Source organism: Criblamydia sequanensis CRIB-18, assembly GCF_000750955.1.
Classification (GTDB): Bacteria; Chlamydiota; Chlamydiia; order Chlamydiales; family Criblamydiaceae; genus Criblamydia; species Criblamydia sequanensis.
Window position 1 is genome coordinate 1 of sequence record NZ_CCEJ010000014.1, and the last position, 57,671, is coordinate 57,671.

Genomic DNA, 57,671 nt, shown 5'->3' on the forward strand with positions numbered 1-57,671 from the left:
GAAAAATTAAAAGAACAATACCCTTCCTTACAACCAAGTGAGTTGCCATGGAATTCGAATTCTAAAACATTGGAAGGTGTGATTAAGAAAAGAGAAAGAGTTATTGCAAAGATGCCAAAAGAACTTCGGGATGGGTATCTAGCTTACATAAAAGCATTTCCACGTTTAAGCTCTCCCGTGATCAGTTCTCCAACCTACGGAACTTCATCGCCTCTTATGCCTGTTCAGCCCGCATCTGCTTTAAATAACTTGACAAGGCAAATTCCACCAGGCTCTCCTACTTACAGGATTTCATTGCCTAATACGCCTATCCAGCCGGGATCTGCTTTAAATAACTTGACATTTCAAATTCCCCCAAGCGCTCCTACTTACGGAACTTCGTCGCCTCTTATGCCTGTTCAGCCCGCATCTGCTTTAAATAGCTTGGCATTGCAAATTCCACCAAACGCTCCAACTTACGGAACTTCGTCGTCTCTTATGCCTGTTCAACCCGCATCTGCTTTAAATAGCTTGGCATTGCAAATTCCACCAAACGCTCCAACTTACGGAACTTCGTCGTCTCTTATGCCTGTTCAACCCGCATCTGCTTTAAATAGCTTGGCATTGCAAATTCCACCAAACGCTCCAACTTACGGAACTTCGTCGTCTCTTATGCCTGTTCAACCCGCATCTGCTTTAAATAGCTTGGCATTGCAAATTCCACCAAACGCTCCAACTTACGGAACTTCGTCGTCTCTTATGCCTGTTCAACCCGCATCTGCTTTAAATAGCTTGGCATTGCAAATTCCACCAAACGCTCCAACTTACGGAACTTCGTCGTCTCTTATGCCTGTTCAACCCGCATCTGCTTTAAATAGCTTGGCATTGCAAATTCCACCAAACGCTCCAACTTACAGGATTTCATTGCCTAGTACGGCTATCCAGCCGGGATCTGCTTTAAATTTGAGTGGTCAAGGGATTCGTCCCCCCCAAGCTTTGATGGCTCAAGTTTCTCATAAAAGAGCAAGGGAAGAAGACACCTCACTTCTGCCGAAACCGATAATTTTGAAAGAAACTGAAGAAACTGAAACTGATAGATTGCAAACAAAACTTTTAAAAAAACCAAGAATTGAAAAGCAGTCATCTGAAAATTAAACTTTATCAAAAAAATAGGTATTCCGTAGCACTTAATAATTAATACATTTTTTTTAATATAAATAAATTTAAGACAATCAATATAATTTAATAAATCGGTAATTAAAATGACTTCAGTAAGCGAAAAATACTCTTCTCATCTCCATTGTTCTATTACAGCTACTGGGGAGAGCTTTTGTTATACCCATATGCATACAGAAGAAACGGAAGGATCGGATTATCTAAAAAGAGTACATGAGTGCACCCAATTTCTTTTTCATCTAATAAGCAGTAACTATTTTTCACCTCCTGTGGTGGATAATTTACGAGCTATAATTGATCGGGATCAAAAAAAATTCAAAGAAGGGTATTCTCTATTATCAAGCTCTAAACCCATAGAAGTTATTGCAAAATATAAGAGAGCAAGAACTAAGGACTATGACGGAAAAGGAAAGCATTTAAAATTTAAAGATGGAGTATTGACTTGCTCGCACTTTATACATCCTGAAAAAAATTATGGTGGTAGATCAACTATAGAATTAGTAAGTTTAGTAAAGAGACATGAAACCTGTATAAGTGAGATAAAAGAAGAATTTCATAAGTTAAAAGATAAATTCCCTGCTTTGAGTGAAGTTCAAGTACTTCCTTGGCAATCGGATGAAATTGAATTAAATAACCTTCAGATAAGACTCTCTCGTAGAGAGGATGCTGGTAAAGCATTAACCGAATACACAGGAAGTTCGTATTTTGTAAAAGGCAACCCGAGCCCAAACAATTTAGTACCAAAAGAGTTTTCCCCACCTACCCCTTTAAATAGTTTGACTTCTTTTGAACCAAAGGAAAGCTCGCCAGTTTTAAATAACCGTTTAGAGGGTGAAGAGCCAAAACAAACTTCTTTAGTTTTGCCAAGTTCATTAAAGGTAACGACGGGTTTGATACCGCTCAAACTAATGTCTAATCCTTCTTTAATGACAAGCGGCCTAACGCCTTTTAGTCAAATGCCTTTAGCAACAAGCAGCCCAACGCCTTTTAGACAAACGCCAACTTCGCCTTTAGCAACAAGCGGCCCAATCCCTTTTAGTCAAATGCCAAGTTCGCCTTTAGCAACAAGCGGCCCAATCCCTTTTAGTCAAATGCCAAGTTCGCCTTTAGCAACAAGCGGCCCAATCCCTTTTAGTCAAATGCCAAGTTCGCCTTTAGCAACAAGCGGCCCAATCCCTTAGTCAAATGCCAACTTCGCCTTTACCGACAAGCGGCCTAACGGCTGTTAGACAAATGCCAACTTCGCCTTTAGCAACAAGCGGCCCAATCCCTTTTAGTCAAATGCCAAGTTCGCCTTTAGCAACAAGCGGCCCAATCCCTTTTAGTCAAATGCCAAGTTCGCCTTTAGCAACAAGCGGCCCAATCCCTTTTAGTCAAATGCCAAGTTCGCCTTTAGCAACAAGCGGCCCAATCCCTTTTAGTCAAATGCCAAGTTCGCCTTTAGCAACAAGCGGCCCAATCCCTTTTAGTCAAATGCCAAGTTCGCCTTTAGCAACAAGCGGCCCAATCCCTTTTAGTCAAATGCCAAGTTCGCCTTTAGCAACAAGCGGCCCAATCCCTTTTAGTCAAATGCCAAGTTCGCCTTTAGCAACAAGCGGCCCAATCCCTTTTAGTCAAATGCCAAGTTCGCCTTTAGCAACAAGCGGCCCAATCCCTTTTAGTCAAATGCCAAGTTCGCCTTTAGCAACAAGCGGCCCAATCCCTTTTAGTCAAATGCCAAGTTCGCCTTTAGCAACAAGCGGCCCAATCCCTTTTAGTCAAATGCCAAGTTCGCCTTTAGCAACAAGCGGCCTAACGTCTGTTAGACAAATGCCAAGCTCGACTTTAGCGACAAGCGGCCTAACGCCTGTTAGACAAATGCCAACTTCGCCTTTAGCAACAAGCGGCCCAACCCCTCATAAGGTTATGGCCATCCTATCTGGCCCTAAAAATGATTTATCCATGCATTTAGATAATGCCTTAAGAGGAAGTGTTTCATTTCAAAGCACCTTGCTGTTTGATAAAGGAAAGTATGTTGAGATTTCTGAGTTGAGAGAAAAATTTTTAGAGCAAGAAAAAGGAAACCCTAAAGGGATGACTTATAGTGTCGAAGGATCTACTATTACAGTCACTCACTTTCACGGTAATTCTGCGTCTCCCTTTTAGTCAAATGCCAAGTTCGCCTTTAGCAACAAGCAGCCCAACGCCTGTTAAACAAACGCCAACTTCGCCTTTAGCAACAAGCGGCCCAACCCCTCATAAGGTTATGGCCATCCTATCTGGCCCTAAAAATGATTTATCCATGCATTTAGATAATGCCTTAAGAGGAAGTGTTTCATTTCAAAGCACCTTGCTGTTTGATAAAGGAAAGTATGTTGAGATTTCTGAGTTGAGAGAAAAATTTTTAGAGCAAGAAAAAGGAAACCCTAAAGGGATGACTTATAGTGTCGAAGGATCTACTATTACAGTCACTCACTTTCACGGTAATTCTGCGTCTCAAGAAGAGCTTGAAGTCTGCTTAAAATCGCAAAAAGCAGCTTTTAGAACGTTCAAGCCATTATTAGAAATTGTTCGAAGATCGGATCAATTAGCTTTAGATCTAAATTTTAATTTCGTTAAGAAAAATCTCCCTCAAGCAAATCAACCTGTTATCACATACTCTCATAAAAGAACTTTGGATGATATTATCTCTATCACTCCTTTGGTGGATAAAACTCAAAATCATGGCCACAAAGATGATATTGAAAAACAAGATTCACTTTCCCCATTGCTAAAAAAGCCAAGGAAGGAAACTCAATCAAACGAATAGTTGGATAAGCAAGTCAGATAAACTATTTAGTTTATCTGACTTGAATTTTAATTATCTAAATGTTTATGAAGAGGCGGCTTTAATTCTTGATTCTTAGTCTGCATATGGCTATGAAAGCGACCATAGCTAAAGTAGATCACAAGTCCTATTCCCATCCAGACAATCAATCGAATCCAGTTAAGAGTGCCAAGACTTATTATCATTATCCCGCAAATAAGGATTCCCATAATAGGAACGAAAGGAACAAAAGGGGTTTTAAACTGATCGGAGTTTTCACTAAAGTTAGAACGCCTTAGCATAATGATTCCAGCGCAAACTAGTGTAAACGCAAATAAAGTTCCAATGCTTGTCATATTTCCAACGACAGGCCCCGGTACAAAAGCTGCCAAAAAGCCCACGACGCAAACAAAAAGAATATTAGATTTATAGGGCGTTCTAAAACGTGTATGAATATCTGAAAACATCTTCGGAAGAAGGCCATCCCGGCTCATAGAATAAAAAACTCTAGATTGTGCCATTAAAAGTACTAATAATACTGACGATAAGCCAATTAAAATAGCAAGCGTCACTAATTTTGCAAGCCACCCATAGCCTGTCATATAGGTTTCAATCACATAAGTAACGGAAGCTTCTTTACCGGCATAGCGAAAATCTTCTGTGCTGGCAATCCCGGTCAATACATAAGAAAATAATATATATAAAACCGTGCAAACAATTAAAGAGCCTAAAATACCGATAGGCATTGCTCTTTTAGGGTTGATAGTTTCTTGAGCTGCTGTGGAAACCGCATCAAAACCGATAAATGCAAAAAAAACAACCCCGGCCGCTCCTAAAATTCCTGGAAGGCCCCCAAAATCATGAGTTATCCCTGAAGGATCAACATAGACACTTGGAGGTGGAATAAAGGGCGTATGGTTGCTAGGGTCCATAAAAGGCCAGCCAAGAATAATAAATAGGATAACAATCGCGACTTTTAGGAATACTATTACATTATTAACAAAGGCCGACCCGCTAATACCTCTTATTAAAAGCAGCGATATTAGGATTACCGAGAGTAGAGCCGGAATATTCATGATGCCATGTTCCATCACTTGGGATGCATTCATAAAGCTTTCAAAGGGGGAATGGCACAATTGATCAGGGATTGCTAGGGGGATGCCGTTTATAGTAATAAATCCAAGAAGCTTATTGAAGTATTGACTCCAGGCAATGGCCACAGTGGCAGCGCCTAGGGCATACTCTAAAATAAGATCCCAACCTATGATCCAAGCAACAAGCTCACCTAAAATGGCGTAAGAATATGTATAAGCGCTTCCGGCTATCGGAATTTTACTTGCAAACTCGGCATAGCATAAACCGGCAAAAGCGCATCCTAATCCTGCCAGGATAAATCCGATAGTAACAGAAGGTCCTGCATTATCTGCCGCAGCAGATGCCGTTTTTATAAAAAGCCCTGCACCAATAATCGCTCCAATTCCCATCATAATCAAGCTAAACGGGGTTAAAGTTCTCTTAAGGCCTCTCTCCCCTTCTTCCGCCTGATTTAAAATAACTTTTAAGGGTTTTTTTATGAATAATTGAGTCATTTTATCTTATTATCACAACATACGGTTCTGACTGGTCGCCTTCTATGTCTACGCTAGTTACATAGTAAGTGTAGGACTTCTGTTTATTTATCCGATTATCAATAAAAATTAAAGGCCCGGCTGCCGGAACTACGCCAATTAAATTAGCCGGACTATCACGATAAATTCGGTAAGAAACCGGCGTAAGCCCACTTAAAGGTGGGTTCCAGGTAAGTTCATTAAACCACTCGGTTTGGGTAGCAAACTTGTTTTTTTTCTTTAACCCTACAAGATCTGTCGGCGGTAAAGGAAGATTCGGAGCCGTATCCTGATAAATGGAATAAAAAGGCAGGCTTGTAATGCAATCCGCCCAGGTTGCGAAAACTTGATCCTTTAAAGGATTATAGCTTAAAAAAACATCCCCAATTACGCCTGGAGGTTCGATGTTAATATAAGCTTTGGGACTCCAAAAACCATTGTTATATATTGAATAAACAGGGCTGCAATTAGGCTCTCCCGGCCAAGCTGCAAAAAACTGATTATGCAAGGAATCATAGCAAGTAAATAACGTTGTAAAAGCACCTATAATTGATTCCGAATCAATCATAAGAGGACTGCTCCAGCTTGTGCCATTATAAATGGAATAGGTAGGGACACCATTATCACCTATGTCTACCCAGGTTGCCATAACAATATCTTCCAAGTTGTTATAAGAAACAAAAACGTTATCCGCATCGCCTGCTACCCCAATAGTACCCGTGCTACTCCACGAACTACCATTGTAAATAGAATAAGTCGGAATGCCTCCATTTGTGACATCGGCCCAGGTAGCCACTATTTCATTTTGAGTGCTTCTAAAACAAGTATAAACATTTAAGCTAACATAACTTGTAGATGAAATTAAGGCGGGAGCGCTCCAACTATTGCTGCTATGGATAGAATAGATGGGAGACCCCGTATCGCCTATCCATGTGGCAAAAACTTGATCCTCCACCGGGTTATAGCAAAGAAAAACATCTCCTCCACCTACCGGAATATTTACGCTAATGACAGAAGGAGCACTCCAGCTTTCATTATAGTAAATAGAATAAGTCGGATAATTATTGTTATTAATGTCATTCCATGCCGCAAAAATTCTATCATTTTGGCTGTCATAACAAAGATAAACACATCTTAACCCCTCCGAATTCATGGAAGGATCAATAAATGCAGGGGAGCTCCACGAGCCGTTACTGTAAATGGAATAAAGAGGCACATCGGTAACCAAATCCACCCAAGCCGCAAAAACCCTATTATGCAATGGGTCCTGGCAATTAGTTACATTATCAAGGCTAAGATTTGTGCTTGTATCGATAATTGAAGAAGGACTCCAAGCAAAAGGTTCCGCTTTTAAAGGACTGCCATTGATTAGGCAACCAATCGCTAAAATAAATAACCGAAAATTAGAAATAATTTTATTCAAGACAGCCTCAATAAGTTTGGGGGAAAGCAAATGATACAACTTGGCTTAATTAATTTTGCAAATTAATGCAAGACGGATGAATTATTCTTTCTATTTCACTTTCAATGTAAAATCTTTAGTTGACAAACAAACTGAAGTCTAGAAAGGATAAGCTTTCAATGCTTTGAGGGATACTTGTGTTTGAAATTTTAATTATTATCTTCTGTCTATTTGTGAACGCACTACTAGCCGGCGCTGAAACAGCCCTGATAGCAGTTAGCAAACCAACTTTAAGAGAACTTGTCAAACAAGGAGATCTTAAAGCAAAACAGCTCCTCGCTTTAAGGGAAAATCCTGAAAGAACTTTATCGATTATTCAGGTCGGGATCACATTCGTCGGTGCTTTTGCAGCAGCCATAGGAGGCGCAGGCGCTGAAGAATTTATTTCTCCTTGGCTCATCCAAAAATTTAGGATAAATGAATTTGTTGCCGAAATCATTTCTTTGATTATTGTAGTGGTCCCCTTAACTTATATAAGTGTGGTGATTGGCGAGCTTGTTCCGAAAACGCTCGCTTTAAGAAGACCGCTATTTATAGCCTCGCTTGCAGCTCCTTGGCTTCAAAAAATTAGCCTTCTTATCTCCCCTTTGATCACCCTTTTTGAATGGTCTACAAAAAAAATCTTAAATTCCTTTCCCCAAAAGCATGTGCATGAAGAAGCTTTTCCTGAAAATTCTACTGTCGAATTAAATGTGTTATCTGCACCCAATCGACAGTACGTTTTTAATCTTTTAAAAATTGAAAAAACTCGTGTAAAAGAAATTCTTGTAACTTGGTCTCAAGTAGTTTTTGTTGAAGACACCCAAACTCAAGAACAAATTGAAAATACAATCATCACGTCGGCTCATACAAGACTTCCCGTCCTTAAAAAAGATAAAGTCATCGGCATTCTTAACGCCAAAGAATTTTTAGCCTTTCAAAAGACAGGGGAAACGAATTGGCAATCGCTGCTTAGGCCAGCCTATACTATAGATGTCAATATGCCAATTCTCTCAGCTTTAAGGCTCATGCAAGAAAAGCGTATCCATATGGCTATTGTTTATGAAAACAATGAGAAGAAGGGAATTGTGACCATGGAAGCCATTTTTGAGGAAATCGTGGGAGATATTTACGATGAGGATGATGACGGGACTCTAAATAGGATTCTAAGTTCTATCTCATTTAAAGGTAAGCATATAAAAAGGAAATATTAATTCTTTAATCAAAGAGACTCTTTTTTCGCAGAAGCTCTTAAGTCTCCTTTATTAGGATTACTCCAGGGTAAAATCTTCTACTAAGGTTAAGCCATATGCGGCGCATCCTATTCAACACTTTAATTGCAGTCATCTTAAGTCCCTAGGACTTCTAAAATAAAGTAAAAGTCATTTGATTGAATAATCTTATAATTCATTAATTTTAAAATAATTAATTTAACTTTAAATTTAAGTTTGTTATAATACTTCAAAAAAAATTAAGGTTAATTATGAATACACCTATTTCCTTTAGCGCCCCCCAGACTATTAAAGATTTTCATATTTCAGAGGAAAAAGTAACTATTAATGATTTACCCGATGAAATAATTCAGAAAATTCTCTCTTCACTAGATTTTTTATCCCTTTTAAAGGCCGCTTCGCTCTGTAAAAGATGGAAGAATATAATTGAAGATCCTAGAGCTTTAAAAAACAGGGTTAAAGAAGCAAGGTTAACAAGCCATCAAAAATCTCAAACAGAGGAAAGGGATTTTTCCCAAATAGAAAAGGATTTTTCTCTAAGAAATTTAACTTCTGATTTTTTAATGCGATCACCAAAATACCAGCCAAAGGTTGCAGTTTTTGAAGCATTGAATGGAGCCTATGGTTTAGGATTTTTCGATGATAAAATCGCATTTTGTAATAGATACGATGAGATTCTGATCTTGGATAAGCAGTTGCAGAAAACAGAGAAGACCTTTGATGGATGTATTCAAATTTCTTTCATGAACATCTTGGATGGAAAAATCTGTATTGGATCGGAGGATGGTACTATAAGGATTTTGGACGCTGAGTCAGGGAAAGAACTTAAGAAATTGGAAGGCCACGAACTATATGTTTCTTTTTTACAGTGTGTAGATGGGAAAATTTATAGTGGGTCCTGGGATAAAACGATACGGATTTGGGACGCTGAATCAGGAAGAGAACTAAAAAAGTTAGAGGGGCACACAACAAGTGTTTCTTTTCTTCAAATCTTGGAAAATAAAATATATAGCGCCTCTGAAGAAGATGGAACGATTATAGTTTGGAATGCAGAAACCGGTGAAAAGCTAAAAACATTAAAAATTCCTTCTAGTTTTTTTAGTGATTCTATCCGAATTTCGGATGGAAAAATCTATGCCGGATTTTCTGATGGAACCATCAAAATTTTTGATGCAGAGTCAGGACAAGAACTTATGCAATTAGAAGGTCATAAGAACTGTGTTTCCAGGTTACAAGTCGTAGATGGAAAAATCTTTAGTTGTTCTTACGACCGTACTCTAAGAATTTGGGATGCAGAGTCAGGACAAGAACTTAAGAGATTAGATCATGATGGCCTTGTTTTGTCTCTACAAGCGAGAGACGGTAGAATCTATAGCACCTCTAATGATAACAAAATCCGAACTTGGGACTTTAACCCGTAAAATTCTTTTAGCTGCCATACAATAATTAAAAAGCTTGGCAATAAAGAACCAAGCTTTTTATTTTTTTTTCTTAAGAATGGATTAGATTCTATCGGGTGAGACAGCCCTCTTTTTCGCGAGGCATTTCAGAAAGAGATTCTTCCCCCCATCTAGGAAAATTATTGGCCTCGATATCAAATAGATCAAGGGTTCGGCCAATAGTGTGCGTGACCATTTCTTCAATAGAGAGAGGCTGCATATAAAAAGCCGGAACCGGAGGCGCAATAACGCCGCCCATTTCAGTGACAGCGAGCATATTTTTTAAGTGAGCGGCATGTAAAGGCGTCTCTCTCACAACGAGGACAAGACGACGTCTTTCTTTGAGCACAACTTCAGCCGACCTTGTTAGAAGATTACTCGTTATGCTATTTGCGATTTCACCAAGTGTTCTCATAGAGCATGGCGCCACAATCATCCCCATCGTTTTAAAAGACCCGCTTGAAATAGGCGCTGCTAAATTGTCTATCGGATGATAAAAATCTGCCAAGGCCTTTAGGTCTTCTCTTGTTGCTTCAGTCTCAATATTTCTTGTCATCTCCCCTGCTTTTGTAATCACAAGATGGGTTTCAATATCTAATTGCCGAAGGGTTTTGAGAAGTTCAATGCCGTAAATTATTCCAGAGGCTCCGCTTATCCCAACAATCATTCTTTTTTTTGTCATTTCTTCCTCAATTCTTAAAATTTAAAAAAGTATTATTTTTCATCAAATGCAAAATCAGAGTCTGAAAAAGTATAGCGAAACCAAGGCGTATCCCCGCTTCGACCCAATTTGTGACGAAGATTGCCAAACGCTTGATAGATAATGTAGTAAGGCTGCCCATGATATTTTTCTAAAATCTCTTTCCAACTTCTAGGGCTTGCTTTAATAAAAGCGCTCATATCTTTGGTGAGCTCATCCAAGGTCATCATTTTCATTTGTTTCGGAATGTCCCCAAGCACACAAATCGTACTTGGATCAAAGCTGTGGGGGTCAAAACCTCCGACAAGCGGGATGGTGCAATCTAAACCAAGCTTTGATGCGCTAATCGGCGGTGTGTCGCTTCCAACTGTCGGATCAACAGTCATCGTATTGCCGCCAGGCAAGATGAGGGTGTCTCTATGGGGCATATAACGAAAGGCCATTGCCCAAAGAATAGCATTATCATCCCAAATATCGACATCTTCATCAAAAACCATTGCAATTTTTGGAAGGGCAAGCCTTGAGCAGCTTAGCATCACAGATAAAGCCTGCATGCTGTCGCCGCCCCCGGCTGTTTTAATTTTTGCGTAAGCAATATTAGATAAACCCCCAGCTGGCGCCCTAACTTCACGAACATCGATGCCTGATTTTTCAAGTGCATTAAAAATATCGGTTTCTATAGCCGGAAGCTGAAGCATATTATCTGTATACCATGGGTGACTCCCTCCAATAGTCGCATGCTGATAGATAGCCCCTTTTCTATAGGTCATACAGTTCACTTTGAAAATAGGATTGCGTTTTAAACCGCCCCCATACATCCCTGTAAATTCTCCATAAGGACCTTCATCATGCGTCCATCCTTCCGTGGCTATAAGTTCCCCTTCAAGCACGATTTCAGCATTAGCCGGGACCATTAGGTCTATCGTTTCGCATTTGATAAGTTTTGCAGCCTCGCCATAAATGCCACCTAAGACATCCCAATCGTCAACTGATGTTGGAACTGAAGTTAAAGCAGCGATTTTATCCAAGATAGGGCCGCCGATAACAACAGCCATCGGTAAATTTTTACCCTGCTTTTGCGCTTTTAGAGCATTTAACCTTTGCCTATGAGAAGAGCAAGTCATATCAAAGCTCTTTTCATTTTTTGTGCGAAACATGCTTCTGTAAATTCCCCAATCGGTAATCTGGGTGTCCGGGTCTTTACTGATCACTAGATTGTCATTGGTATACGCATGACCGTCTCTATCATGATGTAAGAATAAGGGAAGCTTTGTGAGATCAACTTGATCCCCTTTTAAAATTATTTCCTTGCAAGGTGCTTTTGTGACAATTTCAGGTTTGATGCGTCTCTCACTCATCTTAGCCATTATGGCCCCAGTTTCGCTTTTTTTACATCCGACAGCCCAAGCGTACATATCTTGGTTAGAATACGCATTGGCAAGGAATTGAAACTCGCAATCTTTTATTTTTTCAACTAGGACTGCTTTCAAAGGATTATCTTCCATTATTTTAGGAAGCTCATCGACACTTTTTTCATCCTTAATACGTACTAAAAAACCGGCCTTTTCCATGGCATTAACAAAATCTGTCAGACTTTCTTGCGGCATCTTTGTTACCTTATTTCTTCTTCATTATTGGAAAGCTGGCTCTGGCACATCGGTTTCGACATAATTTTTTAGATGATGTAACAATATGGCCCAAAGAGTGTTGCATTTTCTAAAATTCCCCCCATCTCCCGGCCATTCCGTATGGCTAAATTCGATCAAAGTTCTGCCATCTTTAGACTGAGAAACTTTAAAAATGGCTTTTGTGCCAACAGAATCTCCCGGCCCTTTAGTACATTCCCAAATAATCTTTTTTTCAGGTTCAAGTTGACTTACTTTCCAATTAAAAGCCGGTTTATCATCTGCTTTAAAGATAAGGGTTCCATTTTGCTCGGAACTTCCTTCAACTTCAGCAGTATGCCAAGACCTTAAACCATCTATAGTGCTCATTGCTTTAAAAACTTTTTTAATAGGCGCATCCACTTTTATTTCATGGTTAATCTCTGCCATATGTTATTCCTCAAATAAAATTTTAATGAATTATTGGTCCTTAAGAGCCCCTTCTTGCTTTATCAAGTTCCGGAAAATCATAAGTCTGCCAACCCGGCACTTCAGCCACTTTGAAATAAAGTACGCCCTTAGTCTCTTTTAAATTCGAGGAGCCATCTCTATTGCTGCCATCATCCACAATAGACCCAAAAGGATAGGTGGCATCAATGCCTATTGAAGAAGCAACTCGGCTGTCAAGAGGGATGCTATCTAAAATGCTAGGGTCTAAAGGGCCTGCCGGGATGTCTTTCACAATAATCGTATCTTCTTCTGGTTGCATTCTAAAAGAAACTGCCCACTCAACTTCGGTTGAATTATGCACATCGATATCGGTATTCACAACGATCACAACTTTTGGTCTAACATTGCTAGCCATAGCAGCCAGTATCGCCTGTCTTGCTTCACCCGCAAATCGAGGCTCCAACCCCATCACTAAATAAAAGGACACCCCTCCGGAAAGTGGAAAGGCTAGTTTTTTTAAAGTTGGAAATTGCTCTTTCATCGTATTAAAAAATGAAGCTTCAAAAGGAATTTGCTTCAACACATGATTTTCAGTTGGGGGAACTCCTGTTAGCAAAGCCTGGAAAAAGGCATCATTTCGATGAGTAATGGCTTTTACATTTGCGATGGGCTTTAAAGAGCCGGGGGTATAGTAACCTGTATATTCCCCAAGAGGTCCTTCAAAAATGTTTTTAGTAAGATCAATCTCAAGCTCTAAGACAAATTCTGCGAAAGCGGGCACTAAAACATTGCTTGTCGTACAAGGAATTAGCTGAACCGCTTCCCGCCTTAAGCCTCCTGCAACCTCATAGTCATTTGTTGTATCCGATACTTGAAATTGGCAGGTATAAGCTAAAATTGGATCTACCCCCAAAACCAAAGCAACTGAATAGGTTTTAAGTCCCATTTTACGAGCTTTAGCAATGTGCTTTCCAAAACGATGGTTAGGTTGAGCTAAAAAAGAAAGCGTCTTTTTATCCATCACTTGGAAGCGATAATTGCCAAGATCCGGAATTCCGGTCTCAGGGTCTTGGCTCACGACTATTCCAGGGGTGATATAAGCTCCACCATCTGCCGGGCTATATTTAGGGATTGGCAAAGCCGATAAATCGATTTTCTCGCCGGTTAAGATATTTTCCTGTGCGGGGCCCTTTGAAACTTTAATCGGCGCAATCGGTTTTTTGAGTCCATCCAGGACATTTTTAAAAAGATCCTCTTCATTGGATTGAAATGCCAAAAGAGCCTTTGACCTAGAATTATAAATGCCCCCGACCAAGGGGAATTTAGTGCCATTTTGATTAAAAATAAGAGCGGGCCCGGAAATGGCAGCGCTTTTGCGAAGAGCTTTTCCAACCTCTAGGTCCAAAGCAACCTTTCGATTGATTTCTATAAGTTCCCCTTTTTCTTTCAAAACCTCTAGAAACTCTCGAAAATCTTTGTAGGCCATTTCATAATTTCCGAATTTGAATTATCAAATGCCCTTATAACTCTTAAAATTTATTTTACAAACAAAAAGTTAAAAAAATTTTTATACAATTAACCCCTTAAAAAGAATTTGACCGGATAAATTAGAAAAGCGATAGTATCCAAGCAACCAAGGGATCTTATGAAAAAAATAGTTTCTTTACTCTTAACATTTTTAGCGGTTCTCTCTTCAAACCAAGCTGATGAAAATGAAACTTTGAAATTCGAATCTCAAGAAGAGTTTTGTAAATTTCTTCCTTTTAAAATGGCTCTTCCCGAAAATTTCGTTGGCGTTCAAATCTATGACTGGTTAATTCTTGGCGAAGAAAACACCCTAAGAGATCTCATCCCTCAAAATGAGGGACCCGGAAGGGCTCCGAATCCTAAAACTAGCTATATAAGATTAAAAATAAGTCAAAACTCCGGTCAAAAGGAAATTTTTGAGGGCAACGATGACGATATTTTGCATGCTTTAAGTTGCGATGGCAAGATCCGAACTTTTTACTTCGGTTCTTATCCTGTAAAAGTAGTTGAAAGCGGGAGTGAAGAAGGAAAGCCCTTTTTAATGGGTTGGATTGGATTAAACTGCGGCGGGCCTATAATACTTTTTAATTATATTGTTCCCGAAAATCAACCCTCTTACAAAAAAGAAATTGAAATTTGGAATCGTTTTTTAAATGAAACCGTAGAACGCTCTAAAGAAGAGATGGACGCAATCTATAATGCTCATCCTGAATGCTAGCTATTTTTGGCATTTTTCGCAAAAATAGCTCATACGATCTCGAAGGCCCGTTTTTTTTCTTATAACAGGGCCTTCGCAAGATTTACAAACTTTTTGTCTGTATACTTTATAATTTTTTCGAAGCTCAAACTTTTTTCTCCATTCATAGAACTGAAAAACATAAGTTCGTATTGACCGAATAATTTTTTTTAGTTTGTAGGGACTCAATTCACTTAATTTTGTTGTAGGGAGTACTTTGCATAAGTAAAGCACTTCATTTTTAATGATATTGCCAACCCCCATAAAAATGGTTTGATCAAGCAGGACATCTCCGATTTCGAGAGAGGGAGGTTCTTCCAAGAGTTTCTTATAGGCTTTTTTTTCATCCCAATCGCGAGATAAAGTGTCTATTGAAAAATCACATTTCTCAATAGCATTAGCCTCTTCAATAAACCGTAGGGAGCAATTATACATCAAAACCTCCCCGATTTTAAATTCGAGGCCTAATCGAATGGGTCGTTCTCTTCTTGGATAATCCCCTGTAACTTTTGTTTTGTTAATAGTGGCTTCAAAAGAGCCGAATAGCATGAAATGAACGCGGAGAGCAAAGGTATCAAATTGAAAATAAAGGTATTTGCCATGTGAAAAAATAGAAAGAACCTCTTTTTTTAAAAGCCTTTCTTTATCAATTTTGGTATTGCCGCTTACTTTTTTAACTTTATGATGAAGCAAAGGCTGTAATTGCTCGCTTGCTAAAAGAAGAGACGGTCCTTCCATTTCTTTCCACCATTATGGAAAAAATTCATGATAACTTAGCCAAAGAGTTCGACTGCTAAGCCCGATAATCAAAAAACCCACTATAAGTAAAAGAACTTTTACAGGAACATATTTACAAAGAATTGCCCCAATTGGCGAAGCGATAGCCCCACCGATAGCAAGAGCCAAAATAACTTTCCATCCTACAATCACATTGCTTAATAAAAAGGTAATGGACGCAGTTGTTGCAATAAAAAACTCGCTTGCATTGACTGTTCCAATCGTTTTTCTTGCATTGAAGCCGCTTGCTAAAAGCGTCGAGGTAACAATAGGCCCCCATCCGCCGCCGCCAATAGCATCCATGAAAGCCCCGATAAAACCTAAAGGTATTAAATGTGTCCCGACTTTTTTGGGAGGAAACACAGTAAAAGCTTTACTAAGAACAATTATACCCATTATCAAAAGATACAAACCGATAAAAGGTTTAATAAAACCATTATCGATGCGAGTCAAAACCAAAACGCCAATGACAGCTCCAATCATGCCGGGTAAAAGCAATCTAAAGAAAAGAGTGCGATCCACATTTCCGAATCGATGATGAGCGATCGCTGAAAAGCCTGTCGTCACGCATTCAGCGGCATGAGTAATCGCACTTGCAGTTGATGGCATAATCCCAAAATTAAGAAGAAATGACGTTATAGTAACCCCATAAGCCATTCCAAGAGCACCATCGATAACTTGTGCAATAAACCCTATAGCTATGAAAAGTAAAAAATCATCCATCGTCACTCAAACTTGCATCAACTTAGCGAAGAGTAATGCAAATAAAGAAATAATTCACCTCATAAATATTTTTTGGAAAAAAAACAAAGAAACAGCCTGATTCATTTTTTTCCCGTCTAATTTCTTTTAATCTCTAAAAGGGTGTTCATGAGAAATAAACTTTTAAACTTTTGGAAGACTACAATTTAAGACTTGTTCTGTTTTTTTATAACCTCCTGGCTCGCTCAATTTTTTGTACAAATTAGAGAAGTTAGACAAGAAGAGGGCCTTTTGAGTGGGACCATTTTTGGTTAAGTTTTGGTCCTCCACTTTAGAAAACTGGCATTCAAAATTCTTACAACTTTCTCCCTTTGTTGTTTTAGCTGCCTATTTAATCCATAAAAACAGCCATGAAAACAGAAATGAACGGCTCGAAAAAAAATAGATCATTTAATAGCACTTATTTCGAAAGCGAAAAAATAAAATTCTCCTATTAGAATTGCAAAAATTTGCTTCCGCTCTTAAAGTAATTTTTTTAGATAGGCGCATTATAAGAAGGAAACATGAAAAAAAACAGTTTAAAATTATTACCAAAAGCTCTGTTTGTATTTTTTTTATGCCAAGGTTTCAAAGCAAATGCAAATGAGTTTATACAAAACTATGAGACGCCCTATGAAGACTATGAAACGGCTCATCAATTAGATAACATTCAGGGTGATAGCATTTCTGCGCCTGATTTTAATCAACCTTGCAGAAGATTTTGCCTTCCTTGCGATTTGACTCTTTTTGGAGAAATCATTTTTTTCAAGCCATCGATAGACCAATCAAGCTACGTTATCTCATCTATAGATAATATCTTTGAAGGTGAATTTTACCCAAACGGTCGAAGACACCTTAACCCGACTAATTATAGGCCGGCTTTAAGACTTGGTTTTTCAACTGACTTATGCAATGGTTTTGACTCTTTTGATTTTACTTTCACTTATTTTAATGCTAACTACTCTCAATCTAAACAAGGTTTCTTTCTTTTTGATACTATCGGTTGGCCGGGAAATGGGGCGCAAGCACCTGAAGATATCAACTATTCCGGGATTGCAAAAACAAAAGATCGCTTTAGGTATTATACCCTCGAAGCTGTTCTTTCAAGGCACTGCATAACCTCTTGCGCGGACAACCTTTATTTCTTTATGGGGCTTCAATATGCTAATATTGAGCATAAAAGAAAATCGACAAGTTTCGGAGATTACCCTACTAGCGGAGATAGACGCTTAGTGGATAACTTGTTGCTTGTCGAATCCAATTTTTGGGGAATAGGACCTGAACTTGGTTTTAACTACCAGTACGTTCTCCCTTGCTCAAGAAGTTTAGAAAAACATCTCTCCTTATTTTTTAACGCAAGAGCCTCTCTTCTTTGCAGCAGTTCAACCGCCGAACTTTCTTACAATACTCAAAGGACATTGAATACCGAAGGCATACATGTAAAAAATGATCATCTGTGGCGTGTAACTCCGGCTTTTGATGCAAGGCTTGGCGGAAGCTATGAATTTTCATGCTTTTGTATGCCAAGTCTTCTCGAAATCGGCTATGAGTGGGCATGGTATAATAACTGCATCGACTATATCACAGGCTATGATGTCGCTTTTGCGGGCGATTCTTTGGATACCTTTAGCAACCTAAGCTTGCATGGCCCCTTTATACGATTGACAGTGGAATATTAAAACAGAAAAGGGCAAGTTTTTAAAAAAAACTTGCTCTTTTTATAATAAAAGCGCGAGATACTCTGTTTAAATCATCCATTATCTTTGACTAAGATAATAGAGGCGCCTAAATTTTCTAAATAATCAGAATAATCCGAGAGCCATAATTTGCCTTTAGAAATTACAGAACAGGGCAATCTTGCGATCCTTTCTTTAGTTTCCTCTAAACTCCATCCCGTGATTCTCCGTAAAGCCATTAAGACTTCCATTTTATTGGGGCCAAGATTTGTGACTTTCAAAGTATAAACGTCAAAATCATCACTTGCAAATTCTTCGGGATCTTCTTCACAAGGTAGAGGCGTGGTGGGGAATTCTAAAACTTTTTGAACGACCTCTTTAAAAGAATCTTTTATGAAAATAACTTCATCGGTTTCATGATCCCAAAAGAAAATGCCTTGCAATTCTTTACTGAAGCAAAGTTTATTTCCATTGCCATCTCCTGCAAAAGGGATAAGCTCATCACTTATCGTATCATGATATTCAATCACTTGATCTAATAAAAGAAGGTCTGTCATATAGCATAAACAATCCACTTCATCGAAGTCTTCTTCATCAAGCTTTTCAGAGTCAATGCGATAAATGGCTTGAGGGCCTACTTGCAGAAGAAAATCTCTATAGTCTTTGGGAAACTGAAATTCAAGAGCCGTTTCAGCTTTTTGGATTTCTTCAAGCGGGTAAGGCGTAAGTTTGTTACTATCGATATAAAACTTTTCAGCAAAAGATTGATACGCGGCATCTAGTGTCATTTTTTCCTGATTTTGTTAAACGAGGACATCCACAAGTTCGTGGTTTGGATTCTGCTTAATGCAGTATTGCTTTTCCCACTGACTGGTAAATAACGCCATGGGATTTCCTTGCTTATCTACGACAAGGGTTGAATTTGTCAATTTAACAAATGTTTTCATGTCACCTTTTATCCAAGCGCTACATTCATAAGGCAGTGGAGTCAGGATAGTTTCAACCCCATACTCATCTTTTAAGCGATACTGCATCACTTCAAACTGCAATTTTCCAACTGCAGCAAAAATAAGATCATCTTCTCTTTCATAGCCTCTTAGAAGCTGGATTGCACCCTCATTTGTCAATTGCAACACCCCTTTGTCAAAAGATTTTCTTTTGCCAATATCTTTTGATATAAGCCTTGCAAAAATTTCGGGTTGGAACTGGGGAAGCGGTTTAAATTTGAAACCGCCGTTTAAAGAAATCGTGTCTCCAATCGCAAAATGAGAGGGGTTAATGACACCGATAATATCTCCCGGATAAGCGTAGTCTAAAGTTGTTCTCTCGCCTGCCACCATCCCATGAGGCCTTGAAAGTCTAACTTCCTTTCCAAGCCTGACATTTTTCACCGTTAAATCCCTTTCGAAACGACCGGAACAAATCCTAATAAAGGCCATGCTGTCCCGATGGCGTCTATCCATATTAGCCTGCAATTTAAAAACATATCCGCTAAAAGGATTTTCAACCGGATCAATTTCAATTTCTTTTCCGTCTAAAAGATTGGCAAAACGCTTATGCGGGCATGGGGCAAGATCAATGAAAGCATCAAAGAAGGGTTCAACACCGAAATTGGTTAAAGCTGACGCAAAAAATACAGGCGTGACCTTTCCTTCTAAAAATTCTTCTAAGGAAAAGGGGTTTCCGGCAATTTCTAAAAGATCGAGCTCTTGTAAAAGTTTTTCTTGTATATCCTCTCCAATTTTTTCGATCGCTTCAGGACTGTTAGCCGGATAGCGTGCGATGGCCGCCTTTTGAGATCCCCCATGAGAAGTCTTGGAAAAGAAAACATATTCATTTTTGACGCGATCATAAACTCCATGGAAGTCTTTACCGGTTCCAATTGGCCAGTTCATTGCGTAGGAATGAATTTGTAAAACATTCTCTACCTCATTCATAAGCTCAAGGGGATCTCTTCCCGGCATATCCATTTTATTGATGAAGGTCAAAACAGGGATATTTCTAAGTCTGCAAACTTCAAATAGTTTTCTTGTCTGCTTCTCAACACCTTTTGCGGCATCGATAACCATTATGGCGCAGTCTGCAGCCGTCAGAGTCCTATAAGTATCCTCAGAAAAATCTTCGTGGCCCGGGGTATCAAGCACATTGATGATGGCATCTTTATAGGGAAATTGCATGGCGGAGGAGGTTATAGATATCCCTCTTTCCTGCTCCATAGACATCCAGTCTGATGCAGCAGCTTTCCTCCCTTTTCTCCCCTTAACCATTCCGGCAGTTGCAATCATGCCGGAATAAAGAAGCAGTTTTTCAGTCAGTGTTGTTTTACCGGCATCCGGGTGGCTAATAATGGCAAAGGTGCGCCTTTGTTTGACTGCTTCTTGGAGGGATTTTTGAGAATCATTCATAGTGTACTTTTATAAAAAATTAAATTTTTAAGAAAAAAAAAGAATTATCCGAAATTGAAAAATTATTTAATATACTCATGATTTCTTAAAAAATCAAGCTTCGTTTGACTTAAAGTCCTTTTTTAAAATTTCCTGTAAGCCGTGTACTTTTTTTAGAGATTTATAGGTCGTCTGTCCCCTATAATAAGCGGCTTAAATGTAACCTTTTTGTTATTATGACTGAACTTGATTTATTCTTACCGCTCATTTCTGAAAACGAAGATAAGAGTTCTCCTCTTAAAAACCGGATTCGGAAAAATTATCGGCACTTACGTAAATGGGCCAAAAGATCGCTCGTAGATTGTTTTCGCATTTACGATCGGGATATTAAAGAATACCCAATCGTCATAGATTTTTACGCTGGCAAATTCTGTGTTCAATATTTTTCATTCGATCGCGATAAGGATGAGCCCCCCTCTGATTTAAAAATTGAAACAGAAGAAGCTCTCATTTCTATTTTTGATGCGTCTTCAGAGTCTATTTATTGGAAGACAAGAGTTAGAAGAAAAAAACTTGAGCAATACGAAAAGAAAGGTCATGAAAAAGAATTTTTTAATGTCTACGAATTTGGGGTCAAATTTCAAATAAATTTACAGGATTATCTAGACACGGGCTTATTTTTAGACCATCGGGAACTAAGGCGTCTTGTTTCAACTTATGCAAAAAATAAGCGAGTGTTAAATTTATTTGCTTACACCTGCTCCTTTAGTGTTCACGCCTATCATGCGGGGGCGTCTTACACAAAAAGTGTAGATCTTTCAAATACCTATACGGATTGGGGAAGAGATAATTTTTTGCTTAATTCTTTTCCCTTAGAGAATAATGAGATCGTACGGGCGGATTGCCTTAAGTTTCTAGATGAGGAGATCCGTTCAAAAAATCGATATGACCTTATCATCATTGACCCTCCTACTCTTTCAAGATCTAAAAAGATGGATCAGCTATTTGATATTCAAAAAGATTATTATGACCTTATTTCTAAAGGTCTAAAACTCTTATCTCCGGGCGGGATTTTATTTTTTAGCACAAACTTTCGAAAATTTAATTTCGATCTCGCCTTATTCGACAATTATTCTGTTAGGGAAATCACGGCCAAGACCCTTCCTATAGACTTTAGAAATCAAAAAATCCATAGAGCCTGGGAGATCAGGCTTTTAAATTAAAAGACTGATCTCCGACAAGAAATTTAGAGTAATTTCCAGAGAAAAACTTTTAGCTCTTGAGAAAAAGGAAGCTTTTCAGTGGGCTGTTGATAGAGAATGCCTACATTTTCAAATCCTTGATCGGTGAAAAATTGAAGTGAAGCATCATTTGAAACAGGGTTTATAAAAACATCTGCTAAAAGAGCATGTTTAAGTTTTTTGCAAGTGTCTATGAGCTTAGACCCAATCCCTTGTCTTGCCGCGCTTTTTCTTACGGCTATCTGTTCAATATACGCAGAGTCATTTCTTGCGAAATCATCCATCTGAAGAGCGGAATCCAGTTGGCCAACGGATTCGTTTTCAAAAAGTTTTTTAAATTGAGAGGTGTTCACGAGTATAGCATAACCAAGCAGCACCTGTTTTTGCGTAACACATATAATAACGCCATTTTTTTCATTAAGCAGGTAATTAATATAATCGGCATCCATGGCAGTCAGCAAAAATCCATCTTTAAGGCTATCTTGAGATATGCTTGCTAGCGGGTCGACAAGAAGTGTTTCCTGAAGCTCTAAGACCTTTTTTATCATCTCATCTTTTTGAGGAGTCGCCTTGCTTATAACGTAAACCATCGGTTTTCCCTGACAGTGGGCGCATCTTGGGATTGCCATAGCTGCCTCGACTGGAAAGATATTGAAAAGAGAGAATGTGATTATCCCCATTTGTATGAATTTTTTCATAAGCTCACCTCTAAAAAAAAATTTTGATTCGATTATTAAAACTTTTACTTTAGGGAAAGAAAGGAATAAAAAGCCAGAATCAAAAAAAATCTTTAAGAAAGTTTTGTTAAATTTTTTATAGCAGTAAAAAACCCTGGATTCATTTCGTTTTAAAGCCTAATATTTATAGGCTGCACAAATAAAAATTTAGACTATGGCAATGGATTTTTCAAAAAATATTTATCGTATTATCTCCACAACCTTTTCAGTAATCGTTGTGGTCTCAAATATCATTTCAGCTAAATTATTCGCGCTTCCTCTTTTTTCAAATTTTAGCATTCCGGCCGGACTTTTAACCTACCCGTTGACTTTTCTATTAAGCGATCTTACAACCGAAATTTTTGGGGCTAAAAAATCAAGGGAAATGGTCTATATGGCCTTTGGGATGACACTTTTAAGTTTTGCTATCATCCAATTAGCTCTTTATATGCCATCGAATGACCCTCTCAACGCCCAAGCTTTCAAAGAAGTGTTTGGGCTAAATGGGATGATTGTCTTTTCATCGCTTGCAGCTTATGCGGCAGCTCAGCTTCTAGACATTAAACTATATTCTTATATACGTTTTTTGACAGGCCCGAGGTTTCTCTGGGTTCGAAATAATGGTTCCACACTCCTTTCACAAATTGCAGATACTTTTATTGTGAATTCCATACATCTCACCATAGGACTTGGGATGGATCCATCATCTGTTTTATGGATTATGGCGATTTCATACTTTTATAAAGCTTTCGTAAGCATTGCCGTAACGCCCTTATTTTATTTACTTCTCTATTTAATTCAAAAAAACATGAATTTTCATGAAAAAAGGTTTGAGTCGGCAGCAAAAAAGCTCCTTAAGATTTGAGATTAAGCTTTACTCGTCTTTAAAAAGATAGCGGCTTGCTTCAACTAATTCTTCTGTCAAAACCTTCATCGTTTCATTAAACTCAAGATAAGCTTTTTTCTTATCTTGAAGAAAATTTTTTATAAAAGGGCCAATTAGAGAAGCTTCTTTAAAACCGGTATTGCCTCCTCTTCCTTCAAAAAAACTAGCCGTCGCCGCTGCATCCCCAACTAACAGAACTTCATTTTCCGGGTCGCTTAAACGTTCAACCTTTTGAAGATAGACCGGGATGCCGGTAAAAATCTTAACTTCATTTTTTTGGATGAGTTCTGCTTCTTTAGACCATTCTAAATCGGCAACACATCGTGAAAAATCATCTAAAGTGTACTCTTGAGAGCTTTGCATAAAAATGATGGAAGCATTTTCAAGGGTGATTTTCCTTAAAAAGAAAGGACCTGCTTTTATAGTATCGGTAATATCGGGAATGTTTTTTTGAAGCATCGGAATAAAGGCTATAGTGCCGCTTGCTTTTCCTAATTTTTTTAGGGGTAAATTAAATTCTTTTCTAAGAGCGCTCTCTCTTCCATCAGCCCCAATAATCAGATCATAAGATAGGTTTATTAGTTTATCTTCACTTCTAATTAAAGCTTTTTTTCCTTTGGCGTTTGCTTTTACAAATTCTCCAAAAAGTACTTTAACACCCATGTGATTAACTTTTTCTTTTAAAGAAGCTTCTAGATCACAAATTTTAATGATCCCTACTTTGCTGCCATTTCTAGCTTGACAGATTGAAAGCGCCTTCGGTTCAACGCGCCACTTCGTTAAAAGACCTATTGTGGTTTTACCTAAAAATAGAACCTGCTGACGATTATAATCTTTTCTTTTTTCGACAAGGGTAACTTCCGCCCCCTCACTTTTAGCTTCAATGGCAGCAGCAAGGCCTGCAGGACCTCCTCCAATTATTAAAACTTGAAGGGGCTTATTATCTTTTTTTAATATAAATAATAAAGATGCGATTAGAACGAATAGATAAATTACTTTTTTCATTTTTACATAATTTTTTTGGAACTAGTATACGTGATTTATTACAATTTGCTAAGGAAAAATTGTGCCATTAGCATAAAGAAATTCGAAACCTTCTTTTCCAAACCAAATTAAGCTCGCAAAGAAGAGTAAACAAATTAAGGAAAGAGCATAAGCGATAATAATCATTACGCCATCATCTTCAAGAAACGCAAGGCCGAATGCTAAGATAGGATACGCTGTGAAAAAGTTAGTCAGAGGAAAAGGAATAGGCAAAGCTAATAAAACCCCTAAAATGGCAATCATTAGCCCATGGATCAAATGAAGAACGGGATTGGTTAAAAGCCAAGTCATACGAGTTGAAATTAAAAATTTAAGTTTATTTGTAATTTTGACTGCGATTACACTAATTTTTTTTAATGTTTTAAAAGAAATTTGCCTTTCAAGAATGGTTTTTGGCAGCCATACTTTATGGCCAAAAGCAATTCTTAGACCAATAAAACATAAAAGAATACCGAAGGGGGTTGAAAAACCGGGAATTTGTATCGGTTGGCAAAAAGGCAGGCTAAACAAAATCAAAAGGGCTGCTTGCCCTCTGCCTGCAAGCACTTGCAATATTTTCCCTAAAGAAACAGCTTCTCCATTAGCCAAGCTTAAAAGCTCATTTAATTTTTCAGCTAACAAATTTCTTCTAGGTTTCATACAATTACTGCTTTAATGATTGAACTTTCCTTTCTATAGCAAAGTCAAAGAAAAGGTGCTTTAACATTTTTTAAAACACTTTTTCTACCCATTAGACTTCTTTCGAAACTCGCTTTGATTGGAAGAATGAGCTGGTATTGTGCAAATTTTTTGATAAATTTTGAAAGCATAGGATTACCTATGCGTGAAAAATTTAGGAAAAAAGATGCCAAAAACAGCTATTTTAACAATTGAATGGAGTTTCGAAAGAAGTCTATTTATGCCGCGTCTAAAATGCATTCTTCCAAAAGAAGTTCCATTTCTTCAACATTAAGCTCTTTTGCGGATCCTGGAATTTGATAGCCAAGAGTGATATGAAAATCATGGCCTTTAAGGAGAGGCTTTAAGCCATAACTTTCTCTTAGGACTGAAAGCTCAGGGCAGGATACAGCCAAAAGCCATAGTTTTTTTGCTTTACCCTCTTTTACAATTTTAACCGTTCGAAGCTCTATGACTTGAAAAGAAAATTCGCTGCCTAATTCTGTAATAGTCCAAATCTCATTATCAATACGCTCGTTTTCATACATAACGCTAATATGGGCGCCTATTCCTTTTTTACTTGTCACGTGAACCGGCGGCACTATTTTTCCATCGACTTGAATTAATGGAAGAATTTGAGTCACAAAACGATTATCAACTTGGACATAGAGATAACCATTATCTTTTTGCTTTAAGATCCCGGGAGCACAAATTTCCCGAGCTTCATCCATGACATGAGCTTGGTCTTCTAAGACCCAATCGCCGGCATATGAGGTTAAGGGCGTGAAACTTATTGTAAGAAAAAAGAGGAGGGCAGATAAAAATCGAAAGGATTTTGTTTTAAACATAGGCACTTCTTTAAGGTTGATTTGAGAAGGTGCAAATAGATTTTAATTACTAATCACTTAATTTTCAATAATATATGTACATATCCATAAAAAAACTGATTTTATTTAAATAAAAATTAGTTATTCTAAAGAAATAGAAATAAACTAAAAAAAAATTAATTTTTTCAAAAAAAGTTATGTTTAAAAAAAATCTCGACCTTCAAGGTCGTATCATCCGTCTTTTAATTGCTTTTATTGTTCTGCTGTACGCTATTCTCTATAGTAGCTGGATTGCATACGCCGTTTCCGTTTTTGTTTTTTTGGAAGCCCTATTCAGCTGGTGCGCATTTTATCAGCTTACAGGCAAAAACAGCTGCCCGGTTGAAGCACCTAAAAAAGAAGAAAAATAGTCCTCTAAAGTCTTTAAACTTTTAATTTATTGGGAGGTTAAGGCTATGGCTGTAAAAAAAGCAAAGCATCTTGATTTTTCCGTTTTAAATTCTGAAAAAATGCAAATTCTTCTAAATTGCATGGGAGCATGTTCTGCTTGCTCTAAATTATGTATTGAGGAAGGCCATAAAAAAACGGCCATTCTCTGTGAAGAGTGTTCTGATATTTGTTCGCTCACAGCCAAACTTGTCGCCAAAGACTCTGAATTTGCAGATCACATGCTTGATGTTTGCGCAAGAGCTTGCAGGAAATGTGCCGATGCTTGCGGTAAAATGGATGCCCCTCACTGTCAAGAGTGCGCAGAAACCTGCTGGGAATGCGCCGAAGCCTGTACCAATCTCTAATTTTTAAGATTTAGAAATTTGAGTCTTAATGAGTTAAGGATCACAGAAACGGAGCTTAAGCTCATGGCAAGCGCTGCAATCATTGGGTTCAAAAGGATTCCAAAAAAAGGATAGAGGATTCCTGCGGCTATCGGAATTCCAAGGGCATTATAGAAAAAGGCGAAAAATAAATTTTCACGAATGTTTTTCATCATGGCTTTGCTTAATTGAAAAGCCCTCACTATCCCGATAAGATCTCCTTTGATAAGCGTAATATCTGCAGATTCTATGGCAATATCAGAACCTGTTCCCATGGCAATTCCAACATCTGATGCCGTTATGGCAGCTGCATCGTTGATGCCATCCCCTGCCATGGCAACCGATATCCCTTTTTCTTTGGTTTTTAGAATGAATTCATATTTTTTCTGAGGAAAAATACGAGATTTAAAATCATCAATGCCAAGGGTTTCAGATATAAAGGAAGCAGTTTTGTGACTATCCCCTGTAAGCATGACTATTTTTATCCCCATTTCATGAATTTTTAAAATAGCCTCGTAAGTCGAAGGTTTTATGGGATCATGAATGGCTATAAACCCGAGAGCTTTATTATTTAAAGAGGCAAATATGAGTGTTTCATCAGGCTTTTGATGCTTAGATAGGGATTCAAGCTCCGCAATGCCTTCGCAATTATTTTCAGATAGCCATTCCAAAGACCCAATCCTTAAAAATTGATTTTCAATAACGCCTTCTATTCCCTTTCCCTCAACTAATTTAAATTCTTTAGCATCAAGCAAGTGTTCAACCCCTAATGCTTCAGCTTTTTTTAATATGGCTTTAGCAAGGGGGTGTGAGCTTTTATTTTCAAGGGCAGCCACATATTTTATAAAGAGTTCCTGACTTTCAGATTGAGATGCATAAATTTTCGAAACAGTGGGTTTGCCTTCCGTCAATGTGCCTGTTTTATCGATGGCTAAGAGAGTGACCTTTTCTAATTTTTCAAGAGCTTCAGCATTCCGAATCAATATGCCGGATTCTGCCCCTTTTCCAATCCCGACTGTTATTGACATTGGGGTCGCAAGTCCAAGAGCGCAAGGACATGCTATGATAAACACGGAAACGGCTGCCATGACTGCATAAGAAAGGCTGGGGCCGAATATGAGCCAGAGGACAAATGTAAAAATTGCTATAATCACGACGGATAAAACAAAGTATTTGGAAACAACATCGACAAGCTTCTGAATAGAAGGCTTGCTTCTTTCAGCTGTCGCAATTAAATCGATAATTCGAGAAAAAAGAGTGTTCTTCCCGACACTTTCTGCGATCATAATAAAGCTTCCTGATTGGTTGAAGGAGCCTCCAATCACTTTATCTTTTTCTTTTTTGTCTACAGGCAAAGGCTCGCCCGTGAATAAAGATTCATCTACGGCGCTAGCCCCGCTTAAAACTTCTCCATCAACCGGGACCTTGTCGCCCGGTCTTACATTTAGTTTATCTCCAACAAGGACCTCGCTTACAGGCACTTCAATGATTTTACCTTCTCGTATAACTTGAGCCGTCACAGGTCTTTTTTGAAGTAAAAGAGAAAGGGCTTTACGTGTTTGGCCTCGGGATTTCGCCTCTAAGAACTGACCGAAAAGGACAAGAACAATTATGACGGCGCCTGTTTCAAAATAAAAAGGTATGGATGGGTGTTTTGACACTTGTGGAAGAAGTTCTGGAAAAAATAAAGAAAAAACGCTGAAAAGGTAAGCTGCCAGAACCCCTAAAGAAATTAAACTAAACATATTTAAATTTCTTGTTTTAAATGAGTTAAAGCCTCTCTCAAAAAAGATTCCCCCGCAATAAAAAATAACGATGGTGCTTAAAATTAACTGAAGCCAGCCATTCAATGTTTCATTAATGGGAACATTTAAAAAAGGAATCATTTCCTTCATTGAAAGAAAAAGAATTGGTAATGTTAGAAAAAAACCGATCCAAAACTTTTTTCTTAAATCCTTTTCTTCAGAGCTTTCTCCTTCTAAACTAGGAGTTTTCGGAACGAGAGCCATACCGCAAATCGGACAAGATCCTGGGCCTTCCTGAATAATTTCTGGATGCATAGGACAGGTAAATAAAATTATCTCACTCGAATTTAGTAAAGGTTCGAGGGCCATGCCGCAAATAGAGCAAAAACCGGGCTTTGAATCCTGAATTTCCGGATCCATGGGACAGCCATATAACGTCTGATAATTTTCAGGTTTTTCTTTATGGGATTCCCCTATTTTTCTATCAAGATAAGCCTCGGGATTTTTTTTAAATTCCTGATAACAAGCTTCTCGACAAAAAAAATAATCGGCTCCCTTGTATTCTAAATGCCATTTTGCTTTTTTGGGATCTACTGACATATGGCATACAGGGTCTTTCTTAAACTCCGGCATTTGAGACCTAACTTTAAAAATTCGAATTCTTATTTATGAAACGGGATTTATAAAACGTCAATTCTTTTGTTGACATAAAGATCAAGGATTGCACAAGATCGGCATAGAATAAAAAGAGATAAATTCATGCAAAAAAGCAGCTTTTCTTTAAAACATAAAGATGGTTTTTTTAATGCCATAATTTTGATTGCCTTGATTACAGGCCTTACCTTATCCATTCTTTCTGTTTTTGAATTTTGTCATACCGCTTGTGCCACCGGTCAAAAATATCGTCTATTCGGTTTTAAATTTGAATTTTTTGGAATTGCGTTTTTTGCAGCTGCCATTCTCTTTCATTTGTTATCAAGTGTAAGTCCGATTTTTACTGTGCTAACAAGTCTAATGCTGGCCTCCGGCATCGGCGCGGAAATTTGGTTTTTATTCTTGCAAAAAGTCATTATCGGGACATGGTGCCCTATCTGCGTGTCTATTGCAGCAACAATTTTTGTCGCAGCGCTAACTCGTATGATACATTTTTTTAAATCAAATTTTTATGATACAACCCAAGGAGAGGCTATGAAATCTCTATCAAAAACTTTTCCAACAGTGGGAGTCTTAATCGCTGGATTTATGTTCGCTTTTCTAGGCGTAGACAAAATAAACCCGCTTGTAGCAGCGCAGGCTTCTTTAAAAGATAACATCAATCTAGGGCATGCCACAAGTCCCGTAGAAGTTTATGTATTTACGGATTGGTTTTGTCCTGCTTGTAAAAAAATTGAACCTCTTATAGAACAGCTTGCGCCTGAAATAAAAGAAAATGCCAAACTTTATTTTGTGGATGCAGCCATTCACCAAGAGTCATTAAACTATACCCCTTATAACCTTGCGTTTATGGTCAATAACAAAGAAGACTATTTTAAAATAAGAAAAGCCCTCGATAACCTTGCTAAAACAACTAAGGCGCCCTCCGATGCGGATATCGAAAAGGCCGTATCTCCCCTTGGTGTAAAGTTAAAAGAACTTAATTTCAATGATGTAGCGACGGGAGTCAAACTCTTTAAACGATTGGTTAAGCAATTCGATCTAAGGAGCACACCGGCGGTTATTATTGTAAATATCGATACTAAAAAGGGCAAAAAACTATTTGGAACAACCGACATCAACCGTGAAAATATCCTGGAAGCTATCGACGCCGTAAAATAAGACAAATGCGAGTTCATGCTAATGCCTAAGATGCCGACTATACTAGATACCATAGGAAATACGCCTCTTGTAAGATTACAAAAATTGCCGCCGAAAGAAATCGACCTTCTTGTTAAACTTGAGTTTTATAACCCTGGCGCTAGCATTAAAGACAGGATTGTAAAGTATATCATTGATCAGGCGGAAAAAAATGGCGACCTAAAACCGGGCGGTACCATCATTGAAAATACGTCCGGAAATACGGGCGCTGCAGCCGCCATGATTTCAGCCATTAAAGGCTACCGCTGCGTATTGACCATGCCTGATAAAGTCAGTCAGGAAAAGCAAAACGCTCTTAAAGCTTTTGGGGCAGAGATTATCGTCTGTCCGACAAGCGCTCCCCCTGACTCACCGGATCATTATGTGAATAAAGCTAAAAGTCTTGCAAAAGAGATCCCCAATAGCTTTCGAATCAATCAATATGATAACCCGGATAACCCAAAGGCCCACTATTTGACAACAGGGCCTGAAATCTGGGAGCAAACGGGGGGAAGAATTGATTATTTTATAGCTAGCGCAAGCACAGGCGGGACAATTAGCGGGGCGGGACGCTATTTAAAAGAGAAAAATCCAAATCTTAAAATTGTCATGCCGGATCCTGAAGGCTCTATTTTTGCCCATTACTTCAAGACGGGAAAAATTCCTGAAGGCGGCAATTGCAACTATCAGTTGGAAGGCATTGGAGAAGACCATTTGACAAAAGCCATGGACTTTTCTATTGTAGATGAGGTCATCACAGTAAAAGATGCGGACGCCTTTAGAACGGGGCGTAAACTTGCGCGCGAAGAAGGAATTTTAGCCGGAGGTTCTAGCGGCGCCAATGTTTTTATAGCTCTTGAGATTGCTAAAAAACTGAAAAGTGGCGCCGTCATTGTAACTATTTTACCGGATTCCGGTCTTAAATACTTAAGCAAAATGTTTGATGATGATTGGATGGAAAAGCACGATTTATTAGAACTGGCAACCGGAAAACCCTCAAAATGAAATTTTCAACAAAAGCCATTCATACAGGCATCGAAAGCGACCCGATGACAGGGGCGATTATGCCTCCAATTTACATGACATCAACTTATGAACAAGAAGAGCCAAGCGTACATAAAGGCTATGATTACACAAGAGCCGGAAATCCGAACTTCACTATTCTTGAGAAACAAATAGCCTCTCTTGAAAAAGGGAAATACGCAACGATTTTCTCGTCTGGCCTGGGCGCTCTTTCCGCCCTTCTTTCGACTTTTAAACAAGGCGACAAGGTTATTGCTCTAGAAGGACTCTATGGAGGCACATTCAGGCTTTTAGATAAGGTTTTTTCTAAATTCGGCATAGACTATAAGCTTGTTTCTTATGCGGATGAAAAAGGGCTAGAGGCTGCATTAGAAGAAAAACCGGCTCTTTTTCTTTTTGAAACGCCGACAAATCCCTTGCTTGGGATTCACGACATAGCGAAGTTATCAAAAAAAGCTAAAAAGCATGGGGTTTTGACATTAGTCGATAATACTTTCGCAACCCCCTACTTTCAAAATCCGCTAGAGCTTGGAGCCGATCTTGTTTGGCATAGCACGACAAAATATATCGGAGGCCATTCTGATATTATTGGCGGGGCAATGGTCGTTAACGACAAGGATTTAAAGCAAAAATTGGATTTTGCCAGGATGTCTGTCGGCTTAAATCCAAGTCCTTTTGATGCTTGGCTTTTATCAAGAAGCATTAAAACTTTAGCGCTTCGAATGGAAAAACATGAAAGCAACGCTAAAAAAATTGCCGATTTTTTAAGCTCGCATAAGCTGATTTCCCAAGTCTACTACCCGGGACTTACAACTCATAAAGACCATGAGATTGCGGCAAAGCAGATGAGCGGCTTTAGCGGAATAGTTTCAGCTGAATTTAACCTTTCCCTTGACGACATGCATTATCTTATTTCCAATTTTGAGTTGTTTAAGCTTGCGGAAAGCCTCGGAGGCATAGAATCTCTTGTCTGCCACCCGGCTACCATGACACACGCCTCTATTCCTAAAGAAATCCGGGAAGCCATGGGGATTACAGATGGCCTTGTCCGCTTTTCAATTGGTGTAGAAGATAGTGAGGATCTTTTAAACGATTTAAAAAATAGTCTTTCATCGATCCAGAAAAAACTCATCGCAAAATAGATCACCCCCAAATCCCGTTGTCCCTGTAATTTTAACCAAGACAGATGCGTATTTTAAGCGACGAAGCCAAACTCGCGAGTTGGCGAGTTCCTGCAACTTAGCAGATGCCTTGATAGAATTCCAGGGACGGCGACTTAAGCGATATTAGAGGATGTAATAAGTGCTCACCCTAAGCTTTACAGCTGAAAGCTTAGGGTGATTTGGTCGTTAGTCAGGGGTTGAATTGTTTTACCCCTTCCTGTAAAATAGTTCTTCTAAAGAATTCAATTTAAAAAAATAGACTTCCCTCGAAATTCGCTTTCATTGAAAAATGAGCTCTTTTGTGCAGATTTTTTGATAAATTTTGATCGAATGGAATTTCGAAAGCAGTCTAATTAGTATTTCCAAAGCGGCAGACTTGGATGGGGGCTACAATGAGTAATCTTTTTTATGAACACCTCGAGAAAGAAATAAATGGGCTTAAATCAAGCGGTCTTTACAAAGAAGAGCGTGTGATCACCTCTCCTCAAAGCGGTTCAATTATTTCTCAGAATAAAAAAGTGCTTAACCTTTGCTCCAATAATTATCTGGGTTTAGCCGATGATAAGGAAGTCATAGATGCGGCCAAAGAGGGACTTGATCATTATGGCTTTGGACTCTCCTCCGTTCGTTTTATCTGCGGCACTCAAGATGTTCATAAGGAATTAGAAAAGGACTTGTCAGAATTTTTAAAGACTGAAGACACCATCCTCTACCCTTCCTGCTTTGATGCCAATGGGGGTCTTTTTGAAACTCTTTTCGGACCGGAAGACGCCATCATAAGCGATGAGCTTAACCACGCAAGCATAATTGATGGCATTAGGCTCTCGAAAGCTGCCCGTTTTCGCTATAAAAACAATGATATGGCGGATCTGAAAGAAAAGTTAGAAGAAGCAAAATCCTCAAGATTTAAAGTCATTGCCACCGATGGTGTTTTTTCTATGGATGGCACCATCGCTAAGCTCAATGAAATTGTTCCCTTAGCCAGAAAATATGATGCCCTTATTATGGTAGATGACTGCCATGCGGTTGGTTTTATGGGAGAAATGGGTCGCGGCACCCATGAATACTGGAATGTGATGGGTGAGATCGATATCATCACGGGTACTCTTGGAAAAGCTTTAGGCGGAGCCTCCGGCGGGTACACTTCCGGGAAAAAGCCATTAGTAGATTGGCTTCGTCAAAGGTCAAGGCCCTATCTTTTCTCAAACACACTCGCTCCCTGCATTGCAAAAGCTTCTTTAGAAGTTTTAAATATCGTAAAAAATAGGCCGGAACTTCGTCAAAAGCTTTGGGACAACACCCGCTTTTTTAGAGAAAGCATGAATAAACTCGGGTTTAATATAATCCAGGGCAACCATCCTATTTGTCCGATTATGCTAGGCGATGCAACCCTGGCCGGAAATTTTGCAAAAAGAATGCTTGAAGAAGGGGTTTATGTCATTGGCTTTAGCTACCCGGTCGTCCCGCAAGGAAAAGCCCGTATCAGAACTCAAATGTCTGCCGCCCTTGATAAATCACAGCTTGAAAAAGCACTTGCCGCCTTTGAAAAAGTCGGCAAAGAATTGAAGATCATTTAAACCATGAAGCATTTTTTTATCATGCGTCACGCAGACGCTAAATCTAGCAGCCTATTTCAAGATGCAGACCGGCCTCTTTCAGAAAAAGGAATAAGTCAACAAGCCGAAGTGATTTCTAAAATGAAAGAGAGGTCTCATATTCCTGACGCTATCTATTGTTCTCCCTTGAGAAGGGCCATAGAAACGGCAGAGCTTGTTTCTCAAGAATTTGAGCTTTCTCCTCAGATTCTTGAAGAACTCGGGGATTTTTCTAATGTGGATTTTTTAATTTCGAAGCTTATGCTTCTAGAATCAAACTCCAATCTTATTATTGGTCATGCTCCCCAGCTTGTCGAGTTAGTAGAACGGTTGACAGGAAAAAATCTGACCCAATCCTTTGAAACAAGCGGCTACTTTCATTTGATCTTTCAAGAGAATCTTTCTCTCGGTAAAGCCATTTTCGAGGGGTATTATTCCTCTCTTTAGCTTTTTCCTTAAAGGCGTTCAGTGATACCCATCAAAGCCGAATTTCTAAGCCATTCATCTTGGATTGCATTAGCTAGTTGAAAAGCTCGATTATTATCCACGCCGACAAGGTGAGGAGCTGCTTTGGAAAGCACTGTTTCTACTAAGGTTCTATTCTCAATCTCGCTTAGAAGCTTAAGGGTAAGCTCCCAATTTTTATAGGGCAGAAGATTTTCAGCTAGCCCTGCAAGATAAAATTCTTTTTCCTCTTCACTTTCAAAAAAGGGCCTTTCAATTAAACCTTCTTCAACATCTCCGACTTTGCCTATAAGATAGCAAAATTCTTGTCTTTGTTCATCCTCGCAGGATTTAATTAAAGCAAAGGCTTTTTTGATCGATTTTTTGGCTGTTTCTTCAATCAAGATCACCCTTTCATTATTTGTAAAAGATCCCCTCAATTTAAAAATAAATTCTGAAACCGCAAGAGGGCAGGCACCAAATCTTATCGATCTCAAAAGAAGAGCTATCTTTCTATCCACATCTTGAATTTTATTAAGATTATCGCACATGGCTTCTTGCGAACTATTTTGTAAGGCTTTGACATAATAATATAAGGCTTCGTCTCTATGATTGTCTTGAAGATGATGAATAATAGCCTTTGCGTTTTCTAATAAAACGTTTCCATTTTCAAGATAAAAAAAACGTCTAAAAAGGGCGCAAAGAATTTTAACCCCATCTTTCGGGTCTTGAATTTTCTTTTCTAAAAGTTCGATAAATAAAGGGATATCCTCGTGTTTACAAGTCTTTATCAAGTACCTCAAAGCGGAAATTTTTAGCTCATGAGTCTCTATTTGTTGACAAAGATTAAAACTGTCCTCCCAATTTTTTTTTGCAAGATCTTTTATAATTTGATAAAAGGTTTCCTCTCGACCTTTTTTCGAACGGTTTTTTCGAGCCATTTCAATGGCCAATTTATGATCAAAAGGAAGGACCGCAAGAGAAATCTCGTGATATCTAAACCCACCTATTTGAGAAGGGCATTTTGTAGCGTTAAATAGCAATCTTTTTGACTCTTCGGGATGGATCTGCCGGCAGTGAACTGCAACAAAAGCCATTAGGCTTCCATCTTTTCTTAATTCCACTTCCTTGATTATCTTTTGATAGATAAGTCTTGCTTTTTCACAATCTACCCCATAAAGATGGGTAGCAACTTTTGTTAAAACGCGTATCCTCACACAAGGGTTGCAAATGGAACTTGACTTTTCGATTATTTTATAAATTAATTCTATCCTGGATAGATCTTCTAACCCTTTAGGCGCTTCCATTTTACTTGGCTCAACTATGTTTTGGATTAAAAAAAATTATTAAAGCCTCCCTTCATACCCGATGCTAAATAATTTTCTCAACTAACAAAATTAAGAAGGGAAAAAACCCTTCTTAATTTAAAAAATTTTTAATTTCCTTTTTCTTTACCTTTGAGAGAAGGAGGAGTTGAACCCTGAATCAAAGTTAGATTAGTGCTTCCGCCGCGATTGACAAGCATCAAGGTGAGCTGCTTCGCAAGTTGGCTTCTATCCGACTCATCCAATTCATGGCCTATTCCTTTTAAGTCTTGAAATATTTTTTGAATGATACCAACAGTTCCTGTAGCAATAGCTTGGGTTGCGATCACTTCCGCTTCCGCTTCTTGCTTTGCAAGAAGCAACTTTTCTACTAAGGGGTCATAAGTGACACTTAATAACCTAAATTTTTCAATTTTTATGCCGACTCTCCTAACAATCTCTTGTAAAAAATATTTTAGATGATTTTCAATTTCATCTGAATGCTTCCTTAAACAAGGGCCTTTGTGATCTTCTCCCTTATCAAAGGGGTAACTAGAAAGCACTGCTTTTAAGGTAGAAGCTCCCTGTTCGATTAAATATTTTTTTGGATTGGTTGATGTGTAAATTGAAGAAAGAGAATCTTGTACCCGATAGGAGAATTGTGCTGACACAATAAGGGGATTTCCCCCTAGGTCATTGACAGAGGTCTTAGTAATTTCGAGAATATCTAATTTCATGTCTACAGGTATTATAGAAGTAAAAGGATCTACAAGATGAGGGCCTGGCCTTCTCAAAACGCTAGTCACATAACCGCACCGAGTCACCACTTTATCTTCACCCGGGTTGACTTGGGTAATCATGCAAGGTATGTTTAGGGGAAAAGTTAATACGGAAGCCACACACGACCAAATGCGAAGCGCAAGAGGCACTTTAAATTCTTCATCCTCTCTTTCCATATCAAAAACTCCGATATCAGGATTAATTCCGGTATCCCTATCGTAGCGATAAACCCTATCTGAGCTTGATTCATCCTGCATTTCTAATGGGGTATATGATTGATAGCCGCCTTGCATTTTTTGCATAAGTTTTCTCTCCAGATTTAGGTTTTGGTTTATTTATTCATTGTCAATGTTCCGGGAATTAGAGGATCGATAACCGGGTTTGAATCAACTTCATAAAAATCGATAGAATTCGGTTTTAAGGCATTTTGCTGTATCATCTTAATAATGAGTAACTTTATCTCAGTATCGCTTAGCTCTATACCTTGATGCGAGAATGCCTCTAAAAGCTCTTTTAAATTTCTAGAAGCCCCTTCGCAAATAGCTTTTTGTGCAAGAATATAGCTATCAGCTGCTTGTTTAACCCTTAGTTGACTCTGCAACTTGGTGTCATAGACCGCTTTTTGCACAAAAATTCTATACACGCTTAAACCAACTTTTTCAATCTCTTGCTGTAGGGCTCCTTTAAGGCGCAACTCGACATCCATAGAAGTCCACTTATCTCGACCAGTTCGTGTAAGAACTGCAAATATCGCTTCTTTAGAGCTTTTTTTAACATAGGAATGGTAATCTCTAGATTGATAAGTCGCTTGAAGCGAATTGGTGATATGGTATCTTAAGCTCACCTCAACTCTAAAGGGCATGCCAAGTTTATCGTTAACTAACTGAGGAATAATAATGGTGTAAATTCGATTATCTATTTTTTTTACCTCTCCATATCCCGCCTGAACCCCTTGCTCTCTGATTATTTTTGTAGGGATACCCCCTCTGATCACTATGTATTCATGATTTCTATCCACCACTTCCCTGTAATTTAAACAAGGGTTGCAAAACAAAAATAAGCACTTTGTTAAATTTGAAATAGATTCCCAAGGCCCTCGAAGCTCTTGATTTTTTCGTGACTTCATTAAAGTTACGGTTTTTTCCTGGACACTTACTTGCGCTCCCCCGTTAGGACTTTCTTGTATATTCACTCTAAGACCTCAAATTTAAAAAGAATATTATCCGTATCTCTTATCAGTTCAGTTACATAGAATTCTTTAATGGAAGACTTTGATTCTAGTAAAGACATTTGTTTTTAATTTTTTAAATTAAAGAATTTTTTATAATTAGAATGAGGTGGTTTATGATCGAAAAATTAAAGTTTTTATTAATATTTTTTTACACTTTAATTGCTGCTCCCATTTTTGGAGAGACAGCTTTAAACATTCCGGGTGACGAAAGAGCATGGAATTTAAGCGGGAAGTCAGAACTCAAAGAAGAAGTCTTTTTACCAAGAGGACAAACTCTTGGTAATTGGAGAGAAGCTCTTCTCTATCACCACGTCTCAAAAACTTCTATCCCCCTCATTGTTTATGTGAACAATTTCATCAAAGAGCTTGATGAAAGACTTGGAGGTTTATTTGAAACCCGAATCCTTAAAGAAGAGAATGACTTTATTCTCTTAGAGTGGTGGCTTGATAAGGATATTCCCGATTCCCAGCATGGTTTTATCCAGATTTTAAAGGTATCGAACGGCATCGACTTTATTCGATATACCACAAAAAATATTGATAAGATTGAAAAAATTAAGCCCTTCTGGGAAAATATCTTAATGAATTTTCGAATAAAACCGATTGCCAAGGAAATTAACGTTTCTATGCCTTGGGATTTAGACGGGAGAAGATGGGTTTTAGACGGTAATGACAAGGAGAAGAATAAGTTTATTCTTGAAGGTGAGACTGACTCGAAGGAATATGTTGAGATCGAAACCTTTGCCGCTACAGACTTTACTCCCAGGGAAAACTTTGACATTCTTATTAAAAAACTGGAAAAAACAAGCAATAAACCGCTTTCTTATCGCGTTTTGTTTAGTAATGAGTTGACCGGTTTAATGGAATGGAAAGGAGAAGAAAAAAGGGCTCCTTTTCATGAATGGGTCTATTTTTCTAAGGAAAAGCCCGGCGTGTCAGTCGTCATTAGGTATAGAAGCATAGAGGATGGGAACAATGAAAAGAGAACTCGAACTTTGGAAAAAGTTCTGGCAGGCTCTAAAATTGAGGTTACCTACGACTACACCTTGGAATCTAAGGAAAAATTTGTAAACGAGCAAGAAATTTTAAATAAAAGACCTCCCTGGTCCCCATTTTTTATTCGAGAACCAAAAGACCCTCTATTTTATCATAAATAATTTATTACGGATATTAAGGTTATAAAAATGAAAGCTTTAGTGAAATCACAAGCCAAGGAAGGCATTTGGTTAGAAGATGTCCCCTTACCTAAAATGGGAAGCCAAGACGTTCTCATAAAAGTTAAAAAAGCCTCCATTTGCGGAACCGATGTCAGCATTTATAAATGGACGGACTGGGCTAAAAAAAATGTTCCTGTGCCCCTTGTTATCGGCCATGAGTTTATGGGTGAAATTGTGGATATGGGCTCTAGTGTGAAGGGTCTTTCCATTGGGGATCGTGTTTCAGGAGAAGGACATATCACTTGCGGTGTCTGTTTTGGTTGTAAAACAGAAAAAAAACACCTTTGCTCAAATGTCCGAGGTCTTGGCTATCATACGAATGGCTGTTTTGCTGAATACCTGGTTTTGCCAAGCGAAAATGTTTTTAAGCTTCCTGATTCGATTCCCGATGAATTGGCGGCTATTTTCGATCCTTTTGGGAATGCCATGCATACCGCCCTCTCATTTCCTTTAACCTCAGAAGATGTCCTGATAACAGGAGCCGGTCCAATTGGCATCATGGCCGCGGCCATTGCTAAAAAAGCCGGGGCAAGAGTGATTGTCATTACAGATGTGAATAAGAAAAGACTTGAGCTTGCGAAAAAAATGGGCGCCACCCACGCTATCAATGTAGCTAAAACTCCTCTTGCCCAAGCAATTAAGGATTATGGATTCCATAATGGGTTCACAGTCGGTATGGAAATGTCCGGAAACCCTCTTGCTTTCCAAGATATGTTAACTGCTATGCGGCATGGCGGAAAAGTGGCTCTTCTTGGTATTTTACCGCCAAACACCTTGATTGATTGGGACCTTGTTATCTTTAAGATGCTAACTCTCAAGGGGATTTACGGGCGCGAAATTTTCTCGACCTGGTTCCAGATGACGCAAATGTTAGAAGCCGGTCTTGATATTCATCCTGTTATCACCCACTATCTTAGCTTCCAAGACTTCGAAGAAGGCTTTGCCCTTATGCTTTCCGGCAATTCAGGCAAAGTGATCCTGAATTTTGACTAACCCATTCTTCTTGCGTTTAGGGTTACAAAAATGGAGCTTAGAGTCATAGCAAAAGCAGAATATAAAGGGGTTAAAAGGCCGAATCCGGCAAGACCGATGCCTATAATGTTATAAAAAAAGGCCCAAAATAGGTTTTGCCGAATTAGTTTTTTCCCCTTTTTTGATAATGCAAATAAAACCTCAATTTTTTTTAAGCTATCCTGAGTTAAAAGAACATCTGCGCTCTGAGCTGTGATATCTGACGCTGAAACAACTGAAATACTCACATTTGATGCAGTTAAAGCCGGGGCGTCATTGATCCCATCGCCTATCATGCAAATTGTTTTGCCTTCTCTTTTAAGCTTTTCAACCAACTCTTTTTTGGACAAAGGATGGCACTCCGAGAGCCATTTTGGCATTTTAAGAGAGTTTGCAACCGCTTGAACGCTTTCCTCTTTGTCTCCGGATAATAAAAATGTGTTTTCAGAGCCTAAATTTGTGATTAATTCAGAAGCTTCTTTTTTTATTTTATCTCCAAGTAAAATGGGCATGGCCTTGCCATGCGAGAAAGAAGCATAGACAGTTGTTGTAAATGATTTTGATCTTGGCTGAAAATCCTCCCCAAAACTTATCCCTATTGCATCTAGAAACTTTTTGGAGCCTAAGACAATTTTTTCATTCATTATTTCTCCTTCAATTCCCATTCCAGGGTGCTCTAAAAGAGCATTAACAGCGCAAGTTTCCTCACTTAATTCTTTAAAAATAGCTCTTGATATGGGGTGAATGGATTTCGAAGTTAAGCTTTTAAGCTGTGTCTTCTCTTTTTGACTTAATTTTTCAAGACCGTCAAGCACCAAAAACTTTCCTTCTGTTAAAGTCCCCGTTTTGTCGAAAATGAAAAATAGCGGTTCTGCAAGCACTCTAAGAACAGCCCTGTTTTTAATAATAATCCCTTCTTTGGAGAGGCTTTCTAATAGCTTGGATTCAACAAAAGGAGCTGCTATTCCAATTGCGCAAGGGCATGAAATAAGAAGAATTGCAAGAACCCTTAATAAAATATCATGAGATGAAAGGTTAAAGAAAAGAAGCTCTATTCCGGCTGTCGCCGTAATGAAAAAAAGAAGAGCCGGAACAAACCATTTAAGAATAGGTTCAACCGCTCTTTCATAACTCGTCTTTTTTCCAAGACCTTCTTCAATCATCTGGATGATCTTTTGAAGGGTGCTTTCTTCTTCGAGAGCTTCAACTTGATAGGTGAGGCTGCCATTTTGCAAAAAAGTACCTCCTACGACTTTCGCATCTTTTGATTTGAAGACAGGAAAGGGCTCTCCCGTCATTAAGGATTCATCGATGCTACCTTCCCCCTCAATCACTTTGCCATCCAAAACAATTTTTTCTCCTGAATGAACAAGAAGAGAATCCCCAATCTTAATTTCTTTAATAGGTCTAAATTCAAAACCCCCGTCCTCATTCTTTTTTCGGGCTCTTTTAGGTTTTGCTTTTAAAAGCCTTAAAAGAGAGTCTTTAGCGCTGAATTTTGCTTTTCCTTCTATGATTTTCCCCCCAAGAATTAAAGTCACGATGACGGCTAGGGAATCGAAGTATACCTCGCTGCTTCCTTTAAAAAGTTCATAAGATGAGAGAAAAAAAGAGGCTAAGATAGCCATCGTTGCAAGACTTTCCATTCCAAAGCGCTTAACCTTAGCTGCAATTAATGCTTTTTTATAAATCGGGATGGCGGAAAAAGTAACAATAGGAAGAGATAAAAAAAATGAAATCCAGGCAAATAATAAATCGTGATCACCCTTTATTTTTTCAAAGTGCGAGATGTAGATCGGATAGGCCATCATCATAATATTTAGAGAGCAAAAAGCGGCAACTCCAAAACGTTTATTCAAACTTGTTGATCGCCCTTTTTTTTCATCAGACTCTAAAAGGGAAGGTTGATAACCCATTTTATTAATGAGCTTTAAAATCTCTTCTTTGGAAATGAGACAGGGGTCAAACTCAATTTTGCCAATATCTGTCGCATAGTCCACAAGAGCTGAATAAACTCCTTTTTTTCTAAGAAGCAGATAGGAAATCCCAAGGGCGCAAGCGCTGCACCACATATCTTTTATTTCCAGGTAAAGCTTTTGCAGATCATGGGATGCGCTCTTTTTTTCCTGAATCTCTTCTAATAAATTCGGGTTTGAGATGACACCTGACTTAAGAGCCTCTTGAAAAAGCGGATTTTCCTTCTCTAACGCTTCTCCCCTTGCTTCTAGGATGGAATAAACCGTCAAGCATCCGGGACAGCAAAAAATTTTGTCTTTTGAATAGTATCCGCCGCTTGATAAGCTTCCGCATAAATTACAAGGAAGTGCGCTCATATTTCTCTCGCTATCAAAGATTTTTTAAAAAATAGAATAGCAAAGAATCCTCTTACTCTTCAAACTGCAATTTAAAGTCCTTTTAGAGCTCTTTTGCTTATGAAAGAAAAAGCAAATATCATCACCATTCGCGTAAAAGTTAAACGCGAGTCCATCCCCCTTTTTATCGATTGGCAATCGAAGTTAAATGCCTGGATTACCACTTTTCCGGGTTTTTTAAGCTTGGAAATTATTTCGGAGTGTCTCTCCAAACAAGATAGTTGGGTTATTATAGAGCGTTTTCTTGATGAAAATAGCGCGCTATCTTGGCAAAATTCGGATCAAAAAAAAGAGCTTTTTAAAGGCCTTGAATCACTAATCGATCAGGAAATGGGTCTTAGAGAAACCTTATCTTTAGAATCCAATTTGAAGAAAGGGGTAACAGAGGTCTTTGTAACTTCAGTTTCAAAAGAAATGGAAGGCGGTTATCGAAATTGGATTGCCAAAATCCATCAAGCCGAAGCTAAGTTTCCTGGATTTCAAGGGGTATATGTACAATCTCCAAGTAATGAAGAAAGCGAAACTTGGATTACTTTTTTGCAATTCGATACCCCTTATAACTTAGACCTTTGGTTAAAGTCAAAAGAGCGCCAAGATGTTTTAAACGAATCAAAGCCTTTCATAAAAAAATTAGAAAGGCATAGGGTGGTTTCCCCTTACGCAAGCTGGTTTCAAACCCTTTCTCCAGAAAATGATTTTCCCCCTGTTTGGAAACAAACCATGATTGTTCTTCTTGTTCTTTTCCCGATCGTGATGCTGGAGCAAAAATTTTTAATGCCGCTTCTTCATGAATTCAATAACTCCTTTGCCACTTTTATTAGTAATGTAATTAGTGTGACTCTTCTTGCATGGCCCTTTATGCCAATCGCCATTTATTTCTTAACCTGGTGGCTTTCTCCAAAAGAAAATAAAGCCTTGATGACTTGGCTTGGTTTCTTACTCCTATTACTTTTTTATCTTTTGGAAGTGATCTTTTTTTGGGCTCTTGGTTAATCCAATGAGTTTATTGATCGAAACATTAACCCTATTTTCTTTTTTTTAGTAAATAAAGTAATATAGCTCATAAAAAGGTTTTTTTCCCTATGCGTCTTCCTATAGCGTATCTTGGCAATCCCGTGCTTCGTAAAAAATGCAAGCCCGTCCAAGGGATTACAAAAGATGTCCAAGAACTTGTGCAAAATTTAATCGATACCATGGAAGCTGAAAATGGCATCGGGCTTGCAGCGCCGCAAATTAGCTCTACCTTAAGAGTTTTTGTCACATGTGTGCCCAAGTATTTAGAAAACGGGGAAGTCGAGCCCGGCATCATCAGAGTCTTTATCAATCCGGAAATTTTATCAGTAAGCCAAGAGACGATTGCCTTTAATGAAGGTTGTATTTCAGTTCCCGGCATAAGAGGCAAAGTGGAACGCCCTTTTATGATAAGAGTCAAAGCCCTTAATTTTGAAGGACAGGAATTTATAGAAGAATATCAAGGGCTTGAAGCGGTTTGCATTTTACATGAAAATGATCATATTAATGGCGTTTTATTCTTTGATCGCATTCATGGCAAGGAAAGAGATGAAATGGAACCCATCCTGAAAGAAATCAAAAAGAATTTTTCAAAAAAACCTGATTCTAAAAAATAAGACCTGACTTTAAACCTCTCTTATTTGTTAAAGAGGTTCTCATTATCAGGTCTTTTTTCTTTTATTGATTCTCTTCTATTTCTTGAGTAAACCCGGGAGGCGTTGTTTGAGAAGAGCGTCCCATTGAAGAGGTCCAAAAAGATAGGATGACGCAAGAGGCAAAAAAGATAAAGGAAAGCCAAGCTGTAAATTTTTTTAAGACGTCAGCAGTAGATGTTCCAAAAAGTGAGTCTTGAGAATCCCCTCCAAAAGAAGCTCCAAGACCTGTGCTTTTGCTCTCTTGCATTAAAATCACAGTGGAGAGCAAAACAGCAAGAATCATAAATAACGCTAAAGATATAAAATATAATGCGATAATCATTCGTTAACCTGTTTATTGAAATTGATGATATGATCAAAAGTATTCACGTCTAAAGAAGAGCCTCCAACAAGCAAGCCATTCACATTTTTACCTGTAAGCAGTTCTTTGGTATTACCCGGATTGACAGATCCCCCATAAAGGATTTTTATATGGCTTGCGATCTCATCGCCGAATTTTTCTTTAAGGACCTCTCTTATGAAAGAGTGCGCCTCTTCCGCTTCTTTGCCGCCGGCATGCACGCCTGTTCCAATTGCCCAAATGGGTTCATAAGCTAAGATAAGCTCTTTTCCATCTTTCAAATGGACATCTGCAAGGCCCTCTAGGATTTCGGCTCTTAAGACTTCTTCTCTCTTTCCGGATTCATTTTCTTCTTTGCTTTCACCAATGCAAAGAATGGGGATTAACCCCTCTTTGAGAGCTCGTTTAACTTTATGATTGATAAACTCATTGGTTTCACCAAAATAACGTCTTCTCTCTGAGTGTCCTAGAATAACATAGCGGGCGCCGGCATCTGTCAACATTTTAGCTGCGATTTCGCCTGTAAAAGCGCCTTCTTTGGCGTCATTCATATTTTGCGCTGAAATCTTAATTTGAGGAGTTTTCTTAGCGGCTTTGGCTGCGCTATAAAGAATCGTAAAGGGAACTGCTAAAACGACTTCATTTGAAGTCCCCTTCACTTTTTCCGCCAATTCATTTATATAATCCAGAGCTTCTTCTCGAGTCTTATACATTTTCCAATTGCCGACAATCAAGCTTGGTGAATCCAGGGGCATGAGAATTAAACTTCCCTAATTAAATTTTTTTCAGCTGAATGGCTAAAGGAAAACCTTATACCGTCTCAAGTGCTTAATGTTGGTATTATAAAAGTTAGCCTCCTTCGATTCAATCAAATTTTTACTAATGTCGTTACTTTTAAGATGGCTAAGCTCTTATTTTAAAAATGAAATAATTTCTATCACACTCTTAACGGATAGGCTTTCATAAACAGTAAAAAATTAATTTTATAAAATTCCCGCAAGCAAGTCTGATAATTTTTTAAAAAAGAATTCTGTTTTGGATTTAATCCTTTTGATACTCTCAATAAGACAACCGGCTTAAGAGGAAAGCAAACGCAAAATGAGTGAAGAGTCCAGGTTATTGACAGTATCCCAAGCAACCCACGCGATCAAACGAATTTTAGAAATGGGATTCTCCTCGCTTTATGTCAAAGGTGAAATTAGCAATTGCAAAAAGCAGTCTTCAGGTCATTATTATTTTTCATTAAAAGATGAAAACGCCTCGATTGCTTGTGTTTTATTCAGGCAAGATGCCCTTAAGCTCTCAGATCCTTTAAAAGACGGCGAAAGCATCACTATCAAAGGAAGTTTGACTGTCTATCCTCAAAGCGGGAAATACCAGATCATTGTCAAAGAAGTTCAAAGGACAGGCCTTGGCGATCTACTTTTAAAGCTTGAACAATTAAAAATTAAATTGCATCGAAAAGGCTGGTTTAAGCAAGAGCGCAAAAAAAGCCTCCCCAAAATGCCGAAAAGAATTGGGATTGTGACAAGCCCGACAGGCGCTGTCATTCAAGATATTTTAAAAGTTTTGAAAAGACGGTTTTCAGGTCTTCACATTTTTCTAAACCCTGTTCGCGTGCAAGGCGAGGGCGCTGCAAAAGAAATTGCAAAAGCTATTAGAGAGTTTAATCGTTTAAATTTTGTCGATGTCCTTATTGTCGGAAGGGGCGGCGGCAGCATAGAAGATTTATTTGCATTTAATGAAGAGTGTGTGGCGGAAGCCATTTTTGAAAGTCATATTCCCATCATTTGTGCTGTCGGCCATGAGACCGATCATTGTATTGCAGAGTATGTCGCAGATGTCAGAGCTCCAACACCTTCCGCTGCCGCCGAAATGGTGATAGCCGAAAAAATCCACTATGAAAAAGCGCTTAAGCAGATAAAAGATCGGCTCTTTGATCACGTGAAACTTCGCGTTAGACGAGGTAGAGAACATCTAAGACACTTACTAAAGCAGCCGAAATTAAAAAACCCTCAGCTTCTGTTTGCAGCGGAGCTGCAAAATTTAGACGGCGCTAAAGAAGCCATAGATAAAACCATGCTTCGTTTTAATAAAACAAAGCAGATGAAGCTGACTTCCATGAAGCAAAGACTTTCCGCATTAAATCCCTATCTTCGACTTTTACACGCAAAAGAAAGGAAGAAAAGTTTAAGGCGCGCGATTCATATAAGCTTTCTTACTTTTTTTAAAAAAAGAAGCGCCAAACTTTCAGATTTAAATGAAAAATTAAATAAATCCATTCATTTTTCAATTTTGAATCATAAAGTTAATTCCGCTCTTTTCGAAAAAAGAAAAGAACTTGATAAAGCTATGGATCACTTGCTACGCATAAAAGAAAAAAATTTAAATCATTGCGGGGAAACTTTAAGCGCCATCAATCCAAAGAAATTGCTTAGCAAAGGATTTACGATTCTCTTCTCAGAAAAGGAAGGTTCGGTTATAAAATCTGTACATGCTCTCCAAAAAAATGAATCTTATCGACTTCTTTTGAGCGATGGGGAAGCTAAAATTCAAATAGAAAAAACAAAGCCTTTCAAAAAAGAAATCAAAAACTAACGGAAGTTTATGTCTCAAGCCAAACAAACCTTTGAATCCGCCTTTCATCGATTGGAAGAAATTCTTGAAATCATGAATTCCGATACGGTTACACTCGATGATTCATTGAAACTTTATGAGGAAGCAGATAATCTCATTCGTTTTTGTTCTAAAAAATTAAACGATGCTGAAACAAAAGTTGAAATGTTAATGAAAAATCGTGAAGGTGATTTATTAATAGGACAAGATAAAAAACCGTTAACCCAAGATTTTCCTTCAGGAAATGACTAAATTTTATAAGGTAAAGCAAGCGAAACATCCATGAACTATCAAATTCTTTCAGAAATCAAAGACCCTAAAGATTTAAAAAAATTGGATTCTCGCTCATTGAGTCTCTTGGCACAAGAATTAAGACATCGAATTATAGATGTCTTATCCCAAACAGGAGGTCACTTAGCTTCAAATCTTGGAGTCGTCGAATTAACTCTAGCCCTTCATTACGTTTTTGATTCACCAAGCGATAAACTGATTTGGGATGTAAGCCACCAAACTTATATCCATAAGCTTTTGACAGGCCGAAATGAGCTATTTCCAACGATTCGTCAAACAGGAGGCCTTAGTGGATTTAGCAATCCAAAAGAATCCCCTCATGACCATTTTTATGCAGGACATGCGGGAACGGCTCTCTCTCTTGCTCTTGGAGTCGCGAAACAAAGAGATCTTTCCAAAGAAAAAAACTACATTATTCCTATTATCGGCGATGCCACGCTCACTTGCGGGATGTCGCTTGAAGCTCTAAATAATATTTCAAGAGACATAAAAAAATTTATCGTCATTTTAAATGATAACGAAATGTCGATTTCCAAAAATGTCGGGGCGATCACAAGAATTTTAAGCCGCATGCTAAGCAATCCAAGAACAACAAGACTCTACCAAGAATTAGATGGGCTTTTAACAAAAATTCCGGGGTATGGCGCTTTAATTTCTCAGCAAGGCCATCGCATCACAGAGTCGATTAAACATCTTTTTAGCCCTGCTGTTTTTTTTGAAAACTTTGGGCTTTCCTACATCGGCCCGATTGACGGTCATAACATTAATGAAATGATTCAAGCTTTTGAGGGCATAAAAAATTCCAATTGGCCGGTCTTTATTCATGTTTTAACTAAAAAAGGCCAAGGCATGAATGAAGCTTTAAATAACCCAAGCCTTTGGCATGGCGCCAAGCCTTTTAGCCCAAATACCGGTAAATTTTTACCCACAACGTCTGATAAACCAACCTTTCCTAAGATTTTCGGAAAACATTTATTGAAAATGGCAAGAACTGATGAATCCATTGTAGCCATTACCCCGGCTATGTCCCAAGGTTCTTGCCTTGATCAGTTTGTAGCAGAATATCCGGATCGCTGTCTTGATGTTGGCATAGCAGAAGCTCATTCGGTAACTTATGCTGGCGGTGTAGCTTATGGAAAAAAGCATAAAGTCTTCTCGTCTGTTTACTCGACTTTTTTACAACGCGGTTTTGACAATGTGTTTCACGATGTCTGCTTGCAAGAATTAAATGTGGTCTTTGCAATTGATAGAGCCGGAATTGCAGGCGGCGATGGTCAAACCCATAATGGCATTTATGACATCTCATTTTTAAACGCCATGCCAAACATGGTCATCGCTCAACCAAGAGATGGCGATAAACTAAAAGATCTTTTAGAAAGCGCGCACGCATGGAATCTGCCGGCAAGCATTCGTTACCCTAATATGGAAACTACTGAAACTGAAAGAGAAAGAGAAGTCTTGCCTCTTGGAAAAGGAGAAGTTCTGCAATCAGGTTCCGAGGTTTTAATTGTCGCTGTCGGCCATATGTCGGAGCTTGCTTTTGAAATTAGCGAAAAATTAAACTTGCATGGCATTCAACCAACCCTTGTAGACCCCGTTTTTATAAAACCTCTAGATGAAGAGCTTTTCGTTGAACTTTTAAAAACGCATTCTATTGTGGTCACAATTGAAGAGCATTCCTTAGCCTCCGGATTTGGCATCCTATTCAACAGCTTTACTTTGAGAAACGGCTTTTACCCAAAAGTTTTAAATTTTGGCGTCCCTGAAATTTTTGTTGAACAAGGTAAATATAAGGATCTTTTGAAATCGATTGGTTTAACAGCCGATACTATTTATCAAAAACTTTTAAAAACCCTTGAAGAAGAAGTCGAAAGGAAGAACATTCACATGCAAGAAGTATTATCCTAAAAAGGTTTTATCAAGCTATGAAAGTAAAAACGGTTGCTCTTTTTCCAAATATGCAAAAAAGCCAATCCACAAGCATTACGATGGGAGTTAGAGAGTTTTTATTTCAAAGAAATGTGAATGTTGTTGCCGAAGATTTGATTGCCGAACAAATTGGAGCAAATCCCCTCACCTCCGTTGATCCAAACGAAGTGGATTTAATTATTTCCCTTGGCGGCGATGGCACTATTTTAAGACTTTTACAAAGACACCCCGAGCTTAAAGCCCCGATTGTCGGCATCAATCTTGGCAGCCTCGGCTTTATGGCAGATATTCCGATTGTGGACATTTACCCGGCCCTTGAAGATCTTCTAAAAGGAAACTTCAAAGTTCAAGAGCGCTTAATGATGAAAGGGACAACGATTCATAAAGAAACTTGTCTTGCAGTCAATGAGATTGTAGTTCATAGGGCTAAAAATCCAAGTCTTGTAGACCTTGCAATCCACGTGGATGGCATGTATTTAAATACTTTTTCAGCAGACGGGCTTATCATTTCATCGCCAAGCGGCTCAACCGCCTATTCTCTTGCAGCAGGCGGACCCATTTTAACCCCCGACCTTGAAGCTTTTTTAATTACTCCGATCTGTCCCCATACCATTTCTAATAGACCGATTGTTTTAATGCCTAAGGACCACATCAAAATTCAATACCTAAACGAGTATGAGCCGGTTGAGGTGACCTATGATGGCTTTGCTAATTTTCATATAGCTACAGGCGAGGTGTTCTATATCCAAAAGGCTGAAAGAACTTGTTCTTTGATCAGCTTGCCTGGCCACGACTATTTTTCCACCTTAAGACAAAAATTAGGCTGGGCAGGAACTTTAAAAAATTAATCAGTTTCTTCTTTTCTTGAAATTTTAAGCTCGCTTTGAATATAACTTTTCTTATTAAGCTTAACTTGACAGGATACCCGCAAAAGTTAAGTTTAAAGCCGTTTTTTCAAATTAGGCTTCTTATCGTAATTTAAAATTTGTTTAAAAAATTTGATGATTTTCGTGCTTTTTTGGAAAATTTCTTGAGCCTATGTAAACGTACGGTCGAAAAGTTTAAAAAAAATGCCAAAGACAGCAATTTAGCAATCAAATGTTATTACTCTTTTAAACATCGAATGGAATTTCGAAAGAAGTCTATTAAATCAAGAGCTTGTTGAGAGTCATTTTTCTTCAATTTATTTTCTTGATTTTGCCATTCTCATGCACAAGGCGTGCTATAGCTATTCATAGCTTTACAAATACTCTAAAAGCCAATTCCACTTATTTGATGTTATCAATTTGATTTTCAAAGATTTGTAAAATTTAGATTAAATTTTTGTCGCAAAATCAAAAATTCTTGTGGAAGAATTATTAACTTATCCGTATCTACAAAGAGTAAAACCTTTTTTTTCCAGGATTGATAAAAAAGAAAATGGAAAAACGAATGTGGTTTTCAGATTTGGAAAAAAGTTCTACCACTAACCCTAAATTAGGAGACTAATATGACCAAAAAATTAGCAAAAATGGCATCTTTGGCAGTTACTGCTGTTGTTCTTTTGACAGGTTGCTGCTGCGACACAAACCCATGTTGTGATCCATGCCCAAGACCCTGTCCACCAAGACCAGTATGTGAAAAACCATGCCCACCAAAACCATGCTGCCCAAAACCTTGCGATCCTTGCTGCTACTAAAAGCGGCTTATCTATCGCGTGAGTTATTAGCTCACGCGATAGTGCTATTTTAGCTGCCCTTGCTTTGTAGGTTAAATTCCATTTAACAAACAAATCATGGCCATCTGAAATTGAAAAGATTACTAATGACCAGCGATATCTAACTCGAGATAAACCAAAGGAGATTTCTCATGAGAAATACTAAGCGAGTGTTAACCTCGTTACTCCTCCTATGTACAACGGCGATGCTTTGGGTCGGTTGTTCGAGCGGATGTTATTCATCTGCTTGTAACCAACCATGCGACCCTTGCCCCGCTGTTTGTGACAATAATGATAACTATGAGCAGGCTTGTCCTCCTCGTATGTGTCCAGAGCCTTGTGCTCCAATCGTGAAGTCTTGCGAACAGAGGGATCCTTGTCCTCCGGTCGCAAAACCTTGCGAGCCTATTTGCAATCCTTGCGAACCACAACAACAAATCGCGCGCTGCGAGCCAATTTGCCCGCCACGTTGTGAGCCGCCATGCCCACCACGTTGCGAGCCGGTATGTCCGCCTCGTTGCGAACCGGTATGTCCTCCCTCTTGCCCGCCAAGATGCGAGCCATGCCCGCCGCGTTGTGAGCCGGTTTGCCCACCACCACCATGCGATCCTTGCGGCCAAGAGCCACTTTGCAAAGTATTGCCAAAGTGTGCTTACCCAAGCCACAATGAACTTAATTGTGTTGATGGGATTACTGTAAGCGCTAAAAACCCAGAAATGTGTTTACTTGGCGAACAGTATCCATTGGAATTTGAAGTAAAAGCTTGCGATGATGTTTGCAACGTTGTTGTTTCAACTAACCTGCCAGAAGGCGTAAGCTATATGCGCAGCCAACCTGAAGCATCCGTGCAAGGCCGCACTTTAACATGGAACTTCGGTTCTATGAAGAAATGCCAAGTCATTGCTGCAAGAGTATGGTTAAAGTGTGAATGCGAAGGCGAGCTTTGTGCTTGTTTCTGCGCTAGCGCTCAACCTGTTCGCTTTTGCTCGCTCCTTTGCGCAAAACCAATTCTTGTTTGCCATAAGTGCGGACCGGAAGAGTGCAAACCAGGCGATCCGATCAACTATACTGTAACTGTAACCAACCGCGGAAGCTGCACAGCAACCGGCGTTGTTCTTACAGATCCAGTACCGGATGGACTTGAGCATTCAAGCGGCCTAAGAACCCTTACTTATAATTTGGGTTGTTTAGAGCCTTGCCAAACAAAGAAAGTCAGCATGTGCTTCACAGCATGCAAACGTGGCGAAGTCTGCAACACAGCAACTGTCACAGCTTGCAATGCTGAACCCACATCATGCAGCGCCAAATGCTTAGTTTGCGCCGAATGCGCCGAGTGCGTAAAAGTCGGACCGAAAGAAGTTCAAATTGGCCGCAATGCTGATTATCAGATCATTGTTACAAACACTGGCGATAAGCCTTTGACAGACATCGTTGTCACAGACTATGCTCCAAGCGCAACTTCAATTGTTGCAGCTAATGGCGCTAGAATCTGCGGTAACCAAGCTGTTTGGAGAATGAAGCAATTAAATCCAGGTGAAAAAGCAACTTTCAACATCACGTTGACTTCTTGCACACCAGGCTGCTTCACCAACAGAGTTAGCATGACTAACTGTCAAGGATGCAATGTTTGCTGCGAATACACAACACGTTGGAGAGGCCGTCCAGCTTTAACAATGTGCATTAATGACACAGCAGACCCAATTTGCATTGGTGATCCAACAAGCTATAATATCGAAGTCACAAACCAAGGTTCTGAATCTGACCACAACGTTGTGCTCGTACTCCGCTTCCCTCCCGAAATTACACCGGAAAGTGTTAGCGGCGATGTATGTGGCTCAATCAGCGGCCAGACTGTAACATTCCAACCTTACAACAACTTTAGCCCAAGACAGACGATTCGTTACAGAGTCACTGCCCGCGGTAAAGCTTCAGGTGATGGAAGGGTGATTGCAGAAGTCAGCTCCGACTCGATTAAAAAGCCGATCGTACAACAAGAAAGCACGATCGTGAACTAAGAAATTTCTTCAAGGAAGTTTCTGAAAGAGGGACAGGTGTAAACCTGTCCCTTTTCTTTTGGCCTTATTTTCCAATTTCAGTTAAGCTTAAGTTTTCTCTTTTCTAAAAAAGAAGGCTTAAAGAAAAGATAGTTTATGGCTCACTCCCCTGAAAATTCTTTAACGAAAATACAAGAGTTAAGCATCGGTGCTGAAGCTAGAATTTTTATCGGCTTTCCGATTCATTCGAATCTTAAAGCCGAACTTGAGAAAAGCCATCTCTGGAAAGAAGCGCTCATCACTAAAAATCCGGGTGAGTTAATAGAAATTTTTTTTAATGAAAAACGATACGTCGGCGTTTATGCCAAGGGCTCTTATTTAACCCTTAAACAAATCGATGAAGAAACAGAAAAAATCATAAACCGAATCCAAGAGCTTTGTCCTAAAGTTCATTTAGATCAAGAGACCGTAGCTATTTTATCACAAGTATTTTTATCATGAATTCCCCTTTGCCTGATATTATCCTTGGCTCAACTTCCCCACGAAGAAAAGAGATCCTTTCCTTTTTTCATATCCCCTTCAAACAAGTATCTCCCGATTTTGATGAAGATTCAGTGCCTCATCATCTAGACCCTGATACTTATGCAGTGGAAATCGCAAAAGGAAAGCTTCTTTCATTAATCCCAAAGCACCAAGACTCTTTAATAATCACAGCAGACACGGTCGTTTATAAAGAGGGCCTTTATTTTGGAAAGCCAAAAAACGAAGAGGAAGCGGCGTTTTTTTTAAATAGCTTGCAAGGCAGCTGGCACTCTGTTATTTCAGCTGTTTGTCTATACTACAAAGGTCAGATCGTGACTCAAGCAGAAGAAACGCGTGTTCATTTCAATTTTCTTGCAAATGAAGAAATTTTGAAGTACATCAGCTTCGCTAAGTGGCAAGATAAAGCCGGCGGGTATAGTATTCAAGACTCGGGCGGGCTTCTTGTCAACAGAATAGAGGGCTGCTTCTACAATGTTTTAGGGTTTCCAATCAATACCTTTAGATACCTTCTAAAAGAAGTCGGAATAGATTTATGGCAATTTTTATGAATAAATGGGTAAAAGCCTTAAGTTTTGGAGCAGGTTTTGCTCTCAGTCTTTCGAAAACGTTCGGAGCTGAGCCGGATGATTTAAAACTCTCTTACCAGCAAGCCATGTATATTGCCGGTCAAGATAAGCTCGAAGAAGCTTTTCAAATTTATCAAAAAATTGTCGCAAGCCTTGGCCGACATGACCTGGATTTACTTAGAAAAATGGCTTTGCAGATTTTAGACAAAGGAGCTAAGTCAGATATTCCTGAAACTCGATTTTTAGCTCTTCTTGGAGCTGCTGTCGCCTTCGATGAAAGCAGTCTTTATTTGCTTGAAAATGCCCTAAGGGGAAATGAGCGGGAATTTCAACTTATTGCCATTAATTTTTTAACCCAATACCATAATGATCACGCCGATCGCGCCATTGAATCTGCTATGAGATCGCCCTATCTTATCGTCCGGATAGCAGCTCTTCAGTATTTATGCGAAAAGCAGCACCCAAGAGCTTTTTCTCAAGCAGAAGCGCTTCTTTGCAAAGTGACAAACGAATTAACGATTCTTTTTCCCGAACTTTTTTTCCTTTTGGATGATCCAAGAGCGACAAGGACCATTAAACGTCTTTTTGGCAATCCCAAAAAAGAGGTGAGGATTGCGACCATTCAAAGCGCCATTCGCCACGAAAGAGAAGACTTCGTTCCCATTTTTAGAAGCTTGATTACACAGCATGAAAAATCGGTTCAAGAAGCTGCGATTGTGGCTCTTGGCTTTTTTAAAGATTATGAGAGCCGAAGCCAATTAAAGAAACTTTCTCTTTCGACAGATGGAGATCTTTCACTTGCAGCAACTTACGCTCTCCATCAATTAGGAGATGATAAGGCCACTTTAAAAATTTTAGAGTGCGCAGCTTCAGAAAACATTAAAGCCCTTTCCTTATTAGAGAATTTTGAGAATTGCGATGACTTGCTTATAAGGCTTCTTTATTCAAATAATATGCTAGTCCGCGTAAATGCGAGTTTGATTCTTTTAAAAAGAAACAATCCTGCCTGCTTAAAAGTGCTTCCTGAAATTATTTTAAGAGATGGCCGTGATTATGCCATGGCAAGAGCCTATTCTCCGGGACATAGTTTTTCGTACATTAAACTTATTCCAAATAGCGAAATTTTAGCTGAGGAAACCCCTCTTATTAAAGAACAATCTTTACGCATTAAGGAAGAAATCTTATCTGAGGCGCTAATGCTACCTGAAAAAGATTTCCTTGCTTTTTCAGAGATGGTTTTGAGAGCTCAGCAAAATGACCTTGTTCCTCATGTTACGAAACTTTTAGAAAAACTTAAGACCGATGAAGCTAAACATTTATTAAAAACTTACAGTCAATTTGTCGGGGCGCCTCTTGTAAGAAATTATTGCAACCTAGCCCTTTTTCGCATGGGTAATGAAGGCCAATATAAGGAACTTTTGAAAGAATGGCTTCTTGAACAAAATGGAATCGAAATGATTCGTTTAAGACCCTTTCTTCCTGATGAAAAAAAACTCACCCGTTTCCAATTGACCGCAGAAGAAACCTCAAGACTTGCCCTTGAAGCTCTTGAAAGTTTTGTTCAAGGCTCTGATGAAGAAAACATTACATTTATTTTGGAAATTATGAACCGTCTAAGTCCGGCTAACCGATATGTATTATCAGGGCTTTTAATCCGATCCACCCTCTAATTATTATCCTAATCCTATTTTTTCAGAATGAAACGAAGGATAGAAAAAAAATAAACTTTAGGCTATCCTTTCCCATTAGTTTAAGACGCCCCTAGATAATAAATCGACTCTCTCTATTAACGGCTCCAAGAACTGTCAAAAGCCTTGGGTTTAAAAGCTTATGCACAAAACAAAAAGTTCTAAATGCCGAAAATACTGAACGCTTCTTTTAAAACCCTTCTTTGTTTTTTTCTATTTTGCTTTTTCTCAAAAGCCCTTTTGTTATTCTCGGAAATTGAAACTTTCGAAAGCAAAGACCCTTTTTTTGACGACCCTAATATTCAAATCGATCTTAAAGAACCGGAGTTTTCCCCGGGCCTTTTAAGAACAGAGAAAGGAGGGGTTCTTCAAGCTCCGAATATTCGAATACAAGCCCGTTCTATCGTTTATATCTCAAAAATAGAAGACGGAGAAAAAAAAACTCTTGTTAAAGCGGAAGGGGATCTTTTTGTCGAGTTTGGAGAATATGTTTTTACAGGCGATAGCATTGAATATGACTTTACGAACTCAACCGGCACTATTATCAATGGAAAAAGCGCTATAGAGCCCTGGTATTTTGGAGGCGAGATCATCCAGCTCTCTTCAGAGGGCAGCCTTCTTATTAGACAAGGATTTCTAACTACTTCTGAAACCCTTTGTCCGGATTGGAGCATTGAAGCTACAAGCGCGGAACTTAGGTGCAGACGATTTTTATCCGCTGACAAGGTTTGTTTTAAAATTCTAAAAATCCCTTTACTTTATGTCCCTTGCTTTAAATTAGACTTAAACACCATTTTCGACTCCCCTATCCGCTATACGGTCCGCTTTGGGGGTCAGCAAGGGACAAGGCTTGGGGTCGCTTATGAGCTTTGGTCCTGGAATGGCTTTAAAGCTCTTGCCAAATTGGATTACCGGTTTAAACGAGGTTTTGGCGGCGGCATCGAATCCCAGTACCGATCCCCTGACCGCGCCCACTGCTTTCAGATGATTAACTATATTGCCAATGACAATTCCATTTGCGACCCTAAACAAAGGGTTCGATACCGTTTTCAAGGGATTTATAACGGTTATTTGCAAGAAGGCAAAACCAAACTGCACCTTTGCTACGACAAATTAAGCGATAAGGACATGGCAGAGGATTATTATGATGAAACGTTAGATATCGACGTCCCGGGCCGAACAGAGTTAAAGCTTAGCCATCTTGAAGAAACTTGGATTTCTAGTCTATTTACCCGTGTTCGTATTAACACCTTCCAATCCCTAAAACAGGATTTGCCGACCGCGTTTGCTTCCATTAAGCCTTTTTATTTGCCGAGCAATCTTGGCATCCTTTCAGAATATGTCGTGAAACTCTCCTATCTTGACTATGATTATGCGAATACCACCCCTCACCTTCATGACTATCGCTCTTCAAGATTTAGTGTCAGACAAAACTTTTATCGACCTTTTATTTTAAATTATGTGACACTCACCCCTGAAACCGGATTGACCGCCATTTATTACGGGGATAGCCCAAGCCGCACACCAAAAGAACTTGTCCTTGGCAGGTTTGATCTTAATGCCAATACACGCCTTAGCAAAAGATGGGGCAGAATCAAACACGTGGTGGAACCTTTCACTAGATATAGCTATCAAACGATGCCAACCACCGCCCCTTTCCGCCATTTTATTTTTGATATCGAAGATGGCCTCTATCGTTTAAATTACGCCACCATAGGGGTTAGAAACGCTTTTTATGACCTAAGCGATTATAATATCCAAAGACCGGTTGAATTTAACGTTTGGACCTATGCTTTTTTTCAAGCCAGAGCTTATAAAACCCTCCTTCCTAAAGCTTATGCGGAACTTGATTTAAGGCTTACAAGCACGCTTAGGCAGTCTTTTTTTGTAGGATGGAATTTTGAGCAGCAAATTTTAGATTGCTTTAATTTAAATTTAGCATGGACCGCATCCGATGACTTGGCCATAGCTACTGAATACCGTCATAGAAGCCGGTATAGCTGGCGGAAAGACGACCCTTGCAATTTTAATATGGAATCTTTTTTAAGCGAAAATGTGCTTCTTCATTCATCGATCTCGGATCGAAGAGACACTCTTCTCTTCCATACCTTTTGGCGTTTTTATCCGAATTGGGCGCTTGAATTTCAGACAAGAATCGGCTGGAACAGGATTTATGAGCCAAATTA

53 protein-coding genes (1 of these 53 running past the window's edge) are annotated in these 57,671 nt (G+C 38.8%); 32 read left to right on the top strand and 21 right to left on the bottom strand.

What is annotated here, in order from left to right; translation table 11 throughout:
• From CSEC_RS13265 to CSEC_RS11885, 4 genes are all read left to right on the top strand, one after another.
• Positions 1-1,134: hypothetical protein (locus CSEC_RS13265; RefSeq protein ID WP_041018713.1), on the top strand; the 1,134-nt coding region annotated here is incomplete at its 5' end.
• Between the two features lie 107 nt (positions 1,135-1,241).
• Entirely contained in the window at positions 1,242-2,336 is a 1,095-nt protein-coding gene (locus CSEC_RS11875; protein ID WP_041018714.1) for a hypothetical protein, read from the top strand.
• Between the two features lie 4 nt (positions 2,337-2,340).
• Entirely contained in the window at positions 2,341-3,300 is a 960-nt protein-coding gene (locus tag CSEC_RS11880) for a hypothetical protein (protein WP_041018715.1), read from the top strand.
• 4 nt (positions 3,301-3,304) lie between these two features.
• Entirely contained in the window at positions 3,305-3,943 is a 639-nt protein-coding gene (locus CSEC_RS11885) for a hypothetical protein (RefSeq protein WP_041018716.1), read from the top strand.
• Positions 3,944-3,990: 47 nt separating this feature from the next.
• Here the strand turns inward: CSEC_RS11885 and CSEC_RS11890 are convergent, their stop codons facing one another.
• A complete protein-coding gene (locus CSEC_RS11890; RefSeq protein WP_041018717.1) occupies positions 3,991-5,529 on the bottom strand; it encodes an amino acid permease in 1,539 nt (512 codons plus the stop codon).
• Position 5,530: 1 nt separating this feature from the next.
• Positions 5,531-6,970 carry a hypothetical protein gene (locus CSEC_RS11895; protein ID WP_154017707.1) on the bottom strand — a complete coding sequence of 480 codons (1,440 nt, stop codon included), beginning with the start codon at positions 6,968-6,970 and terminating at the stop codon, positions 5,531-5,533.
• 176 nt (positions 6,971-7,146) lie between these two features.
• On the opposite strand from CSEC_RS11895, the gene CSEC_RS11900 reads away from it, so the two are divergent.
• Both CSEC_RS11900 and CSEC_RS11905 read left to right on the top strand, forming a co-directional pair.
• Positions 7,147-8,202, top strand: a complete 1,056-nt coding sequence (locus tag CSEC_RS11900; protein WP_041018719.1) for a hemolysin family protein — start codon at positions 7,147-7,149, stop codon at positions 8,200-8,202.
• A gap of 269 nt (positions 8,203-8,471) precedes the next feature.
• Positions 8,472-9,641, top strand: coding sequence for an F-box/WD repeat-containing protein (locus CSEC_RS11905; protein ID WP_041018720.1), 1,170 nt, complete (start codon positions 8,472-8,474; stop codon positions 9,639-9,641).
• Positions 9,642-9,729: 88 nt separating this feature from the next.
• On the opposite strand, the gene CSEC_RS11910 is transcribed toward CSEC_RS11905, so the two are convergent.
• Genes CSEC_RS11910 through CSEC_RS11925 form a run of 4 tightly spaced genes read right to left on the bottom strand, consistent with a single transcriptional unit; the run spans position 9,730 to position 13,899 of the window.
• Complete coding sequence (locus CSEC_RS11910) at positions 9,730-10,341, bottom strand: UbiX family flavin prenyltransferase (RefSeq protein ID WP_041018721.1); 612 nt, start codon at positions 10,339-10,341, stop codon at positions 9,730-9,732.
• A 32-nt stretch (positions 10,342-10,373) separates the two neighbouring features.
• The gene (locus CSEC_RS11915) at positions 10,374-11,966 is read right to left on the bottom strand and encodes a UbiD family decarboxylase (protein ID WP_041018722.1); all 1,593 of its coding nucleotides are present in this window, start codon (positions 11,964-11,966) and stop codon (positions 10,374-10,376) included.
• A gap of 24 nt (positions 11,967-11,990) precedes the next feature.
• Positions 11,991-12,413, bottom strand: a complete 423-nt coding sequence (locus tag CSEC_RS11920; protein WP_041018723.1) for an SRPBCC family protein — start codon at positions 12,411-12,413, stop codon at positions 11,991-11,993.
• Between the two features lie 40 nt (positions 12,414-12,453).
• A complete protein-coding gene (locus CSEC_RS11925; protein ID WP_041018724.1) occupies positions 12,454-13,899 on the bottom strand; it encodes a UbiD family decarboxylase in 1,446 nt (481 codons plus the stop codon).
• Between the two features lie 159 nt (positions 13,900-14,058).
• Here CSEC_RS11925 and CSEC_RS11930 point away from each other — a divergent pair, with 159 nt between their 5' ends.
• Positions 14,059-14,658 carry a hypothetical protein gene (locus tag CSEC_RS11930; protein WP_041018725.1) on the top strand — a complete coding sequence of 200 codons (600 nt, stop codon included), beginning with the start codon at positions 14,059-14,061 and terminating at the stop codon, positions 14,656-14,658.
• Here CSEC_RS11930 and CSEC_RS11935 read toward each other — a convergent pair whose 3' ends face one another.
• Together CSEC_RS11935 and CSEC_RS11940 are read right to left on the bottom strand one after the other, a co-directional pair.
• On the bottom strand, positions 14,659-15,414 hold the full coding sequence (locus CSEC_RS11935) for a hypothetical protein (protein ID WP_041018726.1): 756 nt from the start codon (positions 15,412-15,414) through the stop codon (positions 14,659-14,661).
• A 12-nt stretch (positions 15,415-15,426) separates the two neighbouring features.
• Entirely contained in the window at positions 15,427-16,176 is a 750-nt protein-coding gene (locus CSEC_RS11940; RefSeq protein ID WP_202593705.1) for a sulfite exporter TauE/SafE family protein, read from the bottom strand.
• A 274-nt stretch (positions 16,177-16,450) separates the two neighbouring features.
• Between CSEC_RS11940 and CSEC_RS13570 the strand changes: the two genes are divergently transcribed.
• Both CSEC_RS13570 and CSEC_RS11945 read left to right on the top strand, forming a co-directional pair.
• A complete protein-coding gene (locus tag CSEC_RS13570; protein WP_419761217.1) occupies positions 16,451-16,600 on the top strand; it encodes a DUF6766 family protein in 150 nt (49 codons plus the stop codon).
• Positions 16,601-16,718: 118 nt separating this feature from the next.
• Positions 16,719-17,873 (top strand): Lpg1974 family pore-forming outer membrane protein, encoded by a 1,155-nt coding sequence (locus CSEC_RS11945; protein ID WP_053332046.1) that lies wholly within the window; start codon positions 16,719-16,721, stop codon positions 17,871-17,873.
• Between the two features lie 71 nt (positions 17,874-17,944).
• On the opposite strand, the gene CSEC_RS11950 is transcribed toward CSEC_RS11945, so the two are convergent.
• Both CSEC_RS11950 and CSEC_RS11955 read right to left on the bottom strand, forming a co-directional pair.
• The gene (locus CSEC_RS11950) at positions 17,945-18,658 is read right to left on the bottom strand and encodes an SMI1/KNR4 family protein (protein WP_041018727.1); all 714 of its coding nucleotides are present in this window, start codon (positions 18,656-18,658) and stop codon (positions 17,945-17,947) included.
• Positions 18,659-18,673: 15 nt separating this feature from the next.
• Entirely contained in the window at positions 18,674-20,275 is a 1,602-nt protein-coding gene (locus CSEC_RS11955) for a peptide chain release factor 3 (protein WP_041018728.1), read from the bottom strand.
• A gap of 215 nt (positions 20,276-20,490) precedes the next feature.
• On the opposite strand from CSEC_RS11955, the gene CSEC_RS11960 reads away from it, so the two are divergent.
• A complete protein-coding gene (locus CSEC_RS11960; RefSeq protein WP_041018729.1) occupies positions 20,491-21,477 on the top strand; it encodes a class I SAM-dependent methyltransferase in 987 nt (328 codons plus the stop codon).
• Between the two features lie 23 nt (positions 21,478-21,500).
• Here CSEC_RS11960 and CSEC_RS11965 read toward each other — a convergent pair whose 3' ends face one another.
• Positions 21,501-22,193, bottom strand: coding sequence for a GNAT family N-acetyltransferase (locus CSEC_RS11965; RefSeq protein WP_079978065.1), 693 nt, complete (start codon positions 22,191-22,193; stop codon positions 21,501-21,503).
• 193 nt (positions 22,194-22,386) lie between these two features.
• Here CSEC_RS11965 and CSEC_RS11970 point away from each other — a divergent pair, with 193 nt between their 5' ends.
• Positions 22,387-23,076: a queuosine precursor transporter gene (locus tag CSEC_RS11970; RefSeq protein ID WP_053332047.1), complete on the top strand. Its 690-nt coding sequence runs from the start codon at positions 22,387-22,389 to the stop codon at positions 23,074-23,076.
• A 9-nt stretch (positions 23,077-23,085) separates the two neighbouring features.
• Here CSEC_RS11970 and CSEC_RS11975 read toward each other — a convergent pair whose 3' ends face one another.
• The 3 genes from CSEC_RS11975 to CSEC_RS11985 form a co-directional block, all read right to left on the bottom strand.
• On the bottom strand, positions 23,086-24,102 hold the full coding sequence (locus CSEC_RS11975) for an FAD-dependent monooxygenase (protein WP_041018731.1): 1,017 nt from the start codon (positions 24,100-24,102) through the stop codon (positions 23,086-23,088).
• A 48-nt stretch (positions 24,103-24,150) separates the two neighbouring features.
• Positions 24,151-24,780, bottom strand: coding sequence for an exopolysaccharide biosynthesis protein (locus tag CSEC_RS11980; protein ID WP_041018732.1), 630 nt, complete (start codon positions 24,778-24,780; stop codon positions 24,151-24,153).
• A 257-nt stretch (positions 24,781-25,037) separates the two neighbouring features.
• Positions 25,038-25,646 (bottom strand): hypothetical protein, encoded by a 609-nt coding sequence (locus tag CSEC_RS11985; protein WP_041018733.1) that lies wholly within the window; start codon positions 25,644-25,646, stop codon positions 25,038-25,040.
• Between the two features lie 176 nt (positions 25,647-25,822).
• On the opposite strand from CSEC_RS11985, the gene CSEC_RS11990 reads away from it, so the two are divergent.
• Both CSEC_RS11990 and CSEC_RS11995 read left to right on the top strand, forming a co-directional pair.
• Entirely contained in the window at positions 25,823-26,035 is a 213-nt protein-coding gene (locus tag CSEC_RS11990) for a YgaP family membrane protein (RefSeq protein ID WP_041018734.1), read from the top strand.
• Positions 26,036-26,080: 45 nt separating this feature from the next.
• Complete coding sequence (locus tag CSEC_RS11995) at positions 26,081-26,419, top strand: four-helix bundle copper-binding protein (RefSeq protein WP_053332048.1); 339 nt, start codon at positions 26,081-26,083, stop codon at positions 26,417-26,419.
• Here CSEC_RS11995 and CSEC_RS12000 read toward each other — a convergent pair.
• Positions 26,416-28,815 (bottom strand): heavy metal translocating P-type ATPase, encoded by a 2,400-nt coding sequence (locus tag CSEC_RS12000; protein ID WP_053332049.1) that lies wholly within the window; start codon positions 28,813-28,815, stop codon positions 26,416-26,418. The two genes, CSEC_RS11995 and CSEC_RS12000, sit on opposite strands and share 4 nt — an antisense overlap.
• Positions 28,816-28,941: 126 nt before the next feature.
• Here CSEC_RS12000 and CSEC_RS12005 point away from each other — a divergent pair, with 126 nt between their 5' ends.
• The 5 genes from CSEC_RS12005 (at position 28,942) to CSEC_RS12025 (ending at position 34,243) form a co-directional block, all read left to right on the top strand.
• Positions 28,942-29,997, top strand: coding sequence for a thioredoxin domain-containing protein (locus CSEC_RS12005; protein ID WP_041018736.1), 1,056 nt, complete (start codon positions 28,942-28,944; stop codon positions 29,995-29,997).
• Positions 29,998-30,012: 15 nt separating this feature from the next.
• Positions 30,013-31,020 (top strand): PLP-dependent cysteine synthase family protein, encoded by a 1,008-nt coding sequence (locus CSEC_RS12010; RefSeq protein WP_237559247.1) that lies wholly within the window; start codon positions 30,013-30,015, stop codon positions 31,018-31,020.
• Complete coding sequence (locus CSEC_RS12015; protein ID WP_041018737.1) at positions 31,017-32,180, top strand: trans-sulfuration enzyme family protein; 1,164 nt, start codon at positions 31,017-31,019, stop codon at positions 32,178-32,180. The genes CSEC_RS12010 and CSEC_RS12015 overlap by 4 nt, the downstream gene beginning before the upstream one ends.
• A 413-nt stretch (positions 32,181-32,593) precedes the next feature.
• A complete protein-coding gene (locus CSEC_RS12020; protein ID WP_041018738.1) occupies positions 32,594-33,778 on the top strand; it encodes a glycine C-acetyltransferase in 1,185 nt (394 codons plus the stop codon).
• Between the two features lie 3 nt (positions 33,779-33,781).
• A complete protein-coding gene (locus CSEC_RS12025; protein WP_041018739.1) occupies positions 33,782-34,243 on the top strand; it encodes a SixA phosphatase family protein in 462 nt (153 codons plus the stop codon).
• 8 nt (positions 34,244-34,251) lie between these two features.
• Here the strand turns inward: CSEC_RS12025 and CSEC_RS12030 are convergent, their stop codons facing one another.
• From CSEC_RS12030 to CSEC_RS12040, 3 genes are all read right to left on the bottom strand, one after another.
• A complete protein-coding gene (locus CSEC_RS12030) occupies positions 34,252-35,547 on the bottom strand; it encodes a hypothetical protein (RefSeq protein WP_041018740.1) in 1,296 nt (431 codons plus the stop codon).
• A 128-nt stretch (positions 35,548-35,675) separates the two neighbouring features.
• Positions 35,676-36,626: an SPFH domain-containing protein gene (locus CSEC_RS12035; RefSeq protein WP_041018741.1), complete on the bottom strand. Its 951-nt coding sequence runs from the start codon at positions 36,624-36,626 to the stop codon at positions 35,676-35,678.
• Between the two features lie 29 nt (positions 36,627-36,655).
• Complete coding sequence (locus CSEC_RS12040; protein ID WP_041018742.1) at positions 36,656-37,516, bottom strand: SPFH domain-containing protein; 861 nt, start codon at positions 37,514-37,516, stop codon at positions 36,656-36,658.
• Positions 37,517-37,668: 152 nt separating this feature from the next.
• On the opposite strand from CSEC_RS12040, the gene CSEC_RS12045 reads away from it, so the two are divergent.
• Complete coding sequence (locus CSEC_RS12045) at positions 37,669-38,712, top strand: hypothetical protein (RefSeq protein WP_041018743.1); 1,044 nt, start codon at positions 37,669-37,671, stop codon at positions 38,710-38,712.
• Positions 38,713-38,739: 27 nt separating this feature from the next.
• Positions 38,740-39,765, top strand: a complete 1,026-nt coding sequence (gene tdh, locus CSEC_RS12050) for an L-threonine 3-dehydrogenase (protein ID WP_041018744.1) — start codon at positions 38,740-38,742, stop codon at positions 39,763-39,765.
• Here the strand turns inward: tdh and CSEC_RS12055 are convergent.
• The gene (locus tag CSEC_RS12055) at positions 39,762-42,116 is read right to left on the bottom strand and encodes a heavy metal translocating P-type ATPase (protein WP_041018745.1); all 2,355 of its coding nucleotides are present in this window, start codon (positions 42,114-42,116) and stop codon (positions 39,762-39,764) included. The two genes, tdh and CSEC_RS12055, sit on opposite strands and share 4 nt — an antisense overlap.
• Before the next feature lie 99 nt (positions 42,117-42,215).
• On the opposite strand from CSEC_RS12055, the gene CSEC_RS12060 reads away from it, so the two are divergent.
• Complete coding sequence (locus tag CSEC_RS12060) at positions 42,216-43,148, top strand: antibiotic biosynthesis monooxygenase (protein ID WP_041018746.1); 933 nt, start codon at positions 42,216-42,218, stop codon at positions 43,146-43,148.
• An 89-nt stretch (positions 43,149-43,237) separates the two neighbouring features.
• Positions 43,238-43,783, top strand: a complete 546-nt coding sequence (gene def, locus CSEC_RS12065; RefSeq protein ID WP_041018747.1) for a peptide deformylase — start codon at positions 43,238-43,240, stop codon at positions 43,781-43,783.
• A 61-nt stretch (positions 43,784-43,844) separates the two neighbouring features.
• Here def and secG read toward each other — a convergent pair whose 3' ends face one another.
• Positions 43,845-44,144 (bottom strand): preprotein translocase subunit SecG, encoded by a 300-nt coding sequence (gene secG, locus CSEC_RS12070; protein WP_154017708.1) that lies wholly within the window; start codon positions 44,142-44,144, stop codon positions 43,845-43,847.
• Complete coding sequence (tpiA, locus tag CSEC_RS12075) at positions 44,141-44,917, bottom strand: triose-phosphate isomerase (protein WP_041018748.1); 777 nt, start codon at positions 44,915-44,917, stop codon at positions 44,141-44,143. Before tpiA ends, secG begins: the two co-directional genes overlap by 4 nt.
• Before the next feature lie 343 nt (positions 44,918-45,260).
• Between tpiA and xseA the strand changes: the two genes are divergently transcribed.
• The 10 genes from xseA to CSEC_RS12120 all read left to right on the top strand — a co-directional run.
• On the top strand, positions 45,261-46,760 hold the full coding sequence (gene xseA / locus CSEC_RS12080) for an exodeoxyribonuclease VII large subunit (RefSeq protein ID WP_041018749.1): 1,500 nt from the start codon (positions 45,261-45,263) through the stop codon (positions 46,758-46,760).
• Positions 46,761-46,769: 9 nt separating this feature from the next.
• On the top strand, positions 46,770-47,030 hold the full coding sequence (locus CSEC_RS12085) for an exodeoxyribonuclease VII small subunit (RefSeq protein ID WP_041018750.1): 261 nt from the start codon (positions 46,770-46,772) through the stop codon (positions 47,028-47,030).
• A gap of 30 nt (positions 47,031-47,060) precedes the next feature.
• The gene (locus CSEC_RS12090) at positions 47,061-48,977 is read left to right on the top strand and encodes a 1-deoxy-D-xylulose-5-phosphate synthase (protein ID WP_053332050.1); all 1,917 of its coding nucleotides are present in this window, start codon (positions 47,061-47,063) and stop codon (positions 48,975-48,977) included.
• Positions 48,978-48,994: 17 nt separating this feature from the next.
• The gene (locus tag CSEC_RS12095; protein WP_041018751.1) at positions 48,995-49,846 is read left to right on the top strand and encodes an NAD(+)/NADH kinase; all 852 of its coding nucleotides are present in this window, start codon (positions 48,995-48,997) and stop codon (positions 49,844-49,846) included.
• A gap of 641 nt (positions 49,847-50,487) precedes the next feature.
• Positions 50,488-50,676: a hypothetical protein gene (locus tag CSEC_RS13065; RefSeq protein ID WP_079978066.1), complete on the top strand. Its 189-nt coding sequence runs from the start codon at positions 50,488-50,490 to the stop codon at positions 50,674-50,676.
• An 899-nt stretch (positions 50,677-51,575) separates the two neighbouring features.
• Positions 51,576-52,709: a COG1470 family protein gene (locus CSEC_RS12100; RefSeq protein WP_237559248.1), complete on the top strand. Its 1,134-nt coding sequence runs from the start codon at positions 51,576-51,578 to the stop codon at positions 52,707-52,709.
• Positions 52,710-52,844: 135 nt separating this feature from the next.
• Positions 52,845-53,189: a hypothetical protein gene (locus CSEC_RS12105; protein WP_041018752.1), complete on the top strand. Its 345-nt coding sequence runs from the start codon at positions 52,845-52,847 to the stop codon at positions 53,187-53,189.
• The gene (locus CSEC_RS12110; RefSeq protein WP_041018753.1) at positions 53,186-53,779 is read left to right on the top strand and encodes a nucleoside triphosphate pyrophosphatase; all 594 of its coding nucleotides are present in this window, start codon (positions 53,186-53,188) and stop codon (positions 53,777-53,779) included. The genes CSEC_RS12105 and CSEC_RS12110 overlap by 4 nt, the downstream gene beginning before the upstream one ends.
• Positions 53,776-55,467, top strand: coding sequence for a HEAT repeat domain-containing protein (locus tag CSEC_RS12115; protein ID WP_154017709.1), 1,692 nt, complete (start codon positions 53,776-53,778; stop codon positions 55,465-55,467). Before CSEC_RS12110 ends, CSEC_RS12115 begins: the two co-directional genes overlap by 4 nt.
• A 183-nt stretch (positions 55,468-55,650) precedes the next feature.
• On the top strand, positions 55,651-57,671 hold the 5' portion of the coding sequence (locus CSEC_RS12120) for an LPS-assembly protein LptD (RefSeq protein ID WP_053332053.1). It continues 166 nt past the right edge of the window; the window shows 2,021 of its 2,187 coding nt (coding positions 1-2,021); its start codon is at positions 55,651-55,653; the stop codon falls past the right edge of the window.

Excerpts from the sequence above, each read along its gene's own strand:
- CSEC_RS11875 (WP_041018714.1), top strand. The coding sequence starts at position 1,242 with ATGACTTCAGTAAGCGAAAAATACTCTTCTCATCTCCATTGTTCTATT.
- CSEC_RS11880 (WP_041018715.1), top strand. The coding sequence starts at position 2,341 with ATGCCAACTTCGCCTTTACCGACAAGCGGCCTAACGGCTGTTAGACAA.
- CSEC_RS11885 (WP_041018716.1), top strand. The coding sequence starts at position 3,305 with ATGCCAAGTTCGCCTTTAGCAACAAGCAGCCCAACGCCTGTTAAACAA.
- CSEC_RS11890 (WP_041018717.1), bottom strand. The coding sequence starts at position 5,529 with ATGACTCAATTATTCATAAAAAAACCCTTAAAAGTTATTTTAAATCAG.
- CSEC_RS11905 (WP_041018720.1), top strand. The coding sequence starts at position 8,472 with ATGAATACACCTATTTCCTTTAGCGCCCCCCAGACTATTAAAGATTTT.
- CSEC_RS11910 (WP_041018721.1), bottom strand. The coding sequence starts at position 10,341 with ATGACAAAAAAAAGAATGATTGTTGGGATAAGCGGAGCCTCTGGAATA.
- CSEC_RS11915 (WP_041018722.1), bottom strand. The coding sequence starts at position 11,966 with ATGCCGCAAGAAAGTCTGACAGATTTTGTTAATGCCATGGAAAAGGCC.
- CSEC_RS11920 (WP_041018723.1), bottom strand. The coding sequence starts at position 12,413 with ATGGCAGAGATTAACCATGAAATAAAAGTGGATGCGCCTATTAAAAAA.
- CSEC_RS11925 (WP_041018724.1), bottom strand. The coding sequence starts at position 13,899 with ATGGCCTACAAAGATTTTCGAGAGTTTCTAGAGGTTTTGAAAGAAAAA.
- CSEC_RS11930 (WP_041018725.1), top strand. The coding sequence starts at position 14,059 with ATGAAAAAAATAGTTTCTTTACTCTTAACATTTTTAGCGGTTCTCTCT.
- CSEC_RS11935 (WP_041018726.1), bottom strand. The coding sequence starts at position 15,414 with ATGGAAGGACCGTCTCTTCTTTTAGCAAGCGAGCAATTACAGCCTTTG.
- CSEC_RS11940 (WP_202593705.1), bottom strand. The coding sequence starts at position 16,176 with ATGGATGATTTTTTACTTTTCATAGCTATAGGGTTTATTGCACAAGTT.
- CSEC_RS11945 (WP_053332046.1), top strand. The coding sequence starts at position 16,719 with ATGAAAAAAAACAGTTTAAAATTATTACCAAAAGCTCTGTTTGTATTT.
- CSEC_RS11950 (WP_041018727.1), bottom strand. The coding sequence starts at position 18,658 with ATGACACTAGATGCCGCGTATCAATCTTTTGCTGAAAAGTTTTATATC.
- CSEC_RS11955 (WP_041018728.1), bottom strand. The coding sequence starts at position 20,275 with ATGAATGATTCTCAAAAATCCCTCCAAGAAGCAGTCAAACAAAGGCGC.
- CSEC_RS11960 (WP_041018729.1), top strand. The coding sequence starts at position 20,491 with ATGACTGAACTTGATTTATTCTTACCGCTCATTTCTGAAAACGAAGAT.
- CSEC_RS11965 (WP_079978065.1), bottom strand. The coding sequence starts at position 22,193 with ATGAAAAAATTCATACAAATGGGGATAATCACATTCTCTCTTTTCAAT.
- CSEC_RS11970 (WP_053332047.1), top strand. The coding sequence starts at position 22,387 with ATGGCAATGGATTTTTCAAAAAATATTTATCGTATTATCTCCACAACC.
- CSEC_RS11975 (WP_041018731.1), bottom strand. The coding sequence starts at position 24,102 with ATGAAAAAAGTAATTTATCTATTCGTTCTAATCGCATCTTTATTATTT.
- CSEC_RS11980 (WP_041018732.1), bottom strand. The coding sequence starts at position 24,780 with ATGAAACCTAGAAGAAATTTGTTAGCTGAAAAATTAAATGAGCTTTTA.
- CSEC_RS11985 (WP_041018733.1), bottom strand. The coding sequence starts at position 25,646 with ATGTTTAAAACAAAATCCTTTCGATTTTTATCTGCCCTCCTCTTTTTT.
- CSEC_RS11990 (WP_041018734.1), top strand. The coding sequence starts at position 25,823 with ATGTTTAAAAAAAATCTCGACCTTCAAGGTCGTATCATCCGTCTTTTA.
- CSEC_RS11995 (WP_053332048.1), top strand. The coding sequence starts at position 26,081 with ATGGCTGTAAAAAAAGCAAAGCATCTTGATTTTTCCGTTTTAAATTCT.
- CSEC_RS12000 (WP_053332049.1), bottom strand. The coding sequence starts at position 28,815 with ATGCCGGAGTTTAAGAAAGACCCTGTATGCCATATGTCAGTAGATCCC.
- CSEC_RS12005 (WP_041018736.1), top strand. The coding sequence starts at position 28,942 with ATGCAAAAAAGCAGCTTTTCTTTAAAACATAAAGATGGTTTTTTTAAT.
- CSEC_RS12010 (WP_237559247.1), top strand. The coding sequence starts at position 30,013 with ATGCTAATGCCTAAGATGCCGACTATACTAGATACCATAGGAAATACG.
- CSEC_RS12015 (WP_041018737.1), top strand. The coding sequence starts at position 31,017 with ATGAAATTTTCAACAAAAGCCATTCATACAGGCATCGAAAGCGACCCG.
- CSEC_RS12020 (WP_041018738.1), top strand. The coding sequence starts at position 32,594 with ATGAGTAATCTTTTTTATGAACACCTCGAGAAAGAAATAAATGGGCTT.
- CSEC_RS12025 (WP_041018739.1), top strand. The coding sequence starts at position 33,782 with ATGAAGCATTTTTTTATCATGCGTCACGCAGACGCTAAATCTAGCAGC.
- CSEC_RS12030 (WP_041018740.1), bottom strand. The coding sequence starts at position 35,547 with ATGGAAGCGCCTAAAGGGTTAGAAGATCTATCCAGGATAGAATTAATT.
- CSEC_RS12035 (WP_041018741.1), bottom strand. The coding sequence starts at position 36,626 with ATGCAAAAAATGCAAGGCGGCTATCAATCATATACCCCATTAGAAATG.
- CSEC_RS12045 (WP_041018743.1), top strand. The coding sequence starts at position 37,669 with ATGATCGAAAAATTAAAGTTTTTATTAATATTTTTTTACACTTTAATT.
- tdh (WP_041018744.1), top strand. The coding sequence starts at position 38,740 with ATGAAAGCTTTAGTGAAATCACAAGCCAAGGAAGGCATTTGGTTAGAA.
- CSEC_RS12055 (WP_041018745.1), bottom strand. The coding sequence starts at position 42,116 with ATGAGCGCACTTCCTTGTAATTTATGCGGAAGCTTATCAAGCGGCGGA.
- CSEC_RS12060 (WP_041018746.1), top strand. The coding sequence starts at position 42,216 with ATGAAAGAAAAAGCAAATATCATCACCATTCGCGTAAAAGTTAAACGC.
- def (WP_041018747.1), top strand. The coding sequence starts at position 43,238 with ATGCGTCTTCCTATAGCGTATCTTGGCAATCCCGTGCTTCGTAAAAAA.
- secG (WP_154017708.1), bottom strand. The coding sequence starts at position 44,144 with ATGATTATCGCATTATATTTTATATCTTTAGCGTTATTTATGATTCTT.
- tpiA (WP_041018748.1), bottom strand. The coding sequence starts at position 44,917 with ATGCCCCTGGATTCACCAAGCTTGATTGTCGGCAATTGGAAAATGTAT.
- xseA (WP_041018749.1), top strand. The coding sequence starts at position 45,261 with ATGAGTGAAGAGTCCAGGTTATTGACAGTATCCCAAGCAACCCACGCG.
- CSEC_RS12085 (WP_041018750.1), top strand. The coding sequence starts at position 46,770 with ATGTCTCAAGCCAAACAAACCTTTGAATCCGCCTTTCATCGATTGGAA.
- CSEC_RS12090 (WP_053332050.1), top strand. The coding sequence starts at position 47,061 with ATGAACTATCAAATTCTTTCAGAAATCAAAGACCCTAAAGATTTAAAA.
- CSEC_RS12095 (WP_041018751.1), top strand. The coding sequence starts at position 48,995 with ATGAAAGTAAAAACGGTTGCTCTTTTTCCAAATATGCAAAAAAGCCAA.
- CSEC_RS13065 (WP_079978066.1), top strand. The coding sequence starts at position 50,488 with ATGACCAAAAAATTAGCAAAAATGGCATCTTTGGCAGTTACTGCTGTT.
- CSEC_RS12100 (WP_237559248.1), top strand. The coding sequence starts at position 51,576 with ATGAAGAAATGCCAAGTCATTGCTGCAAGAGTATGGTTAAAGTGTGAA.
- CSEC_RS12105 (WP_041018752.1), top strand. The coding sequence starts at position 52,845 with ATGGCTCACTCCCCTGAAAATTCTTTAACGAAAATACAAGAGTTAAGC.
- CSEC_RS12110 (WP_041018753.1), top strand. The coding sequence starts at position 53,186 with ATGAATTCCCCTTTGCCTGATATTATCCTTGGCTCAACTTCCCCACGA.
- CSEC_RS12115 (WP_154017709.1), top strand. The coding sequence starts at position 53,776 with ATGAATAAATGGGTAAAAGCCTTAAGTTTTGGAGCAGGTTTTGCTCTC.